The sequence below is a fragment of the Agrobacterium sp. ES01 genome, assembly GCF_050320885.1.
GTDB lineage: Bacteria > Pseudomonadota > Alphaproteobacteria > Rhizobiales > Rhizobiaceae > Allorhizobium.
Genome location: NZ_JBNQTH010000006.1, coordinates 115,343 through 171,342, shown reverse-complemented (window position 1 = coordinate 171,342; position 56,000 = coordinate 115,343). Strand labels below are relative to the sequence as shown.

Below are 56,000 nucleotides of genomic sequence, written 5' to 3'. Positions count from 1 at the left end.
GATCCCGATGCGCGGTTTCTGGAAGAGATTTCAGACATTACCCCGGAAATCGAGGCCATGGCAGGCGGGGCAGCATCCGAGTTTTCGCGCGGTGGAATGCGCACGAAAATCGATGCCGGAAAGATTGCGACGGGTGCTGGTTGCGCCATGATCATTGCCTCGGGAAAAAGTGCGAATCCGCTGAAGTCGATCAGCGAAGGCGCGCGCTGTTCCTGGTTCGCACCATCCGGAACGCCTGTCACCGCACGTAAGACATGGATCGCCGGCCAGCTTCAGCCGGCTGGCGAATTGCATGTCGACGCCGGAGCGGAAACCGCATTGGGCGCGGGCAAGAGCCTGCTGCCTGCGGGTGTACGTGAGGTTAAGGGAAATTTTAGCCGTGGAGATACGATCGCGGTGCTCGGTCCGCAAGGTCGGGAAATCGCCCGAGGACTGGCAGGCTACGATGCAGAGGATGCACGCAGGATCACGGGTCGAAAATCATCGGAGATCGAGGATATTCTCGGCTATGCCGGACGTGCTGCCATGATCCACAGGGACGACCTTGTCCTGACAGAAACGAGCCGCAAGCCCCCTTCGGTAAGCACGAAGAAGGACACAGCCCATGCTTGAACCCCTCGCAACGGACACGAATTCGATTGAATCCCTGATGGGTGAGATCGGTCGAAATGCGAAGGTCGCCGCACGCCCGCTGGCGATCGCCTCGACAGAGGCCAAGAACAAGGCGCTCGAAGCGATGGCAGAGGCGATCGAGAATGCTGAATCTGAGATCCTGGATGCCAATAATGTCGACGTCGAGAAAGCCAAGGCTGCCGGCATTTCTGGATCCTTCATCGATCGGCTGATCCTCACCCCTGACCGCATTCGCGCCATGGCCGACGGCATTCGTGCCATTGCAGATCTCAAGGATCCGGTCGGTGACGTGATTGCCGCCTGGGACCGGCCAAATGGCCTTCATATCGAACGCGTGCGCACGCCGCTGGGCGTCATCGGCGTGATCTACGAGAGCCGTCCCAATGTGACAGCCGACGCAGGCGCGCTTTGCCTGAAATCAGGCAATGCCGTGATCCTGCGCGGCGGCTCGGATTCGGCTCGTTCATCTCGTGCAATTCACGCATGCCTGGTCAAGGGACTTGAGAGTGCCGGCCTGCCCGTTCATGCCATCCAACTTGTGCCGGTCACGGACAGGGCAGCCGTCGGCTTCATGTTGACCGGTCTTGAGGGTGCTGTTGACGTCATCGTTCCCCGCGGCGGAAAGAGCCTTGTGGCCAGGGTCCAGTCCGAGGCGCGCGTTCCCGTCTTTGCCCATCTCGAAGGCCTTTGCCACGTCTATGTCGACAAGTCAGCGGACCTCGACATGGCAACGAAGCTCATCGTCAATTCCAAGATGCGTCGCACGGGCATTTGTGGTGCTGCAGAAACACTGCTGATCGACAAGGCTGCGGCGTCAACCCATCTGGCACCAATGCTGGAAGCCCTTAAAGACGCGGGATGTGAAATCCACGCGTCAGAAGAAGTTCTGGCACTGTCGCCTGGCCACCTGGCTGCAACGGAAGAAGATTGGCGTACCGAATATCTCGATGCCATCATCGCGGTGACACTGGTGGACGGCATTTCCGGCGCAATTGCCCATATCGCCACCTATTCATCCAACCACACCGAGGCAGTCATTGCTGATGATGCTGCGGTGGTCGAGAGGTTCTTCAACGAGGTTGATTCCGCCATTCTTCTGCACAATGCCTCGACACAGTTTGCAGATGGTGGCGAATTCGGCATGGGTGCCGAGATCGGCATCGCCACCGGCAAGATGCACGCCCGTGGGCCAGTTGGTGTCGAGCAGTTGACGTCATTCAACTACCGCGTCCACGGCAGCGGTCAGGTCCGGCCCTGACGTGACGGATACGCTGATCGCTTCCCGTTTCCTGCGTATGCCTCATACAGAGCGAGGAATGGTTGTCGGATTGTTCGGCGGCTCGTTCAACCCACCGCATCAGGGACATGCACTTGTAGCAGAAATTGCGCTTCGGCGCCTGGGTCTCGATCAGCTCTGGTGGATGGTAACCCCCGGCAATCCACTGAAAAGCAGAAGCGTTCTGGCCCCTCTGGCAGAGAGACTTGCGCTGAGCGAAAAGATAGCCGGCGATCCTCGCATCAAGGTAACGGCATTCGAGAAATCGCTCGGAACGAGCTACACTGCAAAGACCCTGGAATATGTCCGGTCGCGCAATACCCACACGCATTTCGTCTGGGTCATGGGCGCCGACAATCTGAGAAACTTCCACCACTGGCAGCACTGGCGCCGCATCGCCACAACATTTCCGATTGCGGTGATTGACCGTCCTGGCGCAACACTCTCCTATTTGTCATCGAAGATGGCGCAGGCCTTCGATTTCGCCCGGATCGACGAAGATGATGCCGGCGCTTTGTGGCGGCACAAACCGCCAGCCTGGACGTTTATCCATGGCCCTCGTTCGACGCTCAGTTCGACGGCTCTTCGCGAGCAACGAGATTCCGCGGATAGCTAGAGATATATGACCAGGCAATTCACCCGTCTTGAAACCTTAATAAATCAGTGCCACTTTATATCTGTGGTGCGACCAGCTAGGTCGAATCACCGACGTGCTGTTCTGTTAATCCCAGGAAAGGACGAACTCTGACAACAGTGCACACCAAGGGAAGGGCAGCCACTGCCATCCCGCAAAGCCCGGAACGTGGCGCCGATGCCGCAGCCCGCGAGCTTGAGCTGGTCCTCGCAAGTGTCGAGGACTCAAAAGCAGAAGACACAGTCACTATCGATATTGCCGGGAAATCCGCGCTGGGCGACTACATGGTAGTTGTATCCGGGCGCTCGAGCCGGCATGTCATGGCGATCTGCGAACACCTGATTACCGATCTCAAGGAAGAGGGTTTCGGCGCCGCGCGCGTCGAGGGTCTCGAGACGGGTGATTGGGTGCTGATCGACACCGGTGACATTATCGTGCATGTGTTCCGGCCTGAAATCCGCGAGTTCTACAACATCGAAAAGATGTGGGCGGCTCCGGATATCGAGGAAAGCCGGCTGCACTAACCGGCCCAAAGGCGCCGGCGACACTGTATCGACTTGAGATACCGGCGGTGGTTTTGACGAACTCGCGCCGGCCAGACATCTTGAGATCGAAAACAGGGAGCCGGACATGCGGATAGGGATTTTCGCGGTAGGCAAATTGAAGGCCGGGCCGGAAAAGGAACTTGCTGCGCGCTATCTTGACCGGTTTGCCAAGGCTGGACCGGCCATAGGCCTCGAGTTCCTCAAGGTCGCCGAGCTTTCGGAAAGCCGTGCATCAAACACAGCGACGCGTAAGTCCGAAGAAGCAGCCATGCTGGAAAAAGCCCTTCCGGACGGCGCGTTTTATATCGCGCTCGACGAACGCGGCAAAGCGCTCGATAGCCAGGTCTTTGCCGAGACACTCGGCAACTGGCGCGATCAGGGCCAGCGCGATCTTGCGTTCGTAATCGGCGGCGCCGATGGTCTGGATCCGGCGTTCCGGGATCGCGCCGCCCTGGTTCTCAATCTTGGAAAGCTGACCTGGCCGCATCAACTGGTCCGCATTATGCTTGCGGAACAGCTTTACCGCGCTGTGACCATTTTATCCGGTCACCCCTACCATCGGGTTTGAACACGTCGCCGACATCGTCGATCGATTCGGATGAGATGTTACTTTGATCGAGAACCAAATCAGCTTAGGTTCACTGACCAAGACTGTGGTGATACGGCGACGCATGACACCTGAATTGAAACTTGGACAGGCAAGACGGGCACTCGCAAAGCGACTGCTCCTCGCACTCCTGTGCATGTCCATGTCTTTTTCAGTATCGACTGCGCAGGAGAACGCCACACCATCAGAGGAAGCCTCCTCAACAGACATAAGCGCCACAGAACAGCAAGCTGACAGTTCTGCGGAGACCACAGAGGTCGAAGATCCCGTCCAGGAACTGCAACGCAAGCGGGATGAGGTCGCACGCCAGCTCCAGGATGTTTCGCACACAATCAAGCTTTCCGAGGAACGGAAAGCCGAGTTGCAGCAGACCGTCGCAAAACTGCAGAAAACGGAAGTCGATCTGAGAGAGGCGCTGATAGAATCCAGTGCCCGGCGCAAGGAACTCGAGCAACAGATCAACGACAGCGAAGGCAAGCTCGCCAGATTCGGCGTTCGGGAAGATCAGATACGTGCGTCCTTTCACAAGAGAAGGGCTATTCTGGCAGAAGTGCTGGCAGCGCTTCAACGAATGGGACGCAACCCACCCCCCGCACTGTTGGTCACCCCGGAAGACGCTCTGGCTTCGGTACGAACCGCAATCCTGCTTGGCGCTGTCGTGCCGGGCGTACGTAAGGAAACCGCGAAGCTGGCAGCTGATCTTCAGGAACTCGTAAAACTGCGGGCTGATACGCTCGCGGAAAAGGCGGGCCTTCTGACCGTCATGCGTGACCGCGAGGAAGAAGAGCGCCGCATGGAAATGCTGCTTGTCGAAAACGACAAGATCGCCCGCAAGAATGCGCTTGAACTGGAAGCCGAACAAAAGCGCTCCGATGAGCTGGCCTCCAACGCCACAAGCATGGAAAGTCTGATTGCGTCACTGGAAAGTGATATCGGTTCCGTCCGCGAAGCCATGGAGCGCGCGCGCGCCGAGGATGAGCGACAAAAACAGCTGACCGAGGATCAAAGGCGGAAGGCAATTGAGGCCGCCAAGAACGGCATGCCCGACAAAAACCGCATTGCGCCAGCATATCCGTTTTCGGAGTTGACCGGCAAACTCGAGCTTCCGGCAGCAGGACAAGTCATTCGCACATTTGGTGACCCTGACGGCACGGGACACACCATGAAAGGCTGGATGATTGCCTCTGCACCTGACGCCATTGTCACGGCTCCAGCGGACGGACTGGTGGTATTTGCAGGCGAATTCAGAAGTTATGGTCAGATGGTGATCCTGAACCCGGGCGATGGCTATCACATCGTCATGTCCGGCATGGACCATATAAATACCCGTCAGGGCAAGTTTGTGCTGTCCGGGGAGCCTCTCGGCACGATGGGTGCAAAAAGAGTGGCAAGTGCGGCAGCATTGGCGCTGGAAACGGATCGTCCAACGCTTTACATTGAATTTCGAAAAGACGGGTTGCCGGTTGATTCCGCAACTTGGTGGACAGCAAAAGATGCTGGAAGGGCAAAGAATGGTACGTAAGGTTTCCTTTATCCTCGTGGGCGCTCTGATGGGCGCTACCGCTATGAGCCTCGTTTATTCGGCCGGCATACCTGCGCAAGCCGCTGGCGGCTCAACCTATAAGGAACTGTCGATTTTCGGCGACGTGTTCGAGCGCGTTCGCGCGCAATACGTAACCCCGCCGGATGAAGACAAGCTGGTGGAAAGCGCCATCAACGGAATGTTGACTTCGCTTGACCCGCATTCAAGCTATCTCAACCCGGAAGCAGCCGCCGACATGCAGACCCAGACACGGGGCGAGTTCGGTGGCATCGGCATTGAAGTGACCATGGAGAATGAACTCGTAAAGGTCATTGCGCCCATCGATGATACGCCCGGCCAGCGTGCCGGCATTCTGGCCGGTGACTTTATTTCCGAAATCAATGGCGAAGCAGTTCGCGGTTTGAGCCTGGAAGATGCCGTCGACAAGATGCGCGGTGCCGTCAACACGCCGATCAAGCTCACGATCATTCGTGAGGGCGCAGACAAGCCGATCGAATTGACGGTTACCCGTGAGATCATTGCCATCCGGGCAGTGAAGTCGCGCGTCGAAGGCGATGTGGGCTACGTCCGAGTCATCTCCTTCACCGAGAAAACCTATGACGACCTCGAAAAGGCGATCACCAAGATCAAAGAAGAAGTACCTGAGGACAAGCTGAAGGGTTATGTTCTCGATCTGCGCCTCAATCCGGGCGGTCTTCTCGATCAGGCGATCTATGTGGCGGATGCCTTCCTCGAGCGTGGCGAAGTGGTGTCGACCCGTAGCCGCGATCCCGATGATACCCGCCGCTTCAACGCAACGCCTGGCGATCTGACGGATGGGAAACCGGTTATCGTGCTGGTGAATGGCGGCTCTGCTTCGGCCTCTGAAATCGTCGCCGGCGCCCTTCAGGATCTGCGCCGTGCCACAGTTCTCGGCACGCGCTCATTCGGCAAGGGCTCTGTTCAGACGATTATTCCGATGGGCAACCGCGGCTCGTTGCGCCTGACGACAGCGCTCTACTACACCCCGTCTGGACGATCCATTCAGGGAACGGGCATCACCCCGGACATCAAGGTGGAGCAGCCACTTCCGGAAGAGTTGAAGGGGAAAATGCGTTCTGAAGGCGAATCGTCTCTTCCCGGCCACATCAAGGGTAACGCTGAAACGGATGAAGGTTCGGGTTCTGTCGCCTATGTGCCGGAGAACAAGGATGACGACGTTCAGCTGAACTATGCACTGGACTTGTTGCGGGGCAAAAAGACCGATCCGTCTTTCCCGCCGAACACGGAAAAGCCAGTCGCAACCAAGTGATCGGGACTAGGGCGAGAACAGCAATCGGGACGGACGAAATTTGAGCCCTGACTTGCATACGCCTTTGGGTCAGACCCGGGGAAAATCCAAACGCCGGCCGCTTCGCGGTCGGCTTTTGCCGTTATTCGGCTACCTGACCGCAGTTGTGATTGTGGGCTTCTCAACGTATAGCGCAATCACACCACTTGCTCTGACAGGCAGCATTGACGGTGAAGAGAAGCCGCTTCTTCAGACTGATGCCGCATCAGGCTCCAGCATATTGACGCAAAAATCTCAGGCGTCCGGAAACCTTCAGTCCAACAGGCCGACATCGGGCGCAAACGTGGAGCGGCAGACCCTTCCCGACGGCAGCACTGTCACCAAGTTCAGCCCGCTTTCAAGGCCAACCGATGGACCCGTATTGATCGACACACCCCGGGTCGGTCAGGATCCGCGCATAGCGACGATGCCCAATGAAGACCTGTTGGAAGACAGCGTTTACGGTGGAATACCAACCGTTGGTGCCGATGGTACGCGCCCGGTTGATCAATATGCCCGACCATGGTCGGGCGCGCGCGGAGCTCGCATTGCCATTGTCATTGGCGGCATGGGACTGAGCCAGACCGGCAGTCAGAATGCAATCCGCGTGTTGCCGCCAGAGATCACACTGGCCTTCGCCTCGGCCGGAAACAGCCTTCAGCGCTGGATGCAGGCAGCCCGGCAAGGTGGACACGAAATACTTCTGCAAGTGCCCTTCGAACCCTTCGATTATCCGGCCAATGATCCAGGTCGTGGGACACTTTTGACGACAGCCTCTGCGAACGACAACCTCGACAATCTCCATCAGGCAATGGCGTCGATCACGAATTATACCGGCGTCATGAACTACATGGGCGGCAAGTTTCTGTCCGATGCGGATGCACTTGAACCCATCATGCGCGATATTGCCGGTCGAGGCCTGCTTTTCCTCGATGACGGTTCCTCGGCCAGTTCCCTCACCGGTGAATATGCCAAGGCACTGAACGAACCCCACGCCTTTGCCGACCTGCAGATCGACCAGCAACTCGACAGAACGGCGATTTTAAAGCGGCTGGATGAACTTGAAAACATAGCGCGACGCGAAGGCACAGCCATCGGGGTAGGCTCTGCCTTCGACGAAACTGTCGATGCAGTGCGCGAGTGGAGTGAGGAAGCAGAGCGACGCGGGATTGAAATTGTCGGGGTGTCGGCTGTGGCGACCGAAGGGCGGCCCTGATCAAGGAGACAACAATGAAGACTAAATTGCGCGCCGAAGATCTGCCCTACAGGCCCTGCGTGGGCATCATGGTGCTGAACAGACAAGGGCTTGTCTGGGCCGGACGGCGGATCCCCGAAGGCAACTCGGAATATGATGGCTCGCCAAAGCTTTGGCAGATGCCCCAGGGTGGCATCGACAAGGGCGAAGAGCCGCTGCCGGCAGCCTTGCGTGAGCTTTATGAAGAGACAGGCATGAAATCCGTCACACTGCTGGCTGAGGCAGATCGATGGATCAACTACGATCTTCCAAGCGACATGATCGGCATCGGCCTCAAGGGAAAATATCGCGGGCAAACCCAGCGCTGGTTTGCCTTTCGCTTTGAAGGTGACGACAGCGAGATCGCCATTAATCCGCCACCAGGCGGGCATGAAGCCGAATTCGACCTGTGGGAATGGAAGCCAATGCAGGAACTGCCGGACCTGATCGTTCCATTCAAACGTGCCGTCTATGATGAGGTCGTGTCTGAATTTGCCCACCTGTCCAGCATTGCTTAAGTCGATATTAATATTCACGAAATTCTGAACAGCGCATAAGGGACATGGATCAATCTGGCTGATAGAGACGCATGTTCTTTATCAAATGAAGGAATTGTCCATGTATTCTGCATCGGCCCTCAAGCCTTGGGCTCCCCGCGTTCTCAGCATCGTGCGTATCGTTGCCGGCCTCATTTTCCTGGCCCATGGTTCGGCCAAGCTCCTGGGCTTTCCCGCAAGCGACATGCATCCGCCAGCCATGTCCCTTCCATGGATTGCAGGTGTCATTGAGCTGATCGGCGGCGCACTGATTGCGCTTGGACTATTCACCCGCCCGGCGGCTTTCCTGGCCTCGGGTACCATGGCCTTCGCCTATTTCATGGCCCACGCACCGAGCAGCTTTTACCCGGTCTTGAATGGCGGCGATGCAGCCATCCTGTACTGCTTCTTTTTTCTCTATCTCGTCTTCGCAGGCCCCGGCCCCTGGAGCATCGACGCTGCTCGCGGCAAGTCCTGATCCATCGTTTCATAAATAGAAAGGCCACGCGCAGGATCCTGCGCGTGGCCTTTTTTTGAAATCACCGACGACGTTTATTCGACGAGGTCTGCAGAATCCGAGTTGAGCTGGCCATATGCGCCCTCGCCAAGCTTCTCCAGAAGTTCGAGTTGCGTTTCGAGGAAGTCGATATGGCCTTCCTCGTCGCCCAGCAGTTCTTCGAAAAGCTTCATGCTGATGTAATCGCCCTGCTCGGAACAGATTTCGCGGGATTTCTTGTAGGAAGTGCGGGCATCGTATTCCCCAGCCAGATCCGCCTCGAGCACTTCCTTGACGTTCTGTCCGATACGGAGCGGCGAGATCGTCTGCAGGTTTGGATGGCCTTCCAGGAAGATGATGCGCGCGACCAGCTTGTCGGCATGCTGCATTTCTTCGATGGATTCGGCCTTTTCCTTCTTTGCGAGCTTGGTATAGCCCCAGTCTTCCAGAAGACGGTAATGCAGCCAGTACTGGTTGACCGCACCAAGCTCTAGAAACAGTGCTTCGTTGAGCCGTTCAATAACTTTTTTATCGCCCTTCATCGGGGTATCCCTTCTCTCAAGTCTTTTGTCGCCGTCCTCACATTGAAGGACGAATTAGTATCGCCTAATGCAAATTAGGTCTCGTTGAATTTCTTGTATACTGGAATGCGTAAGGGGGGAATGCAATCACACATTATCCACCATTCGCTCACCCCATATGGAAAGCCGCAACGGTGGGCGATCTGCATCCCATTGCGCTAAACCATGGCTGAAATAATGATAAAATTTGGCGAATGACGCGCTGGCGTCAGGCCACCTGTGAGACCCGATTACGTCGCTCGGCAAGTTCCCGGTGCTGCTCTTCATGGAACCGGCGAAGCCGCTCGATAAAGTCGACCACCACATCGCCATCGGTCTCCCGCGCGTCATGATAGGCTTTTGTGGTGCTGATAATCAGATCGACCACATTGGGGAAGCAGCCGCAACAGCGCCCGCGCTTGCTCATGCGGTGATAAACCTTGGCAGGAACGATGAGCTGCCAACAGTCCTCATTCAGGAGGTCATTGATAACCTCCCGGATTTCATTTTCAGTGATGAAATTACAGCTGCATACGAGCATTGGTGTCACGCTTGCCAAATATGACTTTCAATGTCTCCTTTTTGCTAAAGAGGATGATTACTGTCAAGTAAAAATCCGCACAAGGCCACCCCGTTCAGGGCGATCACAGCGTTCAATGAAAATTGCGTCCCTTGGGGAGCGCACCGGACATATCCTGCAAAGCCTGGTTTCGCGCCGCCTTTTTCTCCCTTTGATCAACCGTTGGCCTCAACGCCTCATCAGCCCGAACATTCACGGCAAAGCGATTTTCCTCCCGTTTGAGCAGACCCAAAGCCGGTGTCATATCCTCGAAATGGGATGCCACCACATGGATGACGCCATCCTGATGCTGCAGTTTGCCATGAACCTTTACCAATCGGGCGCCCATCACAACGGAGCGATAGGCACCGAATACGTTTTGCCAAACGATGATATTGGAAACCCCGGTCTCATCCTCAAGCGTCATGAAGATGACCCCTTTGGCCGAGCCTGGCCTCTGGCGAACCAGCACCAGACCGGCCACTGTCACCTTTGCGCCATTGCGACGGGTCTCAAGATCCCGGTTCGGGGTGACCTTGAGACGCTGAAGCTCTTCCCGCAGGAAGGAAACCGGGTGCCCCTTGAGCGAAAGGGTAAGCGCCCTATAATCGTTGATCACCTGCTCGCTTGCCGGCATCTCCGGCAGCGACACCTTGGCCTCCTGCCCGATCTCCCCTTCCGGCGCCATTCGCTCGAACAGAGGCAAGGTTTGTGCAGCCCGCCCCACGTCAAGCGCCTTGACCTCCCAAAGTGCAGCACGGCGATCAAGACCCGCCGAACGGAAGGCATCGGCATCGGCAAGCTTTTCCATGGCAGAGCGATCCAGATCGGCCCGCCGCCATAGGTCGCGCACCGTTTGATAGTCCGTCTTTCTCGCACAAACGAGACGGTCGGCCTCCGTCTTCGACAATCCCTTGACCAGCGAAAGCCCGAGGCGCACCGCATAACGCGTTTTCATCACACCGATCATCTGCTTGTGTTTGGGCTCTATCCGATCAAGCCTGACACCATCGCCGGCACGAGGCCCAACCGGTTCCAGAACACTATCCCACTTGGAATGATTGACATCCACCGGCAACACCTCGACGCCATGTTCCCGGGCATCGCGCACCAACTGGCTTGGCGGATAGAAGCCCATGGGTTGAGAGTTCAGGATCGCGGCACAGAAGACGTCCGGATAAAGGGCCTTGAACCAGCAGGACACATAAACGAGCAGTGCGAAGGAGGCAGCATGGCTTTCGGGAAACCCGTATTCACCAAACCCCTCCACCTGACTGAAACACCGCTCGGCAAATTCGCGCTCATACCCCCGCGCCACCATGCCCTCGACCATGCGCTTCTGGAAATGACTGACCTGCCCGGTACGCCGGAAAGTCGCCATGGCTCTGCGTAACCGATCCGCTTCGGCGGGTGAAAATCCCGCAGCCGTAATGGCAATCTGCATTGCCTGTTCCTGAAACAGCGGAACACCGAGCGTCCGCTGTAGGACCGGGATGAGTTCATCCTTTGGATAAGTCGGCACCCGCCCGTGATCCCGCCATTCCTGACGGCGCTTCAGGTAAGGATGGACCATATTACCCTGGATCGGTCCTGGACGGACGATCGCAACCTCGATCACCAGATCGTAGAAGACGCGCGGTCGCAGCCGAGGCAGCATGCTCATTTGCGCCCGGCTTTCGATCTGAAATACCCCAACCGTATCGGCCCGGCAGATCATGTGGTAGACCTCATCCCGCTGATCTTCCATGATACCGGCGAGCGTGGTCTTCATGCCGTAATGCTGCTCAAGCAATGTGATTGCCCGCGCCAGACATGTCAGCATGCCCAGCGCCAGAATATCGATCTTCAGGATCTTGAGGGTATCCAGGTCGTCCTTGTCCCATTCGATCATATAGCGGCCATCCGCCGTATTCATGATCGGCACCACCTCGTCCAACCGGTCGCGGGTGATCACGAAGCCGCCGACATGCTGCGACAGATGCCGGGGAAAGCCCTGAAGCGTGCCGGCATATTTCATCACGCGTTGGGTGGTTGGATCGGTGGGCGCCAGCCCGGCAGCCTTGACCTGCTCCTCGCCATAGGTCTTCGTCCACCAGCCCCAGATCGTGCTCGACAGGGCGGACTGCACATCTTCGGAGAGACCGAAGGCCTTGGCCACCTCGCGACCGGCAGAACGCGCCCGGTAGCAGATGACCGCAGCGGTCAAGGCCGCATGTTCACGACCATAAGCCTCGTAGATGAACTGGATAACCTCCTGCCGCTTTTCATGCTCGAAATCGACATCGATATCCGGCGGCTCATCACGTTCCGTCGAAATGAAACGATCAAAGAGAAGCGTGGTCTTTTCCGGATTAACCTCGGTAATGCCGAGACAATAGCAAACGGCAGAATTGGCAGCAGACCCGCGCCCCTGACACAGGATCCTCTTGCTGCGCGCATAAGTAACGATCCGGTAGACCGTCAGGAAATAAGGCTCGTAACGCTTGGCCGAGATGAGTTCGAGTTCGTATTCGAGAAGCCCTGCAACCTTGTCCGGCAAACCGCTAGGAAACCGCCGCCGCACACCTTCGTCGACAAGCCGGCGCAATGCCTTGTAGGGCGTCTCACCATTCACGCTCTCGTCCGGATATTGATGACTGAGTTCGTCCAGCGAAAACGACAACCGCTTGAAGAAGGTCTTTGTCGCGGCAACGGCATCAGGGTAATTCCGCATGAGATGAGCCATATCCCGTGGCGACTTCAGATGGCGTTCGGCGTTGGCCGCCAGTCGAAACCCGGCCTCCGCAATCGGCACATGCTCGCGAATGGACGTCACCACATCGGCAAGAGGCTGCCGCTCAGGCTGATGATATACCGGTAGATTGGTGGCAATTAGCGGGATGCTCGTTCGCCGGCTAACCATCTCGGTCCATGCCAGTTTGGCACTATCAATCCCATCGAAGCACGACACCAGCGCAAGATGGAGTCGACCTTTGAAGGAAATAGCCAGATCTTTGAGACGGGCAGTGAAGTCATCCGCGGTTTCTGCGTCGATCGACACCGGAGGAAGAATGACCAGCAGAAGCTCATGCCCCCATTCAAGAAGATCGCCTTCCCGAAGGGTGCAAATCCCTTTTTCAGACCTCAGATTGCCGGCGCTCAAAAGACGGCAAAGGTTGCCCCAGCCGCGACGGTTCATGGGATAGGCGAGGATCTCCGGCGTCCCATCGGAAAAAACCAGCCTTGCACCCGGACAGAAAGGAAAGTCTCTGGCCTTTGCCACGGCATGCATGCGCACCACCCCTGCCACGGTATTACGGTCCGCAAGACCAAGACCGGCGATACCTGCCTTCTGCGCAGCATTGATCATCTCTTCGGGATGCGAGGCGCCATGCAGGAAGGAAAAATTGCTCTGCGCACCGATCTCGTAGAATACCGGATCACTCATGCGAAGATCCCATGCATGAACCAGCCGGGATGTCCGCTCCCGCGCTCATAGAGCCCCTGCCGAAAAAGCCAGAAGCGGCGTCCCTGGCTGTCTTCGACACGATAATAGTCGCGTGTTTGCGCCTCCTCCCCATCGATCCACCATTCCGGCGTCAGCCGTTCCGGTCCTTCAGCCCGGGCCACACGATGACCGAGCCTGCGCCATTGAAAGCTGAGTGGCGGCCCATGCGGCACTTCGGCTGTGACCTCGACGGGTTCCGGTCGGGTAAAAAGCCGCAATGGCCGCTCCCCTCTTGCCGGCGGGCACGCAGCGGCCAGATCAGATGGAATACCGTCTGAAAGCGGCGCCATCATCGCAGCCCGCTCAGGCCAGTGCCGGCCAATGGAAAGCGGCAGACGCAGGCAATCATTGCCCAGCCGCGCCGTGACGCGGTCGAGGAATTCCGGTAGCGGATCCGCCATATTGCCCTGATCCGCTGACAATTGCGCAGATACCTCCTGCCACGGTTCGCTGGCCATCAGGTTCAGGCGCACAAGCTCGAAACCGTAGCCGGCGTCGAGATCATCATTCAGCACATTGAGCCGTTCGGTATAAAGCGAGGCGATGCGCTTGGCATCGCGCATGGGCGCCGAAGTCCCGACTTCGATCCGGAAAACACGGCCATCGACACGAAAGAGCAAAAGCTCGAACAGTCGTGCGCCCTCACCCCGTTCCTCCAGCCTGCCTTTCACATTCATGGCCAACTGCGCCACGAGGTCGAGCACCATGTCCTGATCCCGGATCGGCTCGGACAGCTGCCGCTCGACCGACAACATGGCCAGAGGCCGACGCGGAGAAATCGGTTCATTGACGCGCCCGAGCGCCTGATCGAGCCGCAGCAGGACAAGAGCGCCGAAACGCCGGGCCAGCGGCGCCCTTGGCAAAGCCATGAGATCTCCGACCTGTTTCAGCCCAAGCCGAATGAGCAGAGCAACCGTCGACTCTTCGAGGCGCAAAGATGAAACCGGCAGCGGCGAAAGCACGGGCGCCGCTTCGCTCTCCCTTACGATCTGTCCGTCATCGAAGCGGGCCAAGGCCCAGGAAAGTCCCGGCGAGGACGAAATGGCGCCCCTGACGTCGAAGCCAAGCCGGTAAAGCCGATCCAGCACATCCCGAAGCATGGCGCTTTCCCCGCCGAAAAGATGCGCGCAACCGGTGATATCCAGAAAGAGCCCCTGCATGCCGTCCATCGCAACCAGCGGGGTATAACGGTCGCACCAGTCCGCCAAGGCCTCCAGCAAATTTTGGTCTTGAATGTGATCCTTCTCGATCACATCCAGTTCAGGACAAATGGCCCTCGCCTCGGCCAATCCCTGTCCGATCCGCAATCCCATGGCACGGCCCTCGTCATCGACGGAAGTCAGCTGCACCGTATTGCCGCTGCGATCGGCACAAACGATCGGCGGATGCTCAGGACGCCCGGTCGAACGCCAGGAGCGCCCCCATTTCTTGCGGGCGATCCTGTCCGTTGGAAGGCGCGGAAAACTGAGTGACAGGATACGGCGATCGTTGATCGGAAGGGCAAGCGAGGGTGAGAAGGCGACGGTCATGGCGGTTCCATTCCAGCAGAAAATCGGAAGATGTCGCGGTTCGGCTCTTTTCCACCGACACACGAAAAACGGGATTGCCGATGCTGTTGGCGGCGGGGATCGGCATGCCGGCGAAAATGCGCGCTGCAGAAGGTGCCGGTGCCACTTTCACCCGCGTCGCAGCACTGGAAGCCTCTTCTTCCCCGCCCTGCCGCAACAGGATGAGACAGCTGCCAAAATCCCGCGTCTTGAGGCTGAAGCGCCGGCTCTCGGTCAGGCCCAGCTTTTTGGGATTACCGTCGACTTCAAGAATGACGGCAGAAAAGGCCTTGCAGGAAAGCGCGGTATCCGCGAGCCAAAGCGCGTCCTCGATCCGCCGCGGCATGGCATGGACGACTTCGCCGAACCCAGCACCGAAATCGAAAAGCCCGGGCGCATAGGCCATACCAGCCTCTCGCACCACATAGGGACCGGCAATCATAAGAAGGCGACGCCTCGACTGCGCGTCATGACCATTGCGGCTGAGTGCCAGAGCAAGCGCAAACCCGCTTGCCGTACCCGCATCGGCCAGCCGGCCGCTTCGGACCTCCAGAAAGCTGGAGCCGGTCATTGTCATGTCGCCAACGAGATCAGAAAATTCCGCACCATTTTCATCAAGCCCGCCGACCTCGTCAGCACGGCTTGCATGTTCAGCGTTGAAGGCAGCTTCCCGGGCAGCATGAACCGACTTGCCCTCAATCCGGGCAATGGTTTCACGAAGCGTAAAAAGCCTTTCTCGCGGCATGGCATTGCCGGCCATGGCGATTACTCCTGTCCATATGTTCACTATATGTTCCTATGGATTCCAGAGCTCGCTAAAAGAGTCAACCAAGATTCTTGAGAAAATATTCCTCGCTCCGTTTCTCTCTCGAAAACCTGGGGTAAAATGCCTATATGGAGGACCCAAAGGAGATTTGATGGCCCGCATCGACCACACCGCAGATTGGCATGAACGTCATGCTCCCACGATCAGCATTTTTGAATCGCTGGCGCTGGAGGCCTATAGCCATCTGCCGGAAGAATTCCGTGCGCTAACCAAGGATCTGACCATCGAGATTGCGGATTTTCCAACCGACGACGTGTTCGAGGACATGGCGCTGGAAACGCCGTTTGATCTGCTCGGCCTTTTCGAAGGGCGCGGCGTGTCCGAGCGCTTCACCCTGGATACGGGTGATCTGCCAAATAAGATCTGGATCTATCGCCGTCCGATTCTCGATTACTGGGCGGAAAACGAGGAAACCTTAGGTGATATTATCACCCATGTGCTGATCCACGAGATCGGCCACCATTTCGGCCTCTCCGATGACGACATGGAGCGTATCGAAGAAAGTGCCGAGGAAGCCGCCACAGACAGCTGAGCGGCTTTTCGACCTGCTTTATGAGCAGCAGATATCAGCTTTAAAGCTGTGACAGGAGATGGTCTATGCCGGCTTGGGCGCATTCCATATCCTGCGCGGGTGTTCCAGAACTCAAGCCGATGCCTCCCACAACGTCACCGTCAACGACAACAGGCAAACCGCCGCCGACGACCATCAGCCGTCCGCCGATGGCCGAGTGAATTCCGAAGGTCGGATTGCCCGGTTGGCTTGCCGCGCCGTATTCGTGAGTGGCCTTCTTGGCAGCTGCAGCGGTGAAGGCCTTATCGATAGCAATCGTCGTGCTCGTCACCTTGCCGCCATCCATGCGCTCGAATGCAATCAACTGCCCGGCTTCGTCCGTCACGGCAATGCACATGGGCACGCCGATCTCCTTTGCCTTCTGCCGCGCACCGGCTATGAGCATCTGGGCTTCGGCCTGATCGAGCCGCTTGATTGTCAACATGGGAAATCTCCTGAATAACGCGCGGAAACGAAGCCTCCGGCGAGCAATCACTCGCCGGGACAACTTTTCTCAGTTCAAGCCTTGGCACAATGGACTTTTGTGGAACAACACCTGTGCCGCAAGCCGGTTCAGGTCTTATTGCTCGCCAAGCTTCATGCTTGGATCGTAGTCCTTGCCATCCACCGTCTTCGTCACAGCCTGACCGCAATAGAGCCGGTTCTCGGCTGCATTGAAGGTATGCTGCGGCGAACCATGCAGCTCCCAGCCCTTGTTCAAGGCGTCCGTCACCCGGTGGCAAAAGGATGCATCATCCGGACCAGTGAGAAATCGGTAAAGTTTCATGCCTGTTTCTTTCGTTGTTCGGCGAGTGCAGCTTTCGCCAGCAGTTTTTCAGCCTGCACCAGATGGAGCCGCTCCACCATGCGCCCGCCCATATTGATCACATTGAGCCCGTCGGCACCTTCCTCCTGAAAAGCAGAGACAATGGCTTTCGCCTCAGCCACTGCCTCGTCGGAAAAACCGAAATGCCGGTTGGCAGCGTCGATCTGCGCCGGATGGATCAGCATCTTTCCGTCAAACCCCATCGCCCTGCCTTGCGCACATTCTGCGCCAAAGCTGTCGAGATCGCGAAAATCATTGGAAACGCTGTCGATCACATCAATCCCGTAAGCACGGGCTGCCAAAACGACCTGCATCAGCCATGGCACAAGAAATATACGCCCAGGCTCCGGCAGAACGCCTGTATCCTTGCGCAAATCGTTGAGACCGACCACGAACGCTTCAAGCCTGCCACCGGACGAGCGGCCATATTTCGCAATCGCCGCCGCGTTCAAAATTCCGCGCGGCGTTTCCATCATCGCCCAGATCTTGCACCCCCCCGGCAAATCCGCATCCGAAAACACATCAGCCACCCGCTGCAGGTCTTCGGGCTCATCAACCTTTGGCAACAACACCGCATCTGGTCGACAGGCCACAACCACCGCCATGTCCTCGGCGAAAAAACCGCCATCATTGGAATTCACCCGAATGATGCATTCGCGTCCTTCCAGGCGACCTTGCGCGAAGAACTGCCGCAGATTGTCGCGTGCCTCAGCCTTCTTGTCATGAGCCACGGAATCTTCGAGGTCGAAAATGACCGAATCACAATCAAGCATACGGCTCTTTTCAAGCGCGCGAAGGTTGATGGCGGGGACACTCAGCACCGATCGGCGCAGTGTCACGGAAAATTGAGCTGCAGAACTGGTCATGATGAAGGTTCTGCCAAGCTTTAACCCGGCTTGCAAGGCAATGCGGCATTCAAGCCCCTTGCATTAAAGCAGGAGAAGGCCCACCTTGGACTGTGCAGAAAGGAATCCGAACATGCAAAGCCTTCGTTCCATCGCATTCGCTATCGGCGGCATCGCCATTCTCGCTGCAGCTGCAGTCTTCACGATGTCACTGACACTGCTTGTGGGCGCCGTCCTCACGGCATCTCTGATTGCCCGCATGGTTGCCACACGCGTCAAACCGGCACCTGTGCGTGTTCGAGCGAACAGACGCAATCAGGACAATATGCGTGTTTGGGATGACGGTCGCGGTAAGATCATCGACCTCTGAAATCCTCTCTGCTGAATATTCCGCATGTCGACGGCACGTTTCGAACTGCCGCCGTACCGTTGCGAGCAATAAAGACCTTCATTTCAGGGCAGTTTTGCTCTATTGGCTTTGCAAAAGCCTTGAAGCAAAAACCTTAGGCAGGGTCTGATGGAAAAGTTCACTAAGCTCAGCGGCGTTGCAGCTCCGCTCCCGGTCGTCAACGTCGACACCGACATGATCATCCCGAAAGATTATCTGAAGACGATCAAGCGCACTGGCCTTGGCACTGGCCTGTTTGCGGAAGCACGCTATCACGATGACGGCTCGTTGAATCCGGATTTCATTCTCAACAAGCCAGCTTACCAGAACGCAAAGATCATTGTCGCCGGAGATAATTTCGGCTGCGGTTCTTCGCGCGAGCATGCGCCCTGGGCGCTTCTTGATTTTGGTATCCGCTGTGTGATCTCCACGTCTTTTGCCGACATCTTCTACAATAACTGTTTCAAGAACGGCATTCTGCCGATCGTGGTCAGCCAGGATGAACTCGACAAGCTGATGGACGATGCAAGCCGCGGCTCCAACGCAGTTCTGACCATCGATCTCGAATCCCAGGAAATCACCGGACCGGATGGCGGCTCGATCAAATTCGAAATCGATGCCTTCAAGCGCCACTGCATGCTGAACGGCCTTGATGACATTGGCCTGACCCTGGAAAAATCGTCGAGCATCGCAACCTTCGAACAGAAGAATGCAAGCGCCCATCCCTGGGCCTGATGCAAGTTTGGCAGAAGTGTTCGAAATGGGCCGGCTCAGACCGGCCCATTTTTGTTTTCAAGCGGGGCAACCAGACGACTTCAATGCGTACCGTTCTGATTGCTCTCGCGCTTGAAATGCCCGGTTCGGCCCGATACAACGCGGCAACTTCTTGATTGTGAGGGATTTCTAAATGACAGTGCGCACGCTTTTCCTTCTGCCTGGCGACGGCATCGGCCAGGAAACCATGGCCGAGGTCCGCAAGTTCGTGACCTATATGAACGACAACATGTCTGCCGGTTTCAAGACCGATGAAGGTCTGGTTGGCGGATCCGCCTATGACGCCCATGGTGCAGCGATCTCGGACGCGGACATGGAAAAGGCACTGGCGGCCGATGCCGTTCTGTTTGGTGCTGTCGGCGGCCCCAAATGGGATAGCGTTCCCTACGACGTTCGCCCCGAAGCCGGCCTGCTGCGCCTGCGCAAGGACCTGGAACTGTTTGCCAATTTGCGCCCGGCCATCTGCTACCCGGCACTGGCGGCAGCCTCGTCACTGAAGCCGGAACTCGTCGAAGGCCTGGACATCCTGATTGTCCGTGAATTGACGGGCGGCGTCTACTTCGGCGAACCGAAGACAATTACCGATCTCGGCAACGGCCAGAAGCGCGCCATCGACACCCAGGTTTACGACACCTACGAAATCGAGCGCATCTCCGCCGTTGCGTTCGAACTGGCCCGCACGCGCAAAAACACTGTCTGCTCGATGGAAAAACGCAATGTCATGAAATCCGGCGTTCTGTGGAACCAGGTCGTGACGGAAACCCACAAGGCCCGCTTTGCCGACGTCAAGCTTGAGCACATGCTGGCAGACGCCGGTGGCATGCAGCTTGTGCGCGCTCCCAAGCAATTTGACGTGATCGTGACCGACAACCTGTTCGGTGACATGCTGTCCGACGTTGCCGCCATGCTTACCGGTTCGCTTGGCATGCTGCCCTCGGCATCGCTCGGCGCACCGGATGGCAAGACTGGCCAGCGCAAGGCCATGTATGAGCCCGTCCATGGCTCGGCACCGGACATTGCCGGCCAGGGCATTGCCAACCCGATCGCAATGATCGCGTCCTTTGCCATGTGCCTGCGCTATTCTTTCAACATGATCGACGAGGCCAACAACCTCGAAAAGGCCATCGCCAATGTCCTTGAAAAGGGCATCCGCACCGGCGACATCATGGCAGAAGGCTGCAAGCAGGTCGGCACACAAGAGATGGGCGATGCGATCCTTGAGGAATTCAAGGCGCTGTCTGCCTGATACCACTCGCCGTTACGGTCCGCGTTGAAAGAGACGCGGACCGAAGCATCACAAAGAGAGAGATGATGAAACATCTGAAGACATGGCTTGAACGACGCAGGGACCGCAACAGCGAGCCTTTTCCGTCGCTTTACTGGAAGCAATGTCTCTTCATCATCGTCAACCTCGTTCTCATCGCCAATCTGGTTTTCGATGGCGCAGCAGTCGCTGGTTCCGGGCAGATTCTCGCCTTTGTAAACAGCATGGGTGGTTTTCTAACCGATTTTGGAAAATCTGGCTGGAGCCTCATCTCCTCCGCCATCCTGTTTGCCATTTTCATGCTGGCGGCCAAAAACAAGGCCAGCATCCACAAGCGCGTCCACTATCTGGCCTCCGCCCATCTGGCCGCGTTTGTATTCTTAAGCGTGGCACTTTCCGGTCTGTCCGCCAATATCCTCAAGCGCGCTATCGGCAGAGCCCGCCCCAAGAATTTCGATGATTGGGGCATTTACGGCTTTTCGCCGTTCCACGGCAGTAGCCGGTTTGAAAGCTTCCCTTCCGGGCATTCCACCACGGTCGGCGCTATTTTCATGATCCTTGCGCTCTGCGTGCCGCGATATCGCATTCTGTTCTTCGTGCTGGCCGTCTGGCTTGGCATGACAAGGGTGATCGTAGGCGCCCATTATCCAAGCGACGTCATTGCCGGTCTCGCATGGGGCGGGTGGTTCACATTTGCGACCGCAGTCATCTTTTCCCGTTATCAGCTTGCCTTCAGGCTGGACAAAAACGGCATACCGGTCATCCGTCGAGAACTCTTCCACAAACAATAAATTCCCGTCCCGGGAACAAAACAAACGCTTGAACAATTCGGTGATGGTGCGGCGGTTCAATCGTCATAGATTTCGTTGCGCACAATCGACCGCGTAGATTGGCGATACGATATTTTCTCGTGGGACTGATCCACACTCCTCGTTCCCGCGTAATTCCAGAAAGACTGCTGGAAGACATACAAGGCGAACTGCCCATACTTGCGACACCGGCAAAGTGGTGCCCAAGGCTAACATTGACGATGGAGGCCCGCATGAAATTGCTTTCCGCTGAAAAACAGCTGTTCAGGGCTGCTCAAAGCGCACCTTATCTTGAAAGAGAAGAAGAACGGCAGTTGGCGCTTCGATGGAAGAACAGCCAAGACAGCGCCGCGCGCGATAAGATCGCCCATGCCCACATGCGCCTTGTCATTGCCATGGCTTCCAAATTCCGCGGCTTCGGCCTTCCCTTGAGCGACCTCATCCAGGAGGGCTATATCGGTCTTCTGGAAGCAGCGGCCCGCTTTGAACCCGAGCGCGAAGTGCGATTTTCAACCTATGCCGGTTGGTGGATTCGCGCCTCCATGCAGGACTATATCCTGCGAAACTGGTCAATCGTGCGCGGTGGCACCAGCTCTTCGCAAAAAGCCCTGTTCTTCAACTTGCGCCGCTTGCGCGCAAAACTCGCACAGGGCGACAAACGGCTGACAGATCAGGCCATTCATCAGGAAATCGCGGTCGCTCTCGGTGTCAGCCTCTCCGATGTGCAAGTGATGGATGCGCGGTTATCCGCCAATGACACATCGCTTCAGGCACCCGTATCGAACGATGATCAGAAGACCGAACGTCTGGATATGCTCGCCAGCGACGACATTCTGCCGGATGAACTGGTCACGCAGGTCATAGACGGTGAGCGCTGGCACGACTGGCTGCAATCGGCGTTGCACGAACTCAACGAGCGCGAATGCCGTATCATCCGCCTGCGCCGCCTGTCTGAAGACGGTGCAACGCTGGAAGAACTGGGTGCTGAATTCGGCATCTCGAAGGAAAGAGTGAGGCAGATCGAAACGCGCGCAATGGAAAAACTCAAAGCCGCTTTATTGGCCAAGACCCCGGAGCGGATCGAAGCATAACGATTCGCAAACTGCGATCAGTCTGTAATGATCTTCACGCGACTACCGGGTTGCGGCACATCGCCCGCACTCATCGCGTTGATCAGCCGGAAAAGCTCAAGCTTGCGCTCGGTGCCCATCATTCTGCCGGACAGCGACGCAAGTGTGTCGCCAGACCTCACCGTGACGATCCTGATGCGCAATGGCTTAAGAGACGCAGCCTCGCTGGACGTGATGCGCCGGAAGCTCTCCCGCAACTTGTTGGCCGTTGGCTCAAGCAATGGGCTACCTTTTGGCACGGCCGTCAGGAAACGGAAGATTTGCGATCCGATCCGGATCACGGTCACATCGAAATCCCAGCGTTCAGCGGACGCCCGCGCCTGAGCTGCCTCCAGTCCATTGACGCGAATTGACCGGATCGAATCCGGAATAAGTCCGGTGACCCAACCGCTGGAGATATAATTGGTAAGGCTACGGCGCTCGCTGTCTGCGACCCCGTCAAACCGGATTGCAACCTCGCCAGCACCCGTTGCCAGTACAGCCTCGACCTTGTTGTCGATCTGAAAACCATCCGGAACCTCGAAGCGAATACCCAGCTTGCCATGCAGGAAGGTCTGACCGCGGACATATCCTTCCTGCGGACTGTCGCCATAGAGCAATCCGTCTATACCGGCGAGATAATAGTCGCGCCCGGTCTCCCCATAGGTCCCCTCAGCACCAAAAGCACGCGCATGCCGCCGCGCGAGTTCCACGCGCTGCGGGGCATTGGGGTGGCTGGACAAGAAGTCGAGGCTCTGGTCGGTATCGGGATCAACGGATGTGAAATGGCTGTAATTTGCCATGGAATCCAGGAAACGCGCTGCGGCATACGGATCATATCCCGCCTCGCCCAGCGTTCTCACACCAATCAGATCGGCCTGCAGCTCCTGCTGTCTGGAGAAGGCCGCAAGACGCAATTTGCCGCGAGCCAATGCCTGCTTGCCTGCCAGGTCACTGGACAGAACTTCAGCCACAACACGGCTTGCAATCACCTCGGCCTCTTCGCGGCGCTGCCGCTCAATACCGTGATTGGCGGTTACATGCGCCATTTCGTGGGAAAGGACTGCTGCCACCTCAGACGCATCGTTTGCAAGCGCCAGAAGACCGCGCGTCACATAGAGATAACCGCCGGGCAGCGCAAAGGCGTTGATCGCCGGCGAGTTGAGGATCGTGATGCGATAGGACTGCGCCGGGTTTTCCGAGACCGCTGTCAAAGCACCGGCAATGCGGGCAACCAGCCTTTCGGTTTTCTCATCGTGATACTCACCGCCATAGCTTGCCACGATGCGCGGATGTTCGCGTGCACCCATCTGCGCCCGCGGGTCACCCTTTTGCACCTCTTCCACGATTTGCGGAGACGACGACGGGCCGATGCTCGACTGATAGGATTGATCGAAAATAGACTGGCAACTGGACGCAAGAAGCAAGACGCCCAGAGCCGCACAGCGTCCCAAGACCCGACCGTTCCCAAATACGGTCTGTGCGGCGTAACCGCTATGTCCCTTCATGGCCCGCATCTTTTCCGGTTCACCTTGAATTCGCGATATCAAACACTGTTGCGCCCTATTTGTCCGTCTTGCCGCGGATCAGCACACGCAGTAACCCAACCGGATTCGCGCCTCTTTTAGTATAAACTTTCGGAGAAGAATAAAGCCGCATCGGATTTAATATAGTGACGTGGATAAGAAAACACAAAAATGCAGACTGAGCGCCCGCTCCCGAGCTGCCAATGCCACTCGCTAACGTCCAAAATAAGGCGTAGCAAACGCCAGCCAGATCAGTGTCCGAGGAATCGCTTCACGACCGGTAGAATGTCATGCGCCATAAATTCGTCAATAGAGGCACTAAGCGCGACCTTTCCCTCATCGACAAAGAGAACATGGTCGCCAATATTGGCCACTTCCTTCGGGTCATGGCTGACGATCAGAACGGTATTGCCAGTCTCTCTATGCAGATCGAGCAACAACTCTGCCATGTCCGATCTGAGACCTGGATCGAGCGCGGCAAAGGGCTCATCCAACAGCAACACAGGCTTGCGACGCACCAGCGCCCGGGCAAATGCCGCACGCTGCCGCTCACCACCCGACAGTGTCGGTGGACGACGTTTCTCGAAACCGCCAAGCCCCACCCGCTCGAGAGCAGAGGAGACTGCAACCTTATCTGATGCACGAAGCCGCAACGAAGGATCGATGCCAAGCCCGACATTGGTGAAGAGATCCAGATGGCCGAAAAGATTGTTGTCCTGAAACACCAGCGAGACCGGTCGATCGGACGGATGAATCCGCGTGACATCTACACCTGCAATCAATACCTGCCCCTGATCGGGCTGCTCGAAGCCGGCGACAAGGTTCAAGAGTGTCGACTTGCCGGAGCCCGATGGTCCCGCAATAACCGTCACACAACCTCCCGGTGCCTCGCAGTCGAATGCAAACGAATGCTGTCCAAGCTGCAGTCCGATATCCTTGAGACCAATGCCGTTTCCCTTGATGTCAGCCACGAAGCACAGCCTCTCTGCGATTGTTCGAATGCGAACCTGCCGTGCCCGCAATGGTCAGCGCCAGGCAAACCAAACCCAGCAGCAAAGCGAGACCATCGGCATCTGCGGTTCGGTAACTGCCGAGACGGCTATAAACCAGCCATGGAAGCGTCGTCAGGTTTTCCGAGCCGAACAATGCCACAGCACCAAGGTCGCCGAGCGACAAAGCCATCGCAAAGGAAAGCGCCATGGCCAAAGGACGCCAGAGAATGGGGAAATCGATCCGCCGCATCCGCGCCCAACCGCTGATTCCGAGACTTGCCGCCAAGCGTCCCGTTCCTTGGGCATGGCTTTCGAACGCCGGCAACAACACCCGCATGGCAAAGGGTAGCGCCATCAAAGCATTGATACCCACCACAATCACCGGGGCATAGCGGGCAACATCACCGAATGCCCTTAAAACCATGAACCAGCCGGTTGCCAGAACGACGGTTGGAACCAGCAATACAAGCGAGGATGTAGACGACAGCAGGCCGGAGAAACTGCGCGCGGTCATCGAAACGCGTCGTGTGCGAAGAGCCAACATGGCCCGGATCAGGAACACGGAGAGCAGAACAGACATGAGGCCGGCGCAGATGGAAACGGCAAGACTGGTCAGTGTCGCATTGATGACTGCCCGCTCGCTCAAAAGCCGGCCTAGATCCGCGCGAAGGCCCGACACCACGATGGAGAGAAGCGGAAGGCAGAGATAGAGCCCGGCAACAGCAATGAAAAGGCCGTCATAGAACCGCGCGCCAATGCCGGCACCATCGAATCGGCACTTGATCCTACCGCTATCTGCGTTGAAGTCAGCAGGTGCTGGAAACAGAGCCATGACGCCCAGGATGGATGCCGTGAGAAGGATCTGCAGAAAGGCAAGCGACACCGCGCGTCCGGGGTCGGAATCGAAGCGAAGGGACTGATAGATGGCGACCTCGATCGTCGTGGCCGCCGGTCCGCCGCCCAGCATCAGCACCAGCGTAAAGCTGGTTGCACACAGCATGAAGATGAGGCCAGCCGCACCGGGCAACACACGCCTGATAGCCGGCCATTCAATAAAACGGAAAACGGCATGCCGCTTCATGCCAAGCTCGCCCGCCATCAGCCAGTATTCTCCCGGAACCCGCTCAAGTCCGACAAGCAGCAGCCGGACGGCGAGCGGCATATTGAAGAAGACATGAGCGAGCAAAATTCCACTCAGACCATAGATGCTGAAGGGCTGACCAAATCCGATCAGGCCAAGTACATCATTAATCAACCCGGTTCGGCCCCAGATACCGAGAAGGCCCAACGCGCCGATCAAAACCGGCAGCCCCATGGGAACCGCCATCAGGCGCACCAACCACTGCCTACCCGGGAACTGTCGACGACGGGCGAAAGCCATCGCCACCGGGATGCCGAAAGCCAGCGAGAGAAAGGTGGAAAGCAGGGATTGCCAGAGCGTGAAGCCAAGCGCGGGAAGCAGAACCGGGTCGCTGAAGAAATCCGCAACCCCATCCTGCGACTTCAACCCGAGAAGAGAGCCGACAGCGATACCGATAAACGAAAAGATCGCGGCGAGGCCAATGGCCCCGCCGACAATTCGATTCATCTTTTCGCGACGGCTCAGCATAGGCTCAGTTCATCGCCTTCAACCACTCGTCGATCCAGGCCTTGCGGTTCGTCTCGACCTCATCGGGATCCATCAGAAACGTCGTCTTTGGATGAACGAGCGTCTTGAAGGCATCCGGCAGCGGCTCGGAAGTCGCGGCCGCCGGCATCATCCAGTTATTGGTCGGGATCGTATCCTGAAAGCCGGAACTCATCATGAAGGAGAGGAATTCGCGCGCGAGATCCTTGTCATGGGCAGTCTTCATCATTCCGGCCACTTCGATCTGGATATAGTGTCCTTCCGAAAACTCCGCGGCCTTATAGCGATCTGTGTTTTCTGCAATCATGTGGTAGGCCGGAGACGTCGTGTATGAAAACACCATCGGCGCTTCACCCTTTGTGAAAAGGCCATAGGCTTCAGACCAGCCGGGCGTGACCGTCAGGACACGACCCTTCAGCTTTTCCCAGGCGGCCGGTGCCTCATCGCCATAGATCGACTTGATCCAGAGCAGAAGCCCCAGACCCGGTGTGGATGTGCGCGGATCCTCGATGGCAATCTTCTGGTTCGGATCGCCCTCAATCAGCTCCTTCATGCTGGCGGGCGGCGTTTTGATAGCTTCGCTATCGTAGACGACGGCAAAATGCCCGTAGTCGTAGGGTATGAAGACATCATCGCTGAAGCCCCCGGGCACATGCACAACCGATGTATCGATATCATGGGCTTCGAAAAGCCCGGTCTGCTTGGCCTCGCTGACAAGGTTGGTATCGAGACCCAGAACGATATCGGCATCACTGCCCTTGCCCTCGAGTTTCAGCCGGTTCAAAAGCGCCACACCATCGGCCACACCGACGAATTTCACAGTGCAGTCGCAGGTCGCCTCAAACGCGTCCTTGACCTTCGGCCCTGGACCCCATTCGGAAATGAAACTCTCATAGGTGTAGACCGTCAGGGTCTTGTCCTGCGCAAATGCAGAGGGCGCCGGAAAGGTTGCAAATGCTACAGCAGCAGCCACTGCGCTGCGAATGGTCGAATGTGGAAAGATTGGCATATCGCCCCTCCTCTGTTTGAACAAAATCGGGATAGGGCGCGGCTTTGCACGACGCTTCTAATCCCTCCGCCGGTGTTAACCGGATCAGGTTCCGCGGGTTGGCGTTAAACGCCTCTCAGCCATCTATTGCATGCAACAAAAGGCACCCCGTTAGAGCGAATAAAGACATAGCGTGCAGGCACCGGCCTTGCAAGCCGGCGCGAATATCAATTCGCAAGGTTGAGTGTCAGCCCTCGAGTTCCTCGCGCAGCATTTCAAGCTCCAGCCATTCCTCTTCCCAGCGCGCCACATCCGCCCGCAGTTTTTCCATCTCGGCGGCGAGCTTGTTGAAAGTCGCCGGATCCTTGGTGAAGAGGTTCGGATCAGCCATCTTGGCCTCGCAGGCGGCAATTTCCTGTTCGGCCTTTTTCATTTCCTTCGGCAGGTTCTCAAGCGCGAACTTCTGCTTGAAGGACAGCTTGACCTTGTTCTTCTGGCCGGAAACCGACGAACTCTGAGATCCGCTCGCCTTTGTCTTTTCGGCCTTCTCAATCTTGCGGCGCTCGTCCTCGGCGCCCTTGCGCTGCGCCATCATGTCGGAATACCCACCGGCATATTCGATCCAGCGTCCGTCGGGGTCTTCTGGATTGGCCGGCGCAATGGTGGAGGTCACGGTTCGATCGAGAAAGTCACGATCATGGCTGACGAGAATGACGGTACCGCTATAGCCGGCCACGATCTCCTGCAGCAGGTCCAACGTCTCGATGTCGAGATCGTTGGTCGGTTCGTCGAGGATCAGAAGGTTAGATGGCCGGGCCATGATCCGTGCCAGCATCAGCCGGGCGCGCTCGCCACCAGACAGGTTCTTGATCGGCGTTCTCGCCTGCTCCGGCTGAAAGAGGAAGTCTTTCATGTAGCCGGTCACATGTTTCTGCTCGCCATTGACCAGCAGGTTATCGCCGCGACCATCGGTCAGATAGTGGGCAAGCGTGTCATTGAGGTTCAGATCCTCACGTTTCTGATCAAGCGTGGCGATATCCAGATTGGTACCGAGCTTGACCGTCCCCTCGTCCGGAGCGAGTTCACCGGTCAGCATTTTCAACAGCGTCGTCTTGCCGGCACCATTTGGACCCACAAAACCGATACAGTCACCACGATGCACGCGCAGCGAAAACGGCGACACAATGGTACGCTCGCCATAGGCCTTGGTAATTCGCTCCGCCTCGATTACCAGCTTGCCGCTATCCTTGCCCTCGGTGATATTGGCCTGGATTGTGCCCTGAGGACCCTTATGACCGCGATAATCGGAGCGCAACTGCTGCAGGTTGCCAAGGCGACGCATATTGCGCTTGCGCCGCGCCGTTACACCATAGCGTAGCCAGTGCTCTTCGCGTTCGATGGCCTTGCCAAGCTTGTGCTGCTCGATCTCTTCTTCCTCCAGCACCTTGTCGCGCCATTCCTCGAAGAAACCGAAGCCACGGTCGAGACGACGCGAAAGACCCCGGTCGAGCCAGACGGTGGCATTGGAGACTTTCTCGAGAAAACGACGGTCATGCGAGATCAGCACGAGGGCACTGCGCGAAGAAGCAAGCTCGGCTTCCAGCCACTCGATTGTCGGAAGGTCCAGATGGTTGGTCGGCTCATCCAGGAGAAGAATATCGGGTTCCGGCGCCAATACGCGCGCAAGCGCTGCACGCCGCGCCTCCCCACCCGACAATCGCGTCGGATCTTCCTCGCCGGTCAATCCCAGATGTTCCAGCAGATAAGTGACCCGATAGGCATCGTCTCCGGGGCCAAGTCCCGATTCTGCATATGCCTGAACGGTGGTATATCCGCCGAAATCCGGAGCCTGCTCCAGATAGCGGATCGTCGAAGACGGATGCCTAAACACCTCGCCCGACTGTGACTCCACCATGCCGGCGGCAATCTTCATCAGCGTCGACTTGCCGGAGCCGTTTCGCCCCACGAGACAAATCCGGTCGCCCGGCTCCACCTGCAGATTTGCGCCGTCGAGCAATGGCGTACCGCCAAAGGAAAGCTTGATGTCGTCGAGTTTCAAAATGGGAGGCGCCAAGGTTTCAGGCTCCGGTCAGGTCATGAGGGCGCGCAAGGATCACGGCATCGCCGCTGCCCAGCGTGAATTCGACTGGTCCTTCGGCGACGTTCGAAATCGTCCGCGAAGAACCGAATGGAAGGGTAAAGTCGTTGAGCGGGTAGCGTGCATTGCGAATGGTAAGGCCTTCAAGCCTTGTCAGACCAAGCACGGAAAACAGCGAGCCTTGCGGCAAGTCGAGATACAAGGGCCTTGAAAGCAACGGATATGCTTCTTCGTCGCCCGAGGTCATCATCACGTCCAGACCGGATTTCGCCAATGCGACACCAGCAATCAGGTGCATCGTCGCATGGTCGGAGCGCTCACCGCCAAGCGCACCCACCAGAACAAGCTTGCGCGCCCCTCGGGCTATCGCCTCATCCACGGCAATCTCCCCGTCCGTCACATTCTTTCTGGCCGGATAAGGCATCCTCAAAATGCCGGGATAATCGCTTTCGGGCAGGTCATCGGAACTGTCGAAATCGCCAACCCAAAGCTCAGGCTGAAGTCCCAGCACCTTCGCGTGACGCATGCCACCATCAGCGGCAATGGCGCGCGTGCCGGCGACGACTTGTTTAAGCCGTTCCGAAGGCGTCAGCATTCCACCAAGAAGGATTGTAAAAGCGGGTTCGTTCATGAAACGAGCCCTTAGCGCATCTTTGCGCAAAAGGGAAAGGCGCATCGAAACAGCGGTACTGTATAGAAGTACCAAAACGCGGCGCCTTCACCCTTGTTGCCAGATCGATCTAAGATCGATGCGATCATATCTCACGCAAATGGGCGCGATTACCGCCCTGCAGCTACTTTTTTGCGAGGTCCCGGAATCAGCCCTTCGCGCTGTGCTTTCTTGCGGGCCAGCTTGCGCATGCGGCTGATGCCTTCTGCCTTTTCGCGAGCGCGGCGAGCAGATGGCTTCTCATAGGCTTGGCGAGCCTTCATTTCACGGAAAAGGCCTTCGCGCTGCATCTTCTTTTTCAGCGCACGCAACGCCTGGTCTACATTGTTGTCACGGACAATAACTTGCACGTTGTCTCCTTCGTTTGAGGTAACACATAGTTCGTGCCCGCCGATAAGGCGGTATGAACGACGGCACTCTTCAGGTGCTATTTCGCTTTCGGCTGAGAGCGATGCCGGGCATAAAATTATGTGGTCCGCGCAAGGCGAAGAAACCCGGCCACGCGTCTTATGTAGTCAGCACCCCCTCCGGGTCAAGCCCGAACAGCACAGGTTGCATCATGCTTTTTCGTTGACCACCTGCAGCGGCAGAGCTATCAAAGCTGCTGATCGTGGTGATTTGGCCGGCCGGCTTGCAGCCACGTTAAACAAATCGCTAAAGGGCCGTGGCAAGTTGACAGACTTCCCGGAACCGGTGGCGATCACCAAGCGGCCGGATTTTTGTACGCGGTATTCCGCGACGAGAAGGAAAGTCGAGCCAAATATGCCGATCAAGATCCCCGATACGCTACCAGCCTTCGAAACCCTCATTGATGAGGGCGTGCGCGTCATGACGGAAACCGAAGCGATCCGCCAGGACATCCGCCCCTTGCAAATCGGCCTCCTCAACCTCATGCCGAACAAGATCAAGACTGAGCTTCAGATCGCGAGACTGGTGGGCGCATCACCGCTTCAGGTGGAGTTTTCGCTCATCCGCATCGGCGGGCACAGGGCCAAAAACACGCCGGAAGAGCACCTGCTCTCATTCTATGAAACCTGGGATGAAGTGAAGGACCGTCAGTTCGACGGCTTCATCATCACCGGCGCTCCGATTGAAACGCTCCCCTTTGAGGATGTGACCTACTGGGATGAAATGTGCCAGATCCTCGATTGGACAAAGACCAATGTTCACTCCACGCTGAATATCTGCTGGGGTGCGATGGCTGCGATCTATCATTTTCATGGCGTGCCGAAATATGCGCTCGGTGAAAAGGCCTTCGGTGTCTATCGTCATCAGAACCTCAAGCCGTCATCCGTCTATCTCAGTGGGTTCTCCGATGATTTCCAGATCCCGGTCTCGAGATGGACAGAAGTTCGAAGAGCCGACATCGAGAAGGTTGAGGGCCTCGAGATTCTGATGGAATCGGATGAAATGGGTGTCTGCCTTGTTCAGGAAGAAGCATCCAGGCGCCTCTACATGTTCAACCATGTCGAATATGATTCCACCTCTCTCGCAGATGAATATTTCCGCGACGTGGAGACGGGCGCGCCGATCAAGCCGCCCTTCAATTATTTTCCCGGAGATAATCCGGACCGGCCGCCGCAAAACCGCTGGCGCAGCCATGCCCACCTTTTTTTCGGAAACTGGATCAACGAAATCTATCAGACCACGCCATACGAGCTGAAGGCCATCGGAAAGACGGGCAGCTAGGCATTCAAGGGGAGGAATAACAACGTGACAAGCGATCAGTCAAAGCTTGAGCTTTTTGGAACGGATAAGAAAGGCCAACCGGTTCACCGCATCCATTTATCAGGCTGCGGCCTGAAGGCCTCCATCCTGACCTGGGGTGGCGTGCTTCAGGATCTGCGCCTCGACGGCCATGAACCTTCTCTCGTGCTCGGCTTCGAACGCTTCAGCGACTATCTGGCCCATTCCCCTTACTTCGGCACCACGCCGGGTCGCTACGCCAACCGCATCGCCAATGGTCGCATGACGATCGACGGCAAAAGCTACCAGCTTGACCTGAACGAAGGCGGCTATGGCCACCTTCATGGCGGCGGCGATGGCATGGGGGTCAATACTTGGGAACTCGTTGACTATGGAAGCGATTACGCCGTCCTGACATTTACCGATCCTGATGGCCGGGGCGGTTATCCCGGCAATTGCACTGCGACGACCACCTACCGATTGAAGGAAGGCGGCATTTTTTCCGTCACGCATGAAACCATCACGGATCGACCGACACCCGCCAATATCTGCCATCATTCCTATTTCAATCTGGATGGTGGCGATACGATTCTCGATCATCGGATCATGATTGCCGCCGAGCATTATCTTCCCGTTGACGACAAGCTCATACCGACGGGTGAACAGCGTTCCGTCGAGAAAACACCATTTGATTTTCGTAAAATTGCGCCTATCCGCAGGGGTGAAAACGGCAAGCAAGTGCCTTTCGACCATAATTTCTGCTTGTCCGCCGAACGCACAGAGAAACGCAGCATCGCGCGGGTTGAAAGCCTTGCATCCGGCGTTAGCCTTGATGTCCGCTCGACCGAGCCCGGCGTTCAATTCTATATCGGCGGATCACTGGATGTGCCGGTGCCGGGCCTCGACGGCCGCCACTATCAACCATTCGGCGGGTTTTGTCTGGAAACGCAGATCTGGCCGGACGCCGTCAATCACAGCAATTTCCCCAAGGCTATTTTGCGGCCAGGAGACATGCTGCGTCAGGAAACCGATTACATTTTCGCGAAGGCATGAATATTGCCTTCGCCCGAGGCGAGCCAATATTTCAATACTGTTATTTGGGAGAAAATTGGAGCGGGTGAAGCGATTCGAACGCTCGACCCCAACCTTGGCAAGGTTGTGCTCTACCCCTGAGCTACACCCGCTCACAGCGACGATCCGGGGGTATGCTCTGGATCGAAGGTCAACCACGTTGCGGCGACGGGCGCTATATCGCTCAAACGATTTTCAAATGCAACAGGGAAATGACGGATTCTGGAAGAAAAATTATTCAGCCGGGAGAACCGCCCTTTCTGCACCTGCGCCAATGCACTGCTACAGTTGCCAATTGCCGCTAGCGCCCCTAAAAATCCCGGGCCTTCCAAGCCCTTTAAACAATCACCGAGGACTGCCCGTGCCCAAGACCGCTGATGACCTCTTTCGCCTTTTGGACGACCTGAACATAACGCATAAGACCAAAACCCATGAGCCTGTCTTCACGGTGGCAGAATCAGTATCGCTCAGAGACGAGATACCCGGCGGCCACACGAAGAACCTGTTTGTGAAGGACAAGAAGGACCGTTTTTTTCTGCTCACGGTGGAAGAGCACGCAATCGTTGATCTGAAGACCATCCATACGATCATCGGCGCTTCAAGCCGTGTGTCTTTCGGAAAACCCGAAAAGCTGATGGAATATCTGGGCGTAACGCCAGGCTCAGTCACGGCCCTCGCCGCCATCAACGACACCGGAAACAACGTAACATTCATTCTGGACGAAGAATTGATGAAGGAGGAGATCATCAACTGCCATCCTCTTTCCAACGATGCCACCGCATCGATTGCGCGGGACGACCTGTTGCGCTTTATCGAAGCCACGGGCCACACGCCGCTTGTCTTGAAAGTTTCAGCCTGACATACGATCTGTAGGGTAACGGTTAAAGGTCTTTGCAAGCCTCAGAGACGGCGGGAGAATTTCGATGAGTGATAGCAGCAACCCCTATGGCGGTTTTTCCGGGCAGCAGATGACAGGTCAGGCGACCTTTGGCGTCGCGCCGGCTGCCGGACCTGCGCCCTCTGGCAATCACGTGAAGGATACGACCACTGCCGGCTTCGCCAAGGATGTGGTTGAAGACTCGCGCAACCAGCCAGTGCTCGTCGATTTCTGGGCGCCGTGGTGCGGACCGTGCAAGCAATTGACCCCTGTTCTCGAAAAGGTCGTCAATGAAGCTGGTGGGCGCGTGAAGCTGGTTAAACTGAACATTGATGACCACCCCTCGATCCCGGGCCAGCTCGGCATCCAGTCTATCCCGGCAATTGTTGCTTTTGTCGATGGACGTCCAGCGGATGGCTTCATGGGTGCATTGCCCGAGAGCCAGGTGCGCGAATTCATCGAAAAGCTCGGCGGTACAGGCGCGGATGATGCGGGAGCGCAGCTCGAAGCAGCGATTGAGGAGGCAAAGCAGCTTTTCGATCAGGGCGACATTCAGCAGGCAGCCCAGCTTTATGGCGCAGTCATGCAGGCCGATCCGACCAGCGCGAAGGCTGTCGCCGGGCTCGCCCAGTGCATGATTGCCGTTGGTCAGGAAGAACACGCCCGTGAACTGCTGGACAGTGTGCCGGACGAGTTGAAGGCCGATCACGACATCCAGATGGCGATCAAGCAGCTGAACCAGATCGACGAGGTGAAGAAGCTGGGCGATCCGGCAGCGCTTGAAAAAGCGATCGCTGCCGATCCCGACGATCATGCCGCACGCCTTAAACTGTCGAAGATCCTCAACGTTCAGGGCAAACGCGACGAGGCCGCCGAGCACCTTTTGACCATCATGAAACGTGACCGCACGTTTGAAGACGATCTCGCACGCCGCGAACTACTGGAACTGTTCGATGTATGGGGCCCAAAGGACCCGGCGACGATTGCGGCGCGGCGCAGACTGTCGGCGCTGCTGTTTTCCTAAGCGCGGCGGCAACAACACACTGATAGCCTCCCGAAACGCTAGGTTTCGGGGCGCCGGAAACGGAATGGAGTGGGCGATGCAAGTCGGAAATGCCCGATATCTAACGGAAAAAGACCTGCCGGACAGCCTGCCGGTTTTCCCCCTGACCGGTGCCTTGCTGCTGCCCGCTGGCCATCTGCCGCTCAACATATTCGAGCCGCGCTATATCGCCATGTTTGACGCGGCTCTTTCGTCCAACCGGCTTATCGGCATGGTGCAGCCGGCCATGCATGAGGGTGCCGTCAAGGGCGAGCACCCCGACCTGTGTCAGGTTGGCTGTATCGGACGGATCACCTCTTTGGCGGAATCGGGCGACGGCCGATACATCGTCTCGCTGGAGGGTGTATGCCGCTTCCGCCTGATCGATGAGATCGCCGGTCACAAGCCCTACCGCTCCTATCGCATAACGCCTTTCATCACCGATCTTGCCTGCCAGGAAGAACAGACTTCCGTTGATCGTTCAGCACTTTTGGCGTCCTTCAAAAGCTATCTTGTTGCCAACAAACTTGAGGCAGACTGGGAAAGCATTGAAAAGGCCAGCAATCTGACACTGGTAAACTCCCTGTCGATGATGGCGCCGTTCGGCGCGCCGGAAAAGCAGGCTTTGCTGGAAGCGCCGGATCTGAAAACCCGCGCGGAAACGCTGATCGCCATCACCGAGATCGTTCTCGCCCGCGATTTCGGCGATTCCGACAACATGATCCAATAAAGGACGACACAGATGGACGAGCGCATCAGTCGCGTCGATCCCAAGCTTCTTGAGCTTCTCGTCTGCCCGCTGACCAAGGGAAGATTGTCTTACGACAAGGAGAAGAACGAGCTGGTGTCTGAAGTAGCCAGGCTGGCTTACCCCATCCGTGATGGCATTCCCATCATGCTCATTTCGGAAGCCCGCAAGATCGAGGGCTGACAGGCTGATCTCGTCTCTTAGATGCCGTGCCCCGCGAGCAGCTTGGGCCCTCCAGGCTTCAATCCGGCAGCTTCGCCGATAAAATAGTTTTTCAGCCCCGGAACTCGGTCGACAAGCCCAAGCCCAAGATCGCGAACGGCGCGCAAGGGGGCAAAATCATTCGAGAACATCCGGTTCAGAACATCCGTTGTCACACCCATTCTGAACGTGTCGAAGCGGCGCCAGGACTGATAGCGCTCCAGCACATTGACCGAACCGATATCGAGGCCCAGTCGGTCGGCATCGACAATCGTCTCGGCAAGCGCTGCCACATCCTTGAAGCCCAGATTGAGACCTTGCCCGGAAATCGGGTGGATACCATGCGCCGCATCACCGGCAAGTGCGAGCCTCGGTGCAATGAACGAGCGTGACAGCGTAAGCCCCAAGGGAAATGCCCGGCGATCTGCAACGGCCGTAATGGCACCCAGCTTATGTCCGAACCTGCGCTCGAGTTCTTCTTCGAAGACCAGATCGTCCGCCGCAACGAGGCGGTCGGCATCAGCAGTTCTCTCGGTCCAGACCAGTGATGAGCGATTACCCTTCAAAGGCAGGATCGCGAATGGACCCGCGGGCAGGAAATGCTCTTCCGCACAGCCCTCATGCGGACGCTCATGTTCCACGGTCGTAACGATGCCCGACTGGCCGTAGTCCCACTTGACCACCTTGATACCGGCGAGATCGCGCAGTTTAGAGCGGACACCGTCGCAGGCAACGACGAGCTTCGATCTCAGAACCGTTCCATCCATAAGTGTCAGCTCGGCCGCACCCTGATCGTTTTTCAGATCGCTTGCCCTGGCATTGTTTCGGATAGCGATACCCAATCGCTCACAGGCGCCGAGCAAGGCGCCGACCATGGCACTATTCGGGACCATATGCGCAAAGGGTTGTTCGTCTTCGACCACGCCATCAAAGGTCAGGAAAATAGGGCGAACCGGATCTCCGGCCTTGGAATCGGTGACAATCATGCGATTGATCGGCTGCGCCTCGGGCAAGATCTCGTCCCAGAGACCGAACACTTCGAACATTCGGCTTGCCGCAGCGATGATGGCGGAGGCGCGAGGGTCCTTCTTCCAGACCATCTGAGGGGCTGCCTCCACCACCTCGACTGAAAGATGTGGCGCCGCCTGTTTGACGGCAACCGCAACCGCCAGACCGACATATCCGCCACCGACGACCAACAGATCCAGCATGACGCGCTCCCTTGAGACTTGTTTCATATTGACCTCCTATATAGACCAAGCTTTCACAGCTTCCTACAACGCGAGCTTTTCAAAATGTCGCAGCCCACCGAACAGCGCTCTTCCATGGATGAACTGATCAGAACGCTGGATCTGGAGAAGCTCGAAGAAAACCTGTTTCGCGGCATGAGCCCGCAGGTCGGTTGGCAAAGGGTGTTCGGTGGACAGGTGATCGCACAGGCACTGATGGCCGCTCAGCGCTGCGTCGATCCGGACCGCTATGTCCACTCGCTGCATGGCTATTTCATGCGCCCGGGCGATCCTTCAATCCCCATTATCTATGAGGTGGAGAGAATTCGCGATGGAAAGAGCTTCACCACGCGGCGTGTCGTGGCCATTCAGCATGGGAAGGCGATCTTTTCCATGTCCGCCTCCTTTCAGCTTGATGAACCCGGTTTTGACCACCAGCTGGACATGCCGGACGTGGCTCCCCCAGACGAGATGATGCCGGAAGCCGAATTCAGGGAAGTCTTTCTGGCCAATGCTCCGGATGCCGTGCGCAAATATTGGGGTCGGGAACGGCCAATCGAAATTCGACCGACCTCAATGACGCACTACACGTCCAAGGAAAAACTCGCGCCTGAGGCCCGCATCTGGGTGCGCACAACAGGTCCGGTGCCGGAAGTTCGTCACTATCAAACTGCAGTACTGGCATACCTGTCCGATATGACCTTGCTGGACACATCGCTCTATGCCCACGGCACATCCATCTTTGATCCTGATATACAGGCAGCGAGCCTCGACCATGCCATGTGGTTTCACCGACCGTGCAAGCTGGATGGATGGGTCCTTTACGCTCAGGACAGCCCAAGCGCATCAGGCGCAAGAGGGATGACGCGCGGTAGCCTTTATAGTGCATCAGGAGCATTGATTGCATCTGTTGCCCAGGAAGGTTTGATCCGCAAAAATGCAGAAGCCTAAATTATAGGCAACTCGCACATTTACCACTTGCAAATGCTCAAAATCGACGCAACATCTGCCCACCAATTCGGCATAATTTTTTATAAGCGTTATTTTTCAATGGCTTGCATAGCCAAAACGAACTGGCACGCGGTTTGAATACTGAGTGACACCTGCCGGCATTTTCAAAGTCGCCGAGAGCATGGGAAGCCGGCCTCCGAGGCCGGCATGAAGAGGATGGTGATCCAATGAAAATCGTAATGGCTATTATCAAGCCCTTCAAGCTTGACGAGGTGCGCGAAGCCCTGACCGGCGTCGGCATCCAGGGCCTGACCGTAACCGAGGTTAAGGGATACGGCCGGCAAAAAGGACATACCGAAATTTACCGCGGCACCGAGTATGCCGTGAGCTTCCTGCCGAAAATCAAGATCGAAGTCGCGGTCGCTGATGAGATCGTGGAAAAGACCGTCGAGGCGATCGCAACCGCTGCCAAGACCGGTCAGATTGGCGACGGAAAAATCTTCGTCTATTCGATTGAACAGGCCGTGCGTATCCGCACCGGCGAAACCAATTCCGAAGCTTTGTAAAACGGCGGCAAGGGAGCTCGTTTCAATGTCATTTTCTAGATTGTCTTCAACCTGTGCACGGCTTGGCGCTACAGCGTCCATGCTGCTGGCACCGGCTATTGCCTTTGCCCAGGAAACAGCACCTGCTGCCGTAGAGGCTGCACCGGTGCCGGACAAGGGCGACACAGCCTTCATGTTCCTCTGCACCATTCTCGTGCTGTTCATGCTCGTACCCGGTCTTGCACTGTTTTATGGCGGCCTCGTTCGGGCGAAAAACATGTTGTCGGTTCTGATGCAATGCACCGTGATCGGCGCAGCCATCATGCTGGCCTGGGTGATTTACGGTTATTCCTTCGCTTTTGGCGGATCGGAAAACGCCTTCTTCGGCGGCACAGCCAAGCTCTTCCTGTCTGGCGTGAATATGGATTCCACGGCAGCAACCTTCTCCGATGCCGTCATTCCGGAATACATCTTCATTCTGTTTCAGATGACCTTCGCCGCCATTACGCCGGCGCTGATCGTTGGTGCCTTCGCAGAGCGCATCAAGTTCTCAGCCGCGATCGTCTTCTGCCTGCTTTGGGTGACATTCGTCTACTTCCCGATCGCCCATATGGTCTGGGACGCGAACGGCCTGCTGTTCAGCTGGGGCGCACTCGATTTCGCCGGCGGCACAGTCGTTCACATCAATGCCGGCGTTGCAGGCCTGATCGGCGCGATCATGGTTGGCAAGCGTACAGGCTACGGCAAGGACATGATGGCACCGCATTCCATGACCCTCACCCTCGTCGGTGCGGCCATGCTGTGGGTTGGCTGGTTCGGCTTCAACGCCGGCTCCAATCTGGAGGCCTCCGGCGGCGCGATGCTCGCAACCGTCAACACCTTCATCGCAACAGCAGCAGCCATTCTCTCCTGGGTTGCCGTTGAAGCCCTCACCCGCGGCAAGGCATCGATGCTCGGTGCAGCATCGGGCATGATTGCAGGTCTGGTTGCCATCACACCTGCCGCCGGTATTGCCGGTCCGATGGGTGCGATCGTCATGGGCCTTATCGTATCGCCGCTGTGCTACTTCTTCGTCTCGGTGGTGAAGAACAAGTTCGGCTATGATGATACCGCTGACGTGTTCGGCGTCCACGGCATTGGCGGCCTTTTCGGCGCCTTGGCCACCGGTATCTTTGCTTCCGCCTCGCTGGGTGGCATCGGTTATGCCGAAGGCGTCACCATGGCTGGCCAGTTCATGATCCAGCTTGAAGCCGTCATCGTCACCATCCTGTGGTGCGGCATCGGTTCGGTCATCTTGTACAAGATCACCGATATCGTGGTCGGCCTGCGTGTTCCGGTCGAAGCCGAGCGCGAAGGTCTTGACCTCGCATCACACGGCGAAGTCGCCTACCACAACTAACACGCCTTTTTACCGAAAGCGTCTTAATGGCGGGCCGGAGAAATTCTCCGGCCCTTTTTACGTTCTGACCATATCGGGAAACAGACGCAGGACAGCGTGCAATCTTGTCAATTGATACGATCGCGCCGAGCCGTCTAAATTATGATCATCTTTTGTGCGCCCCGAAGGCTAGCTAAAAAACGCCTACTATTTAGGCAAATCGGTTCACATCATCGGCCGCACTTCTGCCAAAATTAATAAAAGGTAAATATTTTCAGATAGTTAAAACGCGAATCACCCATCTGGCACAGCATTTGAATGTAAGAGCCCAGTTGCCAAGTCTCGACAGGGTCTTGGCGGCAAGGAGAGTCGGCTTCAAGCCGAGGGTAAAAAAGGATGGGAAACCACATGAAGATTGTGATGGCCATAATCAAGCCGTTCAAGCTCGATGAGGTGCGCGAAGCTCTCACCGCAGTTGGCATCCAGGGCCTGACGGTAACTGAGGTCAAGGGATACGGACGTCAGAAGGGACACACCGAGATTTATCGCGGTACGGAATACGCCGTAAGCTTTCTGCCGAAACTGAAGGTCGAAATCGCTGTTGCCAGCGAAATGGTCGAGAAAGCTGTCGAAGCCATCGCCACATCCGCCAAGACGGGCCAGATCGGCGACGGCAAGATCTTCGTCTATGGGATCGATCAGGCTGTTCGTATCCGCACCGGCGAAACCAATTCCGAAGCGCTTTAAGCTCAGGTAGGGAGTTATTTCAAATGAAGAATATAAAGCTTAAGGTCGGGATCGCTGCGTCGATGTTGGCCCTTGCGGCATTTCCAGCCTTTGCGCAGGATGCTGCTCCGCCACCGGCAGTGCCGGAAGAGGTCGTCAAGATCTTCAACACAGTCCTGTTCCTCATCATGGGTTTCCTCGTCATGTTCATGGCGGCTGGTTTCGCTATGCTTGAGATGGGCCTCGTTCGCTCCAAGAACGTGTCCATGCAGGGCCTCAAGAACATCGCCATCTACGCGGTTGGCGGTATCATGTTCTGGTTCACTGGCTATAACCTGATGTATACGGGCGTCGATGGCGGTTATTTCGGCACATTCGGGCCTTATAACTTCCCGGCACCAGGTGCTGATACCGGTGAAGCAGGCTATGCAGTTGCCTCCGACTGGTTCTTCCAGATGGTATTCTGCGCGACGACCGCTTCGATCGTCTCCGGTACACTGGCCGAGCGCATCAAGCTGTGGCCATTCATGATCTTCACCGTCATCCTGACCGGCATCCTGTATCCGATTACAGGTTCCTGGCAGTGGGGCGCTGGCTGGTTGAGCGAACTTGGCTTCTCCGACTTCGCCGGGTCCACCCTTGTTCACTCGGTTGGCGGCTGGGCTGCTCTTTCCGGCGCCATCCTTCTTGGTGCACGCAAGGGCAAATTCACGGCTAATGGCGTAACTCCGATCCCGGGCTCGAATATCCCGCTCGCGGTTCTCGGTACGTTTATTCTCTGGCTCGGTTGGTTCGGCTTCAACGGCGGCTCGCAGCTTGCTCTGGGCTCCATTGCTGATGCTGGCGACGTATCGCGCATCTTCGTCAACACCAATCTTGCTGCCGCATCCGGTGCTGTTGTTGTGATGATCCTCATGCAGATCATCTACAAGAAGGTCGATGTCACGATGGTTCTGAACGGCGCACTCGCCGGTCTGGTTTCCATTACGGCTGAACCCCTTGCACCAAGCGTTCCTGCTGCCCTCTTCATCGGCGGCATCGGTGGCGTTATCGTCGTCTTCGTCGTTCCGCTTCTCGACAAGCTCAAGATCGACGACGTTGTCGGCGCGATCCCGGTTCACCTCGTGGCCGGTATCTGGGGCACATTCATCACGCCTCTGTCGGGTTCCGGAAGCTACGGTACGCAGCTTATCGGTATCGTTGCAATTGGTGCATTCACCTTCATCGCATCCTTCATCATCTGGTTCATCCTGAAAGCCGTCATGGGCATCCGTGTCAGCGAAGAAGAAGAGATGGTGGGTCTCGATGTCTCCGAAATCGGCGTCGAAGCCTATCCGGAATTCACCAAGTAAGGATTCGATCCTCCCGACAGGCTTCATTGCAAGCCACAGAACCCGGGCCTTCTGGCCCGGGTTTTTTTTTGGCTGACCATCACCGGCTCCGGCCAGCCCATGGTTAATGCCACATTAACCCTGCACCTCTAGACTGTCGTTAGCGGAAGATGAACTCGACGGGTGGCAATGCCATCGCGAGACTTCCAACGATGTGTGATTATCAGATGGGCAGGCATGACAATGAGTAGAGGCAGCTCCGCTTCACTGGAAAATGACTCCAGTCGCTTCGTGTTGGGCACATTCGTATTGAAGCAGGTGCTGTCGCTCGCAGGCTTCGGGCTCTTCCTGGCGCTCGTTCTGGCCGTCGCAGCTCTGGCGACATGGAATGTCTTAGACCCCAGCTTCTCCTATGCCACCAACAATCTGCCCACCAATATCCTGGGATATGGCGGGGCTGCCTTTGCTGATATCGCCATGCAGTTTCTGGGCCTTGCCAGCGTTGTCGCCCTTCTGCCCATCCTTGCCTGGTCCTTTGCGCTCATCGGCACACGCCAGATCAACCGAATCCCCGCGCGCATTACCGCCTGGTTCTTCGGCGCCATCCTGTCGGCCGGCGTCATAGGCTGCTTTCCGCCTCCGACCACTTGGCCCATTCCCAACGGCATCGGCGGCGTGGTGGGCGACATGATTTTACGTTTCCCCTCACTGTTCATCGGCGCTTACCCCACGGGAATGCTCGCCAGCATATTGGGCGGCATATTCGCCATACCAGCAGCATGGCTCTTCCTTTTCGCATCCGGCATTGTGGGCCGTGAGGCACCTGATGTCCCACAGGTCAAAGCCGAACCCAAACCGACACGCCGACAGGTGGAAGAGCAGATCGAGGAGGATGTCGACGGCAGCAGTTTTGCAGCTCTCGCTCTCGGCGCCATCACCCATGGCTGGTACACGGCACGTGCGCGCACCCGCCGGTTGTTCGGCCTGACGGCGCGCGAACGCAGTCGCGAATCCTTCGATCAGCCCTACGACTTCAATGAAGACGAATTTGGTGGCGTCAACGATCCGATACGCCAGCGCGACACTGGCATCAGGCATGAACCCTCGCTGGATGTTGAGATGGAAACACCGCGCGCGCGCGCGCGCCAGATCGTGACGGCACCTTCCGTATCCCTCGATGATCACGGTGCATACGACGACGATGGGCGGTTTGAACTGGATGACCTTCCACGCCCGGCTGGCATCCTCCCGGACGACGACGAAGATGCGGTATTTTCCGCGCGCAGCGATCGCTCGCCCCCGCGCGTCGTCGTCCCGCCCTCACGGCCAAAGCCAAGCACCCGTGTGGACCGCGAAGCGCAGCACTCTTTTATCCGTCCGGAAGGCTTCCAGCTTCCATCCGTGCACCTTCTTGCCGAGCCGAAGGCGGTCACAAGAGACGTGTCCATTTCCGCCGAAGCTCTGGAGCACAATGCCCGAATGCTGGAAGGCGTGCTGGAAGACTTCGGCGTAAAGGGCGAAATCATTCAGGTGCGTCCAGGCCCTGTTGTCACGCTTTACGAACTGGAGCCTGCACCCGGCATCAAATCCTCGCGCGTCATCGGCCTGGCGGACGATATTGCCCGTTCGATGAGTGCTATCGCTGCACGCGTCGCCGTCGTTCCTGGCCGCAATGCCATCGGCATCGAGCTTCCCAATCAGTCGCGGGAAACAGTTTACCTTCGCGAACTGGTTGCCAGCCGCGATTTCGAAAATTCCAAGGCAAAGCTCGCCATGGCGCTGGGCAAGACCATTGGCGGCGAGCCGGTCATCGCAGATCTTGCAAAGATGCCGCATCTTCTGGTGGCGGGTACGACCGGCTCCGGTAAGTCCGTCGCGATCAACACCATGATCCTGTCGCTGGTCTACCGGATGCCTCCGGAGAAATGCCGCTTGATTATGATCGATCCGAAAATGCTCGAACTCTCCATCTATGATGGCATCCCTCATCTTCTTTCTCCGGTCGTTACCGATCCCAAGAAGGCCGTTGTCGCGCTGAAATGGACCGTGCGCGAGATGGAAGAACGCTACAAGAAGATGTCCAAGATTGGCGTTCGCAATATCGATGGCTTCAACAGCCGTGTCGAGCAGGCCCTTGCAAAGGGCGAGGTTCTGACCCGCACCGTACAGACCGGTTTTGATCGCCAGACGGGCGAGGCCACTTACGAAACTGAAGAATTCGATCTCGAGCCAATGCCCTATATCGTGGTCATTATCGACGAAATGGCCGATCTGATGATGGTTGCCGGCAAGGATATCGAAGGCGCGGTCCAGCGTCTGGCCCAGATGGCGCGTGCTGCCGGCATCCACGTGATCATGGCAACGCAGCGTCCATCCGTCGATGTCATCACCGGTACGATCAAGGCGAACTTCCCGACCCGTATCTCGTTCCAGGTGACGTCGAAGATCGACAGCCGCACGATCCTGGGCGAGCAGGGCGCAGAACAGCTGCTCGGCATGGGTGACATGCTCTATATGGCTGGTGGCGGTCGCATCCAGCGTGTTCACGGCCCGTTCGTATCGGACAACGAAGTCGAGGAAATCGTCGCTTATCTGAAGACCCAGGGCAGCCCGCAATATCTGGAATCGATCACTATTGACGATGATGAGGATGGCGATGGTGCAGGCCCGGCCGGCACATCCAACCTTGGCGATTCGGAAGACCCTTACGATCAGGCTGTGGCAATCGTGCTGCGTGACGGAAAGGCCTCGACATCCTATATCCAGCGTCGACTCGGTATCGGTTACAACCGTGCCGCCTCGCTGATCGAGCGGATGGAACAGGAGGGCGTGATCAGCCCGGCAAACCATGCTGGAAAACGCGAGATCCTTGTGCCCACAGAGGCCGACATCATAGAACGCTAGACAATCACGATGTTGTTAGTCGCCACGAAGCCGCCGCGATTCTCAGCGAGGAAATGCCTGAAAAGGAGACCCCAATGAAGAACATCAATGCAGGCCTGCCCGCAGATGTCGCCGCAACGCCGACCAGACGCGCATTTATGGCCGGCACAGCCGCCGCAGCACTCGCGCTATTGGCAAGCGCGCCGGAAAGCCAGGCCGCAAGCGACGCTGCGCAGCAGATCGCCAACCATTTCTCGTCGGTGAAGACGATGATGGGTGAATTCGTCCAGTTCGGACCCCGCGGTGAGCAGACCGGCGGCAAATTTTATATCGAACGACCGGGCAAGCTGCGGTTCAACTACGAGAAACCCTCGCCGATGCGCGTGATTTCTGACGGCCGCAATGTCGTGATCGGCAACCTCAAACTGAAAACATGGGACATCTACCCCCTGTCCAAAACGCCCCTCAGCTTGCTGCTGGCCGAGCGCATTGACCTGAGCAACAAGTCGGTTCGTGGCGTCAAGGAGGAAGCGGATCTGACGACCATCGTGCTGGGCGATCGCAGCATCTTCGGCGATTCCACCATCACCTTGATGTTCGATCCCAAGACCTACGATCTCAGGCAGTGGACCATCACAGATCCGCAGGCAAAAGACACGACGGTCATGATTTTCAACGTCCAGAACGGTGTGAAGTTTGATGAACGGGTCTTCCAGGTGCCCTACGAGGACGTCCGAAAGTAATAAACCGGGACGGCTGCCATTTTAGACTGGCAGCCCGGTCCTGGGGTCGCTAGTTTGCCGAAACGTCTCTTCAGCAGGATTTTCGGCACGCATGGCTCTCTCCGTAACCACCTGGAATATCAACTCCGTGCGGCTGCGCATGCCAATCGTTGAGCAATTTGTTCAGCAGCACCAGCCTGACATTCTCTGCCTTCAGGAAATCAAGTGCCTGAATGACCAGTTCCCGGCAAAGGCAATAAAGGCACTGGGCTACGAGCACATCATTCTGCATGGCCAGAAGGGTTATCACGGCGTCGCCATCGTTTCGAAAATTCCGCTGATTGAAGATCACCGCCAGGATTATTGCGGAATGGGCGATTCCCGCCACATCTCCGGCGTGGTGTTGCACGCCAATCGCCGTATTCGCATCCATAATTTCTATGTCCCCGCGGGTGGTGATGAACCAGACCGGACGATCAATCCCAAGTTCGGTCACAAGCTCGACTTCATCGAGGAAATGAAGGCGCTGAAGGCAGATGGCGAGGACAACACCTCGTCCATTCTCGTCGGCGATCTGAATATCGCTCCATTCGAAAATGACGTCTGGTCTCACAAGCAGATGCTCAAGATCGTCAGTCACACACCCGTGGAGACCGACGGCCTTCTGGAAGTCATGCGACAGGGTGGTTGGGTGGACCTGATGCGCCAAGGCGTGGATCCGGCTGAGAAGATCTACACCTGGTGGAGCTATCGCGCCAAAGATTGGGCAGCAGCCAATCGCGGACGCCGGCTCGATCACATCTGGTCTTCAGCGGATTTGGGCCCGGCCTTGAAGGGTATCGATATTCTAAGCGAGGCAAGAGGCTGGGAAAAGCCGTCAGACCATGTTCCGGTCACGGCGCACTTTGATCTGTGATCGCAGTCGCTCACGCCCGCTCTATGTGAACCGGTTCTGCAGACCCGCCATTTTATCGGCAAGCTGCGCGATCGTGTCACGAATGCGCGATTGAACGGCCTCAGCCATATCGGGATATTCCTTCACCAGACGGTGGAAAAGCGAACGTGAAATGCAGATCACCTCGGCGTCGTTGAGAGCGACGGCGAGATATTTTCGCTCAGTGGTGGTCATCAGCGCAAGCTCTGACAGTATGGCACCGGGTCCAGCAACTACCTCAACCTGACGCGTGCCGTTGCGGGTCTCGATCGACAGCTCGATATTGCCCTTGGTGATGACATAGGCGCTATCTGCAGCGTCACCTTGCTGAAACAGGGTATCGCCCTGGGACACATTCTGATGTTCGGCGCCAAAGGCAATCAGCCGCAACTGCTCCTTGTCGAGAGCGCCGAACAGCGCAACGCCGGAAAGAAATTCAATATCGTCATTCAGCGCCATAGGCCGGGGTCCAATCAGGCGACGATCTTGTAGCCGCCATTTTCCGTGACGAGGATTTCCGCATTGGACGGATCCCTCTCGATCTTCTGCCGCAGTCGGTAGACGTGCGTCTCCAGCGTATGCGTAGTGACGCCGGAATTATAACCCCACACTTCCTCAAGCAGCACGTCGCGAGTTACCACTTTCTGTCCCGCACGGTAAAGATAACGGATGATCGCCGCTTCCTTTTCCGTCAGACGGATCTTTTTCCCATCTTCAGTGGTCAGCAGCTTCTGGCTGGGCTTGAACAGATATTGTCCAACCGTGAAGGTCGCATCTTCACTCTGCTCGTGCTGGCGCAACTGCGCACGAATGCGCGCCAGAAGAACGGCAAAGCGGAATGGCTTAGTGACATAGTCATTGGCACCTGCTTCCAGACCAAGAATGGTATCGGAATCGGTATCATGCCCGGTCAACATGATGACCGGAGCCTTGAACCCGCCCTTGCGCAGCAGTTTGACAGCTTCTCGACCATCCATATCCGGCAGGCCGACGTCCATGATCAACAAATCGACCTGACCGTTTCGAGCCGCATGAATGCCTTTGGTCGCATTGTCTTCCTGCGCCAGAGAAAACTCTTCATAAAGAGAAAGTTGCTCGACAAGCGTCTCGCGCAGGTCGTCATCGTCATCGACCAGAAGGATTGTCCGCGCCGTCATGAAATGTCTCCTGTCTGTCTTTCCGGCTCCACGTTATCACTGAAGCGCAAGCCGGAACTCCTTATTGTTGTTACTTAAGTGCTATGATTACAATTGAAATCAAGGACAACGCAAAAACTTGTGACCACCATGAAGAGGCCAGCGGCAAAAACCCGACGTAAAACGAGAATGCTAACGATTCGCCCGGCCCCGCTGGACCGATGTCAGGCAATACTGCAGTTCGGTCCGCTACGGTTGCGAGCGGCTCTTGGACGCTCTGGCATAGCGAGCCAGAAGCGCGAAGGAGACGGTGCCACGCCCCGCGCAACCATGCCTCTGCTCAAAGCGTTTCACCGTGTGGATCGTAACGTCAATGCACGCTCCGCGATGCCCTTGAAGGCCATTCGCGATAACATGCTATGGTGCGACGCACCGGGTCACGCAGCCTACAACCGCATGGTTCGCGCACCATTTGCGCCAAGCCACGAGACGTTGACCCGTGTCGACCATCTCTACGATATCTGCATCGTGCTCGACTGGAACGTCAGCAGCCGCAGGCGTAATGCCGGTTCTGCAATCTTCTTTCACGTGGCCAAGCCTGGATATCCGCCGACAGAGGGATGCGTGGCGATAGCACCCAAGGACATGTGCCGGCTGTTGCCGCACCTGTCGCGCAACACGAGGCTTTATGTGCCGTGAACGCCGGCGACAGAGCGAATGACATCCAAAACGCATTTGACGAAGATGGTCACCAGATTGGGGCGAACCTTGAATGAACCTCGGTCACCCCAGCGAGCGCGGCAGAACGAAGCGCTGCAACTGACCTGACCGAGGCTCGAGATCTCGCCATGTGCTGAAGTCGAAATCGATGATTGCGACCGCCGCGGTTGGAAATTTCTCACGCATCTGCCCGAGGATAACCGGGGCCGACATATCGCATAGCCCGACGGCCAGATCACCAAGACCGGGATTATGTCCGAGGATCAGCACTGTTTCGGCATCCGGGGGGCAGGCGCGTAGAACGTCAAGAATATCGTCGGCAGCCGCATCGTATAAGCGATCCGAAATGTCGGTACGAATGTCCCTGCCGAACTGCGCCGATACGAATGCCCATGTCTGGCGCGTGCGTTTGGCTGGCGAAACGATTGCCAGATCCGGCAACAGGTTTTCGCTGGCAAGATAGAGACCCATGGCAGGTGCAGCGCTGCGTCCCCGTGCATTCAGCGGACGCTCCCGATCCGCCACATCTGCGGGCCAGGCCGACTTTGCATGGCGCATCAATATGAGCCGGCGTTTACTCAAGAACAATTCCTCCACTGCTGCAGACCATGTCTGCATGTCCAGCAGTTTGAGTATCTCTCCGGCACCTTGCAAACTATTTCGCAAAGAAAAGGCCGCCCGCTTTCACGGACGGCCATCGATATTGTTATTTGGTGAAGTTCAGGACCAGTCACGAATGTCGACAAAATGGCCGGCAACCGCGGCTGCAGCTGCCATGGCAGGCGACACCAGATGGGTCCGACCCTTGTGACCCTGACGACCTTCGAAGTTACGGTTAGAGGTGGAAGCACAACGCTCGCCCGGCTTCAGCCGATCGTCGTTCATCGCCAGACACATCGAGCAACCTGGCTCACGCCATTCGAAACCGGCATTCTTGAAGATCTGGTCGAGACCTTCGGCCTCCGCCTGCTCCTTGACGATCCCGGAACCGGGCACAACCATGGCCGATACCGTCGAGGCAACGGTCTTGCCTTCGACGACGGCTGCTGCTGCACGAAGATCCTCGATACGGCCATTGGTGCAGGAGCCGATGAACACACGATCAATTGCGATATCAGTCATCTTGGTACCAGGCGTCAGGCCCATGTAGTCGAGCGCGCGCCATTTCGAGGTACGCTTGTTTTCATCCTGGATATCATCCGGGTTTGGCACGACACCCTCGATCGAGACCACATCTTCCGGCGAAGAGCCCCAGGAAACGATCGGAGGCAGATTGGCCGCATCAAGAACAACAACACGGTCGAAATGCGCACCTTTGTCGGTGTGAAGCGTTTTCCAGTATTCAATCGCCATTTCCAGCGCTTCGCCCTCGGGCGCACGTGGCTTGCCTTTGATATATTCGAACGTCTTTTCATCCGGCGCAATCAGACCGGCGCGGGCTCCGCCTTCAATCGTCATGTTGCAGACAGTCATCCGGCCTTCCATCGAAAGCGCCTGGATTGCCTCACCGGCAAATTCGATCACGTGACCGGTACCGCCAGCGGTGCCAATTTCACCGATGATGGCCAGGATGATGTCCTTGGCGGTCACGCCTTCGGGAAGAACCCCGTCGACCCGCACAAGCATGTTCTTGGCCTTTTTCTGGATCAGGGTTTGTGTCGCCAGGACATGCTCCACCTCGGACGTGCCGATGCCGTGAGCGAGGGCACCGAATGCACCATGCGTCGAGGTGTGGCTATCGCCGCACACAATCGTCATGCCAGGCAGGGTGAAACCCTGCTCCGGACCGACGATGTGAACGATACCCTGGCGCTTGTCCTTCTCGGAATAGTACTCGACCCCGAAGTCAGCCGCGTTCTTGGCAAGCGCTTCAACCTGAATGCGGCTTTCCTCGTTCTTGATGCCCTCGTGACGGTCCGGCGTGGTTGGAACGTTGTGATCGACCACGGCGAGCGTCCGCTGCGGCGAGCGAACGGCACGATTGGCCATACGCAGACCTTCAAAGGCCTGCGGACTCGTCACCTCATGCACGAGATGCCGGTCGATGTAGAGAAGACAGGTTCCATCCGCCTGCTCATCCACCAGATGATCGTGAAAAATCTTGTCGTAAAGGGTGCGCGGTCCGCTCATGGTCTTGATCCGTTCTGACATTCGAAAAGTGGAAATTCGGGATATGCTACCGCTATTGGGCAGCGAAGACGCGTCAGGATAGCCGCGTAAAAAGAGCTCCACAGACGCGCGCGAAAAAGCGTGCCGGCAGACGCTTGTGGTCCTGCAGCACAATAAACTGGTTCGCGAGGCATCCGAATTTCGATCCCATGGTCGCGGTGAATAGCATTTCGCCATCATCATCGCAATTGCAATCAATGCTGCAATGCAAAGGGTGGGGTGCCCGAAAGGGTATCATGGCAATGGCGGCTTGACGAAATGGTCAGCCTCGAGGCCCAAATCATCGCCCCGCATTTTCGACGTGAGCGTGAGAAGACCATATGACGGTTTCCAATCCCGATCCTCGTATACGCCGTCGACCCACGGCAGAGGACCGGGCACAAGGACTGAATAAACGGCTAGCAGAGGCTTTCTGGAGTTGTTTTGATCCACCTCTCGAGCAATGTCTCATCGCAGCACGTTGAAGACATAAGTCTTGACGAAAACATCCGGCTCGTCGATCGCAAACGCCCTGAATGGAGTACTTTCCTCAGTGAGAGCCCAGGCACCTGTCCGCACGAGATCATCGATCACAGTGCCGAAGCCGTGTGCTTCGAAGATACTCTCCCGCACCGTGAAGATGCCGTACCCGCCTGCCCGCGTCACACGGCAGAGCTCGCGAAGACTGGATGCCGGCGCATGGCCTTCGGTGAAGACACCAGTCGCCAGAAATGCGGAGAAATAGCCATCACCCCAAGGCAGCGTCTCCCCAAGAGTAGCACGGGTCAGCGCATCATAGGCGCCTCGGGACGCCGCAAGCTTCAGCATGTCCTGTGAAAAATCGAGTCCTTCCAGCGGTCTATAGCCAAGCGCCTTGAGGAAAGGACCGGAGAGACCGGTTCCGCAGCCGGCATCCAGATAAGGGCCGGCACCCGTCGCGACATAACGCGAGACCCAGGAAAGCGCCAGAAAGGGCAGACAATATCCAGATGCAAGCGTGTCACGATCATAATCGCCAGCCCATGTCTGATAAGCATTTTGAAGTTCAGCAGGCGTGCCTGCCTTGTAGACAAGGCTCAATCCGTCGCTTTTGCGATCATTCATTGCGCGTGCCCTTCTCTCTCATCCGCGTCTCAAGCCGTCGCAGGACAAGCGATAGGCCAATGGTAAGGATAAGGTAGATATAGGCAACGATAGAGTAGGTTTCGAAAAAACGGAAGGAACCAGACGCGTAGATCTTTCCCGCCTGACTGATATCGGCGACGCCAAGCACCGAGACCAGTGAACTGTCCTTGACCATGGCGACGAAATCGTTGGAGAGCGGCGGAAAGATCACCTTGATCGCCTGCGGCAACACGATCAGACGAAAGCGCTGGTAGCGGCTCAAGCCAAGCGACATGGCAGCCTCGATCTGCCCTTCGTCAATTGATTGAAATCCGGCGCGAAAAATTTCGGCGATGAAGGCAGAATAGCCGATCGTCAGCGCAATGATTGCCCGCCACATCAGCGATACATCGCGCACCAGCAATGGCTCGATCCAGCCATCGGCCATGAGTGGCGCGAAGACAAAATTATAGGCGGTGACGAAAGCAGGCGCGCCGACAAATGCGATATAGAAAAGCAGCACAAGTATCGGGATACCGCGCACCACCTCGATGTAGAAGCGCGATGACTGGCGCAGGAAAATGCTGTCCGCCATTCCCGCCAAGGCCACCAGCAGCCCAAGCGCGATGGCCAGCGCAAAGCCGGTAAAGGTGACGATAACAGTAATCACGATCCCACGGGATACCGTCGCAAACACCTGGGAGTAGATGTCGTTGAAGGCGATGATCACGGCAATGCCGACAGCCAGAACGACAAGAGCCATCAGCCACCACGGCCTGTCGCCCTTGTCATTGCCGCGCGGAAGCGTTTGAAAGCCCATCAGGTTGTGGCCTTGAAGGCTTTCAAATTCATTCGCCCATCTTGTAATCGAGGAACCACTTCTTGTTCAAAGCGTCGAGTGTTCCGTCTGTCTTGAGCGCCTCTATCGCGGCATTGACCGGTGCAACAAGCGCGGAGCCCTTGGGGAAGATGAAGCCGAAGTCTTCCGAACCCAAAGGCCCACCGACCAGTTTCAGCCCGCCGTCTGAGGAATCGACATAGCCCTTGCCGGCAGTGCCATCGGTCAGAACCATATCGACATCGCCAGCCTTCAGGGCCTGTACTGTAGCGCCGAAGGTTTCAAACAACTTGATGCGCGGATTGGCCTCATCGCCATCCAGAACGCTGTAGACGGCTGTGTAGAAGGGTGTGGTTCCCGGCTGCGCGCCGATCAGAAGTTCCTTGTTGCCGCCAAAGCCTGCAGCATCGGTAAATCGATCCTCATCGCCACGCACCAGCATGAACTGCTCAGACCGCATATAGGGTTCTGAGAAATCAACTTTTGCCTTGCGCTCATCGGTGATGGTGATGCCGGTCATGCCGATATCATACTGCCCATCAGACACTGCCTGGATCATCGCGTCCCATGACGTGTTCTGATACTCGACCTTGAAATTCAATCGCTTGGCAATTTCCGCCATGGCGTCATATTCCCAGCCAATCGCGGCACCGGATTTGGGGTCGACGAACTGCAGTGGAGGATAGGCATTCTCGGTAACCACCACGACTGATTTTCCGCCGAGATCCGGCAGGTCGGCAGCATGGACAGCAGCAGGTGCGAGAATAAGGGCTGTGAGCCCGGCAAGAAGCGCGCGTCTGGACGGCATGGGAAACTCCTGAAAATGTGGCTTGGCCAGAGTGTCACAATTTGAGGAAGAGTTGCAAGCAAGGCGAGCAAGCCCAAATGAAAAAGGCGACCCGAAGGTCGCCTTGATCGATATCCCGATAAAGGAAATTCTTATTCCGCAGAACCTTCAGCCTCGGCTGCTGCAGCGGCATCCGCTGCTGCCTTTGCTTCTGCGGCTTCTGCTGCAGCCTTTTCAGCTGCAAGTGCCTGGGCGGCTGCAACCTTTTCAGCTTCGATACGGGCCTTTTCGGCAACGACAGCTGCGCGCTCTTCATCGTTCAGCTTGCGGGCGCGGGTACCGGTGTCTTCGATAATACGAGCAGACTTGCCGCGACGATCGCGCAGGTAGTACAGCTTGGCGCGACGAACCTTACCACGACGAACGATTTCAACGCCTTCAACCAGCGGAGAATAAACCGGGAATACGCGCTCTACGCCTTCGCCATAGGAAATCTTGCGAACGGTGAAGCTCTGGTTGATGCCGCCACCCGAACGTGCAATGCAAACGCCTTCATAGGCCTGCACACGAGTACGTGTACCTTCTGTCACGCGGACGTTGACACGAACGGTGTCGCCTGCGGAGAATTCAGGAAGCTTGCGCTTTTCTTCGATCTTGGCGGCCTGTTCGGCTTCCAACTGTTGAATGATGTTCATATGTCTAACCTTCGATTCTTCTGAAACAGCCAGAGCGCTCAACAATGGTCCATCGGATTTCCTCCGGACTTAGCCTTGATAGGCAGGAGCGGTGCGCGTGCTCTTTGTTTGCTGGTAGACGGGACTAAGCCCATTTCCGCGTGGGGCATTACACCACCGCCATCTGTTTGTCACCCCCAAAACCGCTATTTTGGAGGCGATCTCATCCCTTGGCGGTAAGAAAAACCAACAAAGGCGACAAATGGACCGCGAGAGGTCAGTTTGAGCCGTCAGATCCTTGGTCGTCGAGAATGTCGGGGCGCCGCTCACGCGTCAGTTTGAGGGCTTCTTCGTGACGCCATTTATCGATGGCGCCATGATTTCCGGACATCAGAACAGGGGGAATGGGAAGACCTTCGAATTCCGCCGGACGGGTATACTGCGGATACTCCAGAAGACCGCCTTCAAAGCTTTCGCTGACACCCGACTGATCATTTCCCATGACGCCCGGCAGAATGCGCACGACAGCGTCCAGCAGTGTCAAAGCCGCAGGCTCTCCACCGGACAAGATGTAATCGCCGATCGAGACTTCCTCGAGGTTGCGCGCCTCGATCACGCGCTGGTCGACACCTTCAAACCGGCCACAGACGATCACGACACCTTCGCCAGCGGCAATCTCGCGCACACGCTTTTGCGTGAGCGGTCTGCCGCGTGGGCTCATCAGAAGCCGCGGTCTCGTATCGGTCCCGGTCGAATCGATTGCAGCAGCCAGAACATCGGGTTTTAGCACCATGCCGGCTCCGCCACCGGCCGGTGTGTCGTCAACATTGCGATGCTTGCCGGTGGCAAAATCCCGGATCTGAACCGTATCCAGCGACCAGTCCTCGCGCGCCAATGCCTTGCCGGCAAGGGAATGGCCGAGATGCCCGGGAAACATATCCGGATAAAGGGTAAGCACCGTTGCTTTGAAGGTCATAATTTGCGGCTCATCCGCGCTTGTCAGAGGGTGGCTTTCCGCTGCGGCCGAGCGGCAATATATCGCCATCATCCTTCAGTCCCGCAGCGATGGGATCAACGATAATACGTCCGCCGTCCATATCGACTTCGATCACCGCAGCCTCGGAGAAGGGAATAAGCACGGGGCGCTTGCCCGGCCCTTTCAATTCGAGCAGGTCACCGGCGCCAAAATCATAGACTCCGCTCACGGCGCCATAATGAGCACCTTCCGCGTCGAACACCTGCAACCCCTCAAGATCGGCATAGTAGAACTCGTCTTCGTCCAACTCGTCATCCGGCAGGGCGTCGCGTTCAATATAAAGCTCAAGCCCGTTCAAGGCTTCCGCGGCATTGCGATCGTTGACGCCACGAAAGCGGACAACCACGACCGTCTTGGCTTCGCGAATTTCCAGAATCTCGAAGACGCGACCGTCCTTGGCGTGAAGATTGCCGTAATCGCCAAGTGCCGTCGGGTCGGCAGCAAAGGATTTCACCCGCACTTCGCCTCTCAGGCCCTGTGCGGATCCGATGGTCGCCATGAGAACAGGATTTTCGAGTTTTGCCATCAGCCGCAGATCTGTTTCGAGTTCATTTCATGTGGTCTCTTTTAGTGAATGTCACCAGCGAAGGGAAACGGAAAACGGCCGGCATGAGAGCATGCCGGCCGTAAAATCATGCATATCGGCAGAAAATTACTCGGCAGCAGCTTCGCTTGCAGCAGCCGCGGCTTCTGCAGCTTCAGCGGCCTTCATTTCCTTTTCCTTGGTGCGCTCGACAGCCTTCTTGCCAGGCTTTGCCTTTTCAGGGTTGACGCGAGCGTCGCGGCTCGCGAGGCCAGCTTCAGCCATGAAGCGCAGAACGCGGTCTGTCGGCTGGGCGCCCTTGGCAACCCATTCCTGGATGCGCTCGGCGTTCAGTTCAACGCGCTTTTCGTTGTCCTTGGCCAGCATCGGGTTCCAGGAACCGACCTTCTCCAGGAAACGACCGTCGCGTGGGCTGCGAGCGTCGGCAACAA

At 57.0% G+C, this 56,000-nt stretch carries 58 protein-coding genes, 1 tRNA gene and 2 riboswitches (2 of these 61 running past the window's edge); of the genes, 31 read left to right on the top strand and 28 right to left on the bottom strand.

The window, feature by feature from the left end; all coding sequences use genetic code 11:
- From proB to ACQQ2Q_RS17820, 10 genes are all read left to right on the top strand, one after another.
- Positions 1-612, top strand: partial view of a glutamate 5-kinase gene (gene proB, locus ACQQ2Q_RS17865; RefSeq protein ID WP_428188477.1) — the 3' portion only. 564 nt of this gene lie to the left of the window's left edge; 612 of the gene's 1,176 nt are visible here — the last part of the coding sequence; the start codon falls outside the window, past its left edge; it ends in the stop codon at positions 610-612.
- Positions 605-1,891: a glutamate-5-semialdehyde dehydrogenase gene (locus ACQQ2Q_RS17860; protein ID WP_428188476.1), complete on the top strand. Its 1,287-nt coding sequence runs from the start codon at positions 605-607 to the stop codon at positions 1,889-1,891. The genes proB and ACQQ2Q_RS17860 overlap by 8 nt, the downstream gene beginning before the upstream one ends.
- Before the next feature lie 37 nt (positions 1,892-1,928).
- Positions 1,929-2,525 carry a nicotinate-nucleotide adenylyltransferase gene (locus ACQQ2Q_RS17855; RefSeq protein WP_428188535.1) on the top strand — a complete coding sequence of 199 codons (597 nt, stop codon included), beginning with the start codon at positions 1,929-1,931 and terminating at the stop codon, positions 2,523-2,525.
- Between the two features lie 128 nt (positions 2,526-2,653).
- A complete protein-coding gene (rsfS, locus tag ACQQ2Q_RS17850; protein WP_428188534.1) occupies positions 2,654-3,067 on the top strand; it encodes a ribosome silencing factor in 414 nt (137 codons plus the stop codon).
- A 106-nt stretch (positions 3,068-3,173) separates the two neighbouring features.
- Positions 3,174-3,656: a 23S rRNA (pseudouridine(1915)-N(3))-methyltransferase RlmH gene (gene rlmH / locus ACQQ2Q_RS17845; protein ID WP_428188475.1), complete on the top strand. Its 483-nt coding sequence runs from the start codon at positions 3,174-3,176 to the stop codon at positions 3,654-3,656.
- 103 nt (positions 3,657-3,759) lie between these two features.
- Positions 3,760-5,217: a murein hydrolase activator EnvC family protein gene (locus tag ACQQ2Q_RS17840; protein ID WP_428188474.1), complete on the top strand. Its 1,458-nt coding sequence runs from the start codon at positions 3,760-3,762 to the stop codon at positions 5,215-5,217.
- Positions 5,207-6,529 (top strand): S41 family peptidase, encoded by a 1,323-nt coding sequence (locus tag ACQQ2Q_RS17835; protein ID WP_428188473.1) that lies wholly within the window; start codon positions 5,207-5,209, stop codon positions 6,527-6,529. The genes ACQQ2Q_RS17840 and ACQQ2Q_RS17835 overlap by 11 nt, the downstream gene beginning before the upstream one ends.
- 40 nt (positions 6,530-6,569) lie before the next feature.
- Positions 6,570-7,763 (top strand): divergent polysaccharide deacetylase family protein, encoded by a 1,194-nt coding sequence (locus ACQQ2Q_RS17830; RefSeq protein WP_428188472.1) that lies wholly within the window; start codon positions 6,570-6,572, stop codon positions 7,761-7,763.
- 14 nt (positions 7,764-7,777) lie between these two features.
- The gene (locus tag ACQQ2Q_RS17825) at positions 7,778-8,299 is read left to right on the top strand and encodes an RNA pyrophosphohydrolase (RefSeq protein WP_428188471.1); all 522 of its coding nucleotides are present in this window, start codon (positions 7,778-7,780) and stop codon (positions 8,297-8,299) included.
- Positions 8,300-8,399: 100 nt separating this feature from the next.
- Positions 8,400-8,795 carry a DoxX family protein gene (locus ACQQ2Q_RS17820; protein ID WP_428188470.1) on the top strand — a complete coding sequence of 132 codons (396 nt, stop codon included), beginning with the start codon at positions 8,400-8,402 and terminating at the stop codon, positions 8,793-8,795.
- Between the two features lie 74 nt (positions 8,796-8,869).
- On the opposite strand, the gene bfr is transcribed toward ACQQ2Q_RS17820, so the two are convergent.
- From bfr to ACQQ2Q_RS17795, 5 genes are all read right to left on the bottom strand, one after another.
- Complete coding sequence (bfr, locus tag ACQQ2Q_RS17815) at positions 8,870-9,355, bottom strand: bacterioferritin (RefSeq protein ID WP_428188469.1); 486 nt, start codon at positions 9,353-9,355, stop codon at positions 8,870-8,872.
- A gap of 247 nt (positions 9,356-9,602) precedes the next feature.
- The gene (locus ACQQ2Q_RS17810; protein WP_428188468.1) at positions 9,603-9,800 is read right to left on the bottom strand and encodes a hypothetical protein; all 198 of its coding nucleotides are present in this window, start codon (positions 9,798-9,800) and stop codon (positions 9,603-9,605) included.
- Positions 9,801-10,026: 226 nt separating this feature from the next.
- Positions 10,027-13,359: an error-prone DNA polymerase gene (locus tag ACQQ2Q_RS17805; RefSeq protein WP_428188467.1), complete on the bottom strand. Its 3,333-nt coding sequence runs from the start codon at positions 13,357-13,359 to the stop codon at positions 10,027-10,029.
- A complete protein-coding gene (locus ACQQ2Q_RS17800; protein WP_428188533.1) occupies positions 13,356-14,768 on the bottom strand; it encodes a Y-family DNA polymerase in 1,413 nt (470 codons plus the stop codon). Before ACQQ2Q_RS17800 ends, ACQQ2Q_RS17805 begins: the two co-directional genes overlap by 4 nt.
- 40 nt (positions 14,769-14,808) lie before the next feature.
- Positions 14,809-15,753 (bottom strand): ImuA family protein, encoded by a 945-nt coding sequence (locus tag ACQQ2Q_RS17795; RefSeq protein ID WP_428188466.1) that lies wholly within the window; start codon positions 15,751-15,753, stop codon positions 14,809-14,811.
- 130 nt (positions 15,754-15,883) lie between these two features.
- Here ACQQ2Q_RS17795 and ACQQ2Q_RS17790 point away from each other — a divergent pair, with 130 nt between their 5' ends.
- Positions 15,884-16,324, top strand: a complete 441-nt coding sequence (locus tag ACQQ2Q_RS17790) for a metallopeptidase family protein (protein WP_428188465.1) — start codon at positions 15,884-15,886, stop codon at positions 16,322-16,324.
- A gap of 40 nt (positions 16,325-16,364) precedes the next feature.
- Here the strand turns inward: ACQQ2Q_RS17790 and ACQQ2Q_RS17785 are convergent, their stop codons facing one another.
- The 3 genes from ACQQ2Q_RS17785 to ACQQ2Q_RS17775 all read right to left on the bottom strand — a co-directional run bounded on the left by ACQQ2Q_RS17785 (position 16,365) and on the right by ACQQ2Q_RS17775 (position 18,034).
- Complete coding sequence (locus ACQQ2Q_RS17785) at positions 16,365-16,787, bottom strand: GlcG/HbpS family heme-binding protein (protein WP_428188464.1); 423 nt, start codon at positions 16,785-16,787, stop codon at positions 16,365-16,367.
- Positions 16,788-16,922: 135 nt separating this feature from the next.
- A complete protein-coding gene (locus tag ACQQ2Q_RS17780) occupies positions 16,923-17,129 on the bottom strand; it encodes a DUF1737 domain-containing protein (RefSeq protein WP_428188463.1) in 207 nt (68 codons plus the stop codon).
- On the bottom strand, positions 17,126-18,034 hold the full coding sequence (locus tag ACQQ2Q_RS17775) for an HpcH/HpaI aldolase/citrate lyase family protein (protein WP_428188462.1): 909 nt from the start codon (positions 18,032-18,034) through the stop codon (positions 17,126-17,128). The genes ACQQ2Q_RS17780 and ACQQ2Q_RS17775 overlap by 4 nt, the downstream gene beginning before the upstream one ends.
- A gap of 112 nt (positions 18,035-18,146) precedes the next feature.
- On the opposite strand from ACQQ2Q_RS17775, the gene ACQQ2Q_RS17770 reads away from it, so the two are divergent.
- From ACQQ2Q_RS17770 to ACQQ2Q_RS17750, 5 genes are all read left to right on the top strand, one after another.
- Complete coding sequence (locus tag ACQQ2Q_RS17770; protein WP_428188461.1) at positions 18,147-18,383, top strand: hypothetical protein; 237 nt, start codon at positions 18,147-18,149, stop codon at positions 18,381-18,383.
- 147 nt (positions 18,384-18,530) lie between these two features.
- On the top strand, positions 18,531-19,136 hold the full coding sequence (gene leuD / locus ACQQ2Q_RS17765) for a 3-isopropylmalate dehydratase small subunit (protein WP_428188460.1): 606 nt from the start codon (positions 18,531-18,533) through the stop codon (positions 19,134-19,136).
- Between the two features lie 172 nt (positions 19,137-19,308).
- Positions 19,309-20,421, top strand: a complete 1,113-nt coding sequence (gene leuB, locus ACQQ2Q_RS17760; RefSeq protein ID WP_428188459.1) for a 3-isopropylmalate dehydrogenase — start codon at positions 19,309-19,311, stop codon at positions 20,419-20,421.
- Between the two features lie 65 nt (positions 20,422-20,486).
- Positions 20,487-21,230 carry a lipid A 1-phosphatase LpxE gene (gene lpxE / locus ACQQ2Q_RS17755; protein WP_428188458.1) on the top strand — a complete coding sequence of 248 codons (744 nt, stop codon included), beginning with the start codon at positions 20,487-20,489 and terminating at the stop codon, positions 21,228-21,230.
- 251 nt (positions 21,231-21,481) lie between these two features.
- A complete protein-coding gene (locus tag ACQQ2Q_RS17750) occupies positions 21,482-22,339 on the top strand; it encodes an RNA polymerase factor sigma-32 (protein ID WP_428188457.1) in 858 nt (285 codons plus the stop codon).
- A 17-nt stretch (positions 22,340-22,356) separates the two neighbouring features.
- Here ACQQ2Q_RS17750 and ACQQ2Q_RS17745 read toward each other — a convergent pair whose 3' ends face one another.
- The 7 genes from ACQQ2Q_RS17745 to rpsU all read right to left on the bottom strand — a co-directional run bounded on the left by ACQQ2Q_RS17745 (position 22,357) and on the right by rpsU (position 30,608).
- Entirely contained in the window at positions 22,357-23,865 is a 1,509-nt protein-coding gene (locus ACQQ2Q_RS17745; RefSeq protein ID WP_428188456.1) for a M48 family metalloprotease, read from the bottom strand.
- 269 nt (positions 23,866-24,134) lie between these two features.
- On the bottom strand, positions 24,135-24,854 hold the full coding sequence (locus tag ACQQ2Q_RS17740) for an ATP-binding cassette domain-containing protein (RefSeq protein ID WP_428188455.1): 720 nt from the start codon (positions 24,852-24,854) through the stop codon (positions 24,135-24,137).
- Complete coding sequence (locus tag ACQQ2Q_RS17735; RefSeq protein WP_428188454.1) at positions 24,847-26,484, bottom strand: thiamine/thiamine pyrophosphate ABC transporter permease ThiP; 1,638 nt, start codon at positions 26,482-26,484, stop codon at positions 24,847-24,849. Before ACQQ2Q_RS17735 ends, ACQQ2Q_RS17740 begins: the two co-directional genes overlap by 8 nt.
- Positions 26,485-26,488: 4 nt before the next feature.
- Complete coding sequence (gene thiB / locus ACQQ2Q_RS17730; RefSeq protein WP_428188453.1) at positions 26,489-27,511, bottom strand: thiamine ABC transporter substrate binding subunit; 1,023 nt, start codon at positions 27,509-27,511, stop codon at positions 26,489-26,491.
- 44 nt (positions 27,512-27,555) lie between these two features.
- A riboswitch (TPP riboswitch) is annotated at positions 27,556-27,671 on the bottom strand.
- Positions 27,672-27,737: 66 nt separating this feature from the next.
- Positions 27,738-29,564, bottom strand: a complete 1,827-nt coding sequence (locus tag ACQQ2Q_RS17725; RefSeq protein WP_428188452.1) for an ABC-F family ATP-binding cassette domain-containing protein — start codon at positions 29,562-29,564, stop codon at positions 27,738-27,740.
- Positions 29,565-29,568: 4 nt separating this feature from the next.
- Positions 29,569-30,219 (bottom strand): thiamine diphosphokinase, encoded by a 651-nt coding sequence (locus ACQQ2Q_RS17720; protein WP_428188451.1) that lies wholly within the window; start codon positions 30,217-30,219, stop codon positions 29,569-29,571.
- Between the two features lie 149 nt (positions 30,220-30,368).
- Positions 30,369-30,608: a 30S ribosomal protein S21 gene (gene rpsU / locus ACQQ2Q_RS17715; RefSeq protein WP_428188450.1), complete on the bottom strand. Its 240-nt coding sequence runs from the start codon at positions 30,606-30,608 to the stop codon at positions 30,369-30,371.
- Between the two features lie 250 nt (positions 30,609-30,858).
- Positions 30,859-30,936, top strand: a riboswitch (SAM riboswitch).
- Between the two features lie 84 nt (positions 30,937-31,020).
- On the opposite strand from rpsU, the gene metA reads away from it, so the two are divergent.
- Entirely contained in the window at positions 31,021-31,947 is a 927-nt protein-coding gene (metA, locus tag ACQQ2Q_RS17710; protein ID WP_428188449.1) for a homoserine O-acetyltransferase MetA, read from the top strand.
- A 24-nt stretch (positions 31,948-31,971) separates the two neighbouring features.
- Entirely contained in the window at positions 31,972-32,997 is a 1,026-nt protein-coding gene (locus ACQQ2Q_RS17705) for an aldose epimerase family protein (protein WP_428188448.1), read from the top strand.
- A gap of 56 nt (positions 32,998-33,053) precedes the next feature.
- On the opposite strand, the gene ACQQ2Q_RS17700 is transcribed toward ACQQ2Q_RS17705, so the two are convergent.
- Positions 33,054-33,128, bottom strand: a tRNA-Gly gene (locus ACQQ2Q_RS17700).
- Between the two features lie 242 nt (positions 33,129-33,370).
- On the opposite strand from ACQQ2Q_RS17700, the gene ACQQ2Q_RS17695 reads away from it, so the two are divergent.
- The 4 genes from ACQQ2Q_RS17695 to ACQQ2Q_RS17680 all read left to right on the top strand — a co-directional run bounded on the left by ACQQ2Q_RS17695 (position 33,371) and on the right by ACQQ2Q_RS17680 (position 35,865).
- A complete protein-coding gene (locus ACQQ2Q_RS17695) occupies positions 33,371-33,874 on the top strand; it encodes a prolyl-tRNA synthetase associated domain-containing protein (protein WP_428188532.1) in 504 nt (167 codons plus the stop codon).
- A gap of 64 nt (positions 33,875-33,938) precedes the next feature.
- Positions 33,939-34,916: a thioredoxin gene (gene trxA / locus ACQQ2Q_RS17690; protein WP_428188447.1), complete on the top strand. Its 978-nt coding sequence runs from the start codon at positions 33,939-33,941 to the stop codon at positions 34,914-34,916.
- A gap of 76 nt (positions 34,917-34,992) precedes the next feature.
- A complete protein-coding gene (locus tag ACQQ2Q_RS17685; RefSeq protein ID WP_428188446.1) occupies positions 34,993-35,664 on the top strand; it encodes an LON peptidase substrate-binding domain-containing protein in 672 nt (223 codons plus the stop codon).
- A gap of 12 nt (positions 35,665-35,676) precedes the next feature.
- Entirely contained in the window at positions 35,677-35,865 is a 189-nt protein-coding gene (locus ACQQ2Q_RS17680) for a Trm112 family protein (RefSeq protein ID WP_428188445.1), read from the top strand.
- Positions 35,866-35,882: 17 nt separating this feature from the next.
- Here ACQQ2Q_RS17680 and ACQQ2Q_RS17675 read toward each other — a convergent pair whose 3' ends face one another.
- Complete coding sequence (locus tag ACQQ2Q_RS17675; protein ID WP_428188531.1) at positions 35,883-37,094, bottom strand: ubiquinone biosynthesis hydroxylase; 1,212 nt, start codon at positions 37,092-37,094, stop codon at positions 35,883-35,885.
- Between the two features lie 84 nt (positions 37,095-37,178).
- Between ACQQ2Q_RS17675 and tesB the strand changes: the two genes are divergently transcribed.
- The 8 genes from tesB (at position 37,179) to ACQQ2Q_RS17635 (ending at position 46,564) form a co-directional block, all read left to right on the top strand.
- On the top strand, positions 37,179-38,063 hold the full coding sequence (tesB, locus tag ACQQ2Q_RS17670) for an acyl-CoA thioesterase II (protein WP_428188444.1): 885 nt from the start codon (positions 37,179-37,181) through the stop codon (positions 38,061-38,063).
- A gap of 227 nt (positions 38,064-38,290) precedes the next feature.
- Positions 38,291-38,629: a P-II family nitrogen regulator gene (locus ACQQ2Q_RS17665; protein WP_428188443.1), complete on the top strand. Its 339-nt coding sequence runs from the start codon at positions 38,291-38,293 to the stop codon at positions 38,627-38,629.
- 25 nt (positions 38,630-38,654) lie between these two features.
- Entirely contained in the window at positions 38,655-40,007 is a 1,353-nt protein-coding gene (locus ACQQ2Q_RS17660) for an ammonium transporter (protein ID WP_428188442.1), read from the top strand.
- 375 nt (positions 40,008-40,382) lie between these two features.
- On the top strand, positions 40,383-40,733 hold the full coding sequence (locus ACQQ2Q_RS17655; RefSeq protein WP_428188441.1) for a P-II family nitrogen regulator: 351 nt from the start codon (positions 40,383-40,385) through the stop codon (positions 40,731-40,733).
- 23 nt (positions 40,734-40,756) lie between these two features.
- Positions 40,757-42,064 carry an ammonium transporter gene (gene amt / locus ACQQ2Q_RS17650; RefSeq protein WP_428188440.1) on the top strand — a complete coding sequence of 436 codons (1,308 nt, stop codon included), beginning with the start codon at positions 40,757-40,759 and terminating at the stop codon, positions 42,062-42,064.
- A 222-nt stretch (positions 42,065-42,286) separates the two neighbouring features.
- Positions 42,287-44,947, top strand: a complete 2,661-nt coding sequence (locus ACQQ2Q_RS17645; RefSeq protein WP_428188439.1) for a DNA translocase FtsK 4TM domain-containing protein — start codon at positions 42,287-42,289, stop codon at positions 44,945-44,947.
- A 74-nt stretch (positions 44,948-45,021) separates the two neighbouring features.
- The gene (locus ACQQ2Q_RS17640; protein ID WP_428188438.1) at positions 45,022-45,669 is read left to right on the top strand and encodes an outer membrane lipoprotein carrier protein LolA; all 648 of its coding nucleotides are present in this window, start codon (positions 45,022-45,024) and stop codon (positions 45,667-45,669) included.
- 91 nt (positions 45,670-45,760) lie between these two features.
- Positions 45,761-46,564, top strand: coding sequence for an exodeoxyribonuclease III (locus ACQQ2Q_RS17635; protein WP_428188437.1), 804 nt, complete (start codon positions 45,761-45,763; stop codon positions 46,562-46,564).
- A 21-nt stretch (positions 46,565-46,585) separates the two neighbouring features.
- Here ACQQ2Q_RS17635 and ACQQ2Q_RS17630 read toward each other — a convergent pair whose 3' ends face one another.
- On the bottom strand, positions 46,586-47,041 hold the full coding sequence (locus ACQQ2Q_RS17630) for a cyclic nucleotide-binding domain-containing protein (protein ID WP_428188436.1): 456 nt from the start codon (positions 47,039-47,041) through the stop codon (positions 46,586-46,588).
- Positions 47,042-47,055: 14 nt separating this feature from the next.
- Positions 47,056-47,739: a response regulator transcription factor gene (locus ACQQ2Q_RS17625; RefSeq protein WP_428188435.1), complete on the bottom strand. Its 684-nt coding sequence runs from the start codon at positions 47,737-47,739 to the stop codon at positions 47,056-47,058.
- A 168-nt stretch (positions 47,740-47,907) separates the two neighbouring features.
- Here ACQQ2Q_RS17625 and ACQQ2Q_RS17620 point away from each other — a divergent pair, with 168 nt between their 5' ends.
- The gene (locus ACQQ2Q_RS17620; protein ID WP_428188434.1) at positions 47,908-48,417 is read left to right on the top strand and encodes a L,D-transpeptidase family protein; all 510 of its coding nucleotides are present in this window, start codon (positions 47,908-47,910) and stop codon (positions 48,415-48,417) included.
- Between the two features lie 84 nt (positions 48,418-48,501).
- On the opposite strand, the gene ACQQ2Q_RS17615 is transcribed toward ACQQ2Q_RS17620, so the two are convergent.
- The 9 genes from ACQQ2Q_RS17615 to rpsP form a co-directional block, all read right to left on the bottom strand.
- Positions 48,502-49,020 carry a SixA phosphatase family protein gene (locus tag ACQQ2Q_RS17615; protein WP_428188433.1) on the bottom strand — a complete coding sequence of 173 codons (519 nt, stop codon included), beginning with the start codon at positions 49,018-49,020 and terminating at the stop codon, positions 48,502-48,504.
- A 138-nt stretch (positions 49,021-49,158) separates the two neighbouring features.
- Entirely contained in the window at positions 49,159-50,568 is a 1,410-nt protein-coding gene (gene leuC / locus ACQQ2Q_RS17610) for a 3-isopropylmalate dehydratase large subunit (protein WP_428188432.1), read from the bottom strand.
- A 486-nt stretch (positions 50,569-51,054) separates the two neighbouring features.
- The gene (locus tag ACQQ2Q_RS17605) at positions 51,055-51,690 is read right to left on the bottom strand and encodes a class I SAM-dependent DNA methyltransferase (protein ID WP_428188431.1); all 636 of its coding nucleotides are present in this window, start codon (positions 51,688-51,690) and stop codon (positions 51,055-51,057) included.
- Positions 51,683-52,510 (bottom strand): amino acid ABC transporter permease, encoded by an 828-nt coding sequence (locus ACQQ2Q_RS17600; protein WP_428188430.1) that lies wholly within the window; start codon positions 52,508-52,510, stop codon positions 51,683-51,685. The genes ACQQ2Q_RS17605 and ACQQ2Q_RS17600 overlap by 8 nt, the downstream gene beginning before the upstream one ends.
- A gap of 28 nt (positions 52,511-52,538) precedes the next feature.
- Positions 52,539-53,336 carry a transporter substrate-binding domain-containing protein gene (locus tag ACQQ2Q_RS17595; RefSeq protein WP_428188429.1) on the bottom strand — a complete coding sequence of 266 codons (798 nt, stop codon included), beginning with the start codon at positions 53,334-53,336 and terminating at the stop codon, positions 52,539-52,541.
- Positions 53,337-53,467: 131 nt separating this feature from the next.
- Entirely contained in the window at positions 53,468-54,010 is a 543-nt protein-coding gene (gene rplS, locus ACQQ2Q_RS17590) for a 50S ribosomal protein L19 (protein ID WP_428188428.1), read from the bottom strand.
- A gap of 256 nt (positions 54,011-54,266) precedes the next feature.
- Positions 54,267-54,965, bottom strand: coding sequence for a tRNA (guanosine(37)-N1)-methyltransferase TrmD (gene trmD / locus ACQQ2Q_RS17585; RefSeq protein ID WP_428188427.1), 699 nt, complete (start codon positions 54,963-54,965; stop codon positions 54,267-54,269).
- Between the two features lie 10 nt (positions 54,966-54,975).
- The gene (gene rimM / locus ACQQ2Q_RS17580; RefSeq protein ID WP_428188426.1) at positions 54,976-55,551 is read right to left on the bottom strand and encodes a ribosome maturation factor RimM; all 576 of its coding nucleotides are present in this window, start codon (positions 55,549-55,551) and stop codon (positions 54,976-54,978) included.
- Between the two features lie 126 nt (positions 55,552-55,677).
- A protein-coding gene (gene rpsP / locus ACQQ2Q_RS17575; RefSeq protein ID WP_428188425.1) for a 30S ribosomal protein S16 crosses the window boundary here: on the bottom strand, positions 55,678-56,000 show its 3' portion. 61 nt of this gene lie beyond the right edge of the window; the window shows 323 of its 384 coding nt (coding positions 62-384); the start codon falls outside the window, past its right edge — the gene reads right to left on this strand; the stop codon is at positions 55,678-55,680.

Excerpts from the sequence above, each read along its gene's own strand:
- ACQQ2Q_RS17620 (WP_428188434.1), top strand. The coding sequence starts at position 47,908 with ATGCTAACGATTCGCCCGGCCCCGCTGGACCGATGTCAGGCAATACTG.
- ACQQ2Q_RS17820 (WP_428188470.1), top strand. The coding sequence starts at position 8,400 with ATGTATTCTGCATCGGCCCTCAAGCCTTGGGCTCCCCGCGTTCTCAGC.
- ACQQ2Q_RS17860 (WP_428188476.1), top strand. The coding sequence starts at position 605 with ATGCTTGAACCCCTCGCAACGGACACGAATTCGATTGAATCCCTGATG.
- bfr (WP_428188469.1), bottom strand. The coding sequence starts at position 9,355 with ATGAAGGGCGATAAAAAAGTTATTGAACGGCTCAACGAAGCACTGTTT.
- ACQQ2Q_RS17750 (WP_428188457.1), top strand. The coding sequence starts at position 21,482 with ATGAAATTGCTTTCCGCTGAAAAACAGCTGTTCAGGGCTGCTCAAAGC.
- ACQQ2Q_RS17630 (WP_428188436.1), bottom strand. The coding sequence starts at position 47,041 with ATGGCGCTGAATGACGATATTGAATTTCTTTCCGGCGTTGCGCTGTTC.
- ACQQ2Q_RS17675 (WP_428188531.1), bottom strand. The coding sequence starts at position 37,094 with ATGCTGGATCTGTTGGTCGTCGGTGGCGGATATGTCGGTCTGGCGGTT.
- ACQQ2Q_RS17780 (WP_428188463.1), bottom strand. The coding sequence starts at position 17,129 with ATGAAACTTTACCGATTTCTCACTGGTCCGGATGATGCATCCTTTTGC.
- ACQQ2Q_RS17685 (WP_428188446.1), top strand. The coding sequence starts at position 34,993 with ATGCAAGTCGGAAATGCCCGATATCTAACGGAAAAAGACCTGCCGGAC.
- ACQQ2Q_RS17680 (WP_428188445.1), top strand. The coding sequence starts at position 35,677 with ATGGACGAGCGCATCAGTCGCGTCGATCCCAAGCTTCTTGAGCTTCTC.
- rplS (WP_428188428.1), bottom strand. The coding sequence starts at position 54,010 with ATGAACATCATTCAACAGTTGGAAGCCGAACAGGCCGCCAAGATCGAA.
- ACQQ2Q_RS17645 (WP_428188439.1), top strand. The coding sequence starts at position 42,287 with ATGAGTAGAGGCAGCTCCGCTTCACTGGAAAATGACTCCAGTCGCTTC.
- ACQQ2Q_RS17840 (WP_428188474.1), top strand. The coding sequence starts at position 3,760 with ATGACACCTGAATTGAAACTTGGACAGGCAAGACGGGCACTCGCAAAG.
- ACQQ2Q_RS17745 (WP_428188456.1), bottom strand. The coding sequence starts at position 23,865 with ATGAAGGGACATAGCGGTTACGCCGCACAGACCGTATTTGGGAACGGT.
- leuB (WP_428188459.1), top strand. The coding sequence starts at position 19,309 with ATGACAGTGCGCACGCTTTTCCTTCTGCCTGGCGACGGCATCGGCCAG.
- ACQQ2Q_RS17720 (WP_428188451.1), bottom strand. The coding sequence starts at position 30,219 with ATGAACGAACCCGCTTTTACAATCCTTCTTGGTGGAATGCTGACGCCT.
- ACQQ2Q_RS17600 (WP_428188430.1), bottom strand. The coding sequence starts at position 52,510 with ATGGGCTTTCAAACGCTTCCGCGCGGCAATGACAAGGGCGACAGGCCG.
- rlmH (WP_428188475.1), top strand. The coding sequence starts at position 3,174 with ATGCGGATAGGGATTTTCGCGGTAGGCAAATTGAAGGCCGGGCCGGAA.
- ACQQ2Q_RS17775 (WP_428188462.1), bottom strand. The coding sequence starts at position 18,034 with ATGACCAGTTCTGCAGCTCAATTTTCCGTGACACTGCGCCGATCGGTG.
- rimM (WP_428188426.1), bottom strand. The coding sequence starts at position 55,551 with ATGGCAAAACTCGAAAATCCTGTTCTCATGGCGACCATCGGATCCGCA.
- metA (WP_428188449.1), top strand. The coding sequence starts at position 31,021 with ATGCCGATCAAGATCCCCGATACGCTACCAGCCTTCGAAACCCTCATT.
- tesB (WP_428188444.1), top strand. The coding sequence starts at position 37,179 with ATGTCGCAGCCCACCGAACAGCGCTCTTCCATGGATGAACTGATCAGA.
- ACQQ2Q_RS17665 (WP_428188443.1), top strand. The coding sequence starts at position 38,291 with ATGAAAATCGTAATGGCTATTATCAAGCCCTTCAAGCTTGACGAGGTG.
- ACQQ2Q_RS17825 (WP_428188471.1), top strand. The coding sequence starts at position 7,778 with ATGAAGACTAAATTGCGCGCCGAAGATCTGCCCTACAGGCCCTGCGTG.
- ACQQ2Q_RS17595 (WP_428188429.1), bottom strand. The coding sequence starts at position 53,336 with ATGCCGTCCAGACGCGCGCTTCTTGCCGGGCTCACAGCCCTTATTCTC.
- ACQQ2Q_RS17735 (WP_428188454.1), bottom strand. The coding sequence starts at position 26,484 with ATGCTGAGCCGTCGCGAAAAGATGAATCGAATTGTCGGCGGGGCCATT.
- leuC (WP_428188432.1), bottom strand. The coding sequence starts at position 50,568 with ATGAGCGGACCGCGCACCCTTTACGACAAGATTTTTCACGATCATCTG.
- trmD (WP_428188427.1), bottom strand. The coding sequence starts at position 54,965 with ATGACCTTCAAAGCAACGGTGCTTACCCTTTATCCGGATATGTTTCCC.
- ACQQ2Q_RS17770 (WP_428188461.1), top strand. The coding sequence starts at position 18,147 with ATGCAAAGCCTTCGTTCCATCGCATTCGCTATCGGCGGCATCGCCATT.
- amt (WP_428188440.1), top strand. The coding sequence starts at position 40,757 with ATGAAGAATATAAAGCTTAAGGTCGGGATCGCTGCGTCGATGTTGGCC.
- trxA (WP_428188447.1), top strand. The coding sequence starts at position 33,939 with ATGAGTGATAGCAGCAACCCCTATGGCGGTTTTTCCGGGCAGCAGATG.
- ACQQ2Q_RS17785 (WP_428188464.1), bottom strand. The coding sequence starts at position 16,787 with ATGTTGACAATCAAGCGGCTCGATCAGGCCGAAGCCCAGATGCTCATA.
- ACQQ2Q_RS17605 (WP_428188431.1), bottom strand. The coding sequence starts at position 51,690 with ATGAATGATCGCAAAAGCGACGGATTGAGCCTTGTCTACAAGGCAGGC.
- thiB (WP_428188453.1), bottom strand. The coding sequence starts at position 27,511 with ATGCCAATCTTTCCACATTCGACCATTCGCAGCGCAGTGGCTGCTGCT.
- lpxE (WP_428188458.1), top strand. The coding sequence starts at position 20,487 with ATGAAACATCTGAAGACATGGCTTGAACGACGCAGGGACCGCAACAGC.
- ACQQ2Q_RS17855 (WP_428188535.1), top strand. The coding sequence starts at position 1,929 with ATGCCTCATACAGAGCGAGGAATGGTTGTCGGATTGTTCGGCGGCTCG.
- ACQQ2Q_RS17635 (WP_428188437.1), top strand. The coding sequence starts at position 45,761 with ATGGCTCTCTCCGTAACCACCTGGAATATCAACTCCGTGCGGCTGCGC.
- ACQQ2Q_RS17640 (WP_428188438.1), top strand. The coding sequence starts at position 45,022 with ATGAAGAACATCAATGCAGGCCTGCCCGCAGATGTCGCCGCAACGCCG.
- leuD (WP_428188460.1), top strand. The coding sequence starts at position 18,531 with ATGGAAAAGTTCACTAAGCTCAGCGGCGTTGCAGCTCCGCTCCCGGTC.
- ACQQ2Q_RS17625 (WP_428188435.1), bottom strand. The coding sequence starts at position 47,739 with ATGACGGCGCGGACAATCCTTCTGGTCGATGACGATGACGACCTGCGC.
- ACQQ2Q_RS17835 (WP_428188473.1), top strand. The coding sequence starts at position 5,207 with ATGGTACGTAAGGTTTCCTTTATCCTCGTGGGCGCTCTGATGGGCGCT.
- ACQQ2Q_RS17660 (WP_428188442.1), top strand. The coding sequence starts at position 38,655 with ATGTCATTTTCTAGATTGTCTTCAACCTGTGCACGGCTTGGCGCTACA.
- ACQQ2Q_RS17655 (WP_428188441.1), top strand. The coding sequence starts at position 40,383 with ATGGGAAACCACATGAAGATTGTGATGGCCATAATCAAGCCGTTCAAG.
- ACQQ2Q_RS17805 (WP_428188467.1), bottom strand. The coding sequence starts at position 13,359 with ATGAGTGATCCGGTATTCTACGAGATCGGTGCGCAGAGCAATTTTTCC.
- ACQQ2Q_RS17810 (WP_428188468.1), bottom strand. The coding sequence starts at position 9,800 with ATGAGCAAGCGCGGGCGCTGTTGCGGCTGCTTCCCCAATGTGGTCGAT.
- ACQQ2Q_RS17790 (WP_428188465.1), top strand. The coding sequence starts at position 15,884 with ATGGCCCGCATCGACCACACCGCAGATTGGCATGAACGTCATGCTCCC.